We start from the raw sequence: 57671 nt of genomic DNA, 5'->3' as shown, positions 1-57671 counted from the left end.
ATACGATAAACCACAAACTCCATAGATGATGTTGACACCCCTGAGCCCCAGGCACTTATTATAAAAAATACTGCAGCAGTAATCAGTAAAGGTCGACGCCCAAACCTATCAGCTAGTCGTCCAGCACTAAATGCGCCAACGGCACAGCCCAGCAACATACTGGAAACATTAAAACCAGTACCCGCGTTATCGGAGTTAAAAGCACTTTGTAGTCCGTCTACCGTGCCATTTATCACTCCACTATCAAAACCAAATAAGAAGCCACCTATGGTCGCGACGCAACTGACAAGAATGATCATCAGCGTATTTTCTTTATTCTGAGACAAAACGTATTCCTCTTTGTTATCCCGATGGAAAGCGCCTCATTGAATTATTACTTATTGGTTCAATTTTGACGCTAATTCACAAAAAGCCTAACCATAAGGTTCAAGCTTAAATCTTATGTTTAGTAATAAGCTTGATAAGGAACTATCGTGCCGTCTTGGTTATATTTCAGCTCTGCCATTTTCACACTGCGCAGATGGGTCTGCCCTTTTGACAAAGTGCTATCGTGATAAAACAAGTACCACTTACCTTGGAACTGTGCGATTGAGTGATGATTGGTCCACCCAACAACAGGATCAAGTACCACACCTTTGTAAGTATAAGGACCCATCAGGTTTTCACTCATGGCATAAACGATTTTATGGGTATCACCAGTAGAATAAGATAAATAGTAATTACCTTGGTACTTATGCACCCACGCGGCTTCAAAGAAACGCCTATCTAAATCACCCTGCTTAATAGGCTGGCCACTTTCATCTACAATCATGATGTCTTGCGGCTCGCCGTCCATTGATACCATATCGGCAGCTAACTTCACCGCTTTGGGCATCAATGCAGGCGCATCGTCTGCAGGGTAGTCATCTTGTGAGCTATATTCGCCTTTTGTCCAGCGTTGTAACTGCCCACCCCAGATACCGCCAAAGAACAAATAATGTTGCTGGTCGTCATCCTCGAATACCGCAGGGTCCATACTAAAACTGCCCGCCATAGGCTCTGGCTGGGGTTTAAATGGCCCAACGGGTGAATCGCTAATCGCCACACCTATACGAAAAATATCTTGTTTGTCTTTAAGGGGAAAGTAGAGGTAATACTGACCATTTTTGCTTGCTGCATCAGGCGCCCACATTTGTCGCCCTGCCCAAGATACATCATCAACCGATAATGCCACGCCGTGCTCAGTTACTTCGCCACCCACTTCATTCATTGACAGAATATGGTAATCACGCATTGCAAAATGATCGCCATTGTCATCTTGCGGTATGCCGGCCTCATAATCATGAGAAGGGTAGATATATAACTTGCCGTCGAACACATGGGCTGACGGATCCGCTGTGTATATATTTGTTACTAAAGGCAAAGACTTAGACTTATATTCGTCTAGTCCTTGGTCTTTTTCTTGCTTCCCTGAAGCCTGAATAGCCAAAACGTCTGAAACCGACGAAGTATCAGCAGTCGTTTCGTTCTTTTGGGCTTGCTCTGTACAGCCAGATAGCATCACACCAGCAATAGCCAAAATAGATAAATAACGTGTATGCACTATGAAATCCTACTCATTAAATTAGTTATAGTCATGTTAACCATATGTAACGAGTCGTGTCTAGCACACCACCACTAAATTTCTATTTATGGCAAAAATAGTAAAGCCCGAATGAAAAAGCACAATTACCTAAAAGTTAAAATTCAAAGTTGAAGCCATGTTCACAAAGCTTTTGATACACCACCATATCAAATCGGTATAGGCTTGCTGCGCGATGCATCACGCCTTTTTGTTTTTCGTCACAATCGATTAACAGATTCATTTTTAAAATTTTTCGTCTGAAATTAGGCTTATCTAATTTGACGTCTAAGATCGCTTCGTACACTTCCTGAAGTTGTAATAATGTGAATTTTTCCGGTAGTAAATTAAAACCAATAGGTTCATGGCGGACTTTATTTTTTAAATGCAGTAAAACGGCCTTAACAATATCGCCATGGTCATAAATTAAATCCGGCAAATGAAGTACATCGCACCATTCAACATGCGACGCCGTACCTCCTGGCATCATTTTGTATAGGTCTGGGCGGACTAACGCATAATAAGCAATCGTCACTACGCGCTCAGCTGGGTAACGCCCAACCTCACCAAAAGCACGAAACTGCTCAAGATACATGTCATCAACGCCAGTGATCATCTTTAAGATCCGTTTGGCGGCGCTATCGATAGGTTCATCATATCCAACCCAGCCCCCTAACAATCCCCATTGTCCCTGCGCTAACCCTGTGTTGTATTTGGCGGCCAAAACCATTAAACGACCATTTTCTATACCTAACACCACATTATCTACCGACAAGGCTTGAATCACGTGTGGTTTGGATAATTCGTTGCTAGTTTTGTGCAATTGGTTTCCCCTTAACCCTAAATTATTTTCAAAAATTACATTGTTAGGCATCTTAAACAAAATCCTTTTATTCACAATCGGTAAACAAGTCGTGATTAGTATAAATAACGCGCAGAAAAGTAATTTTACTAAAATATAATAATTGATTTACAAATTGTCACAATGACCATTATGATTTCATCTCGTTACACTAGTCAATAGTGTGGGATCTTGCAGAATGAAAACTAGCAATTTGGGTATTCCACTCCTCTAGCACCGAATAGGAATTTGAGATGAGAATGTTTTCCGTTAAAAAAGTCTGCGCATTGGGATTTGTCACTCTAGCGTTCAGTAGCTTCGCAGCCAGCGATTACCATGATTCAAGTTTATCCACCGAGCAAAGAGTCAGCAACTTGCTTGGGCAAATGACACTTCAGGAGAAGGTCGCTCAGTTAGAAACAGTCTGGCACGAAGGGCGAGAATTAAAGGGTTCTAACGGGGTATTGAAGACCGACATGGCAAAGAAGATTTTGCCCTTAGGCATTGGCCACGTGGCCCGGCCCAGCGAAGACCTTTCCCCTGTCGATACCGTTAAATATACAAATGCAATCCAAAAATGGCTAGTCGAAAATACCCGCCTAGGCATTCCTGCTATCTTCCATGAAGAAGCACTTCATGGTCACGCAGCTAGTGAAGCCACCAGCTTTCCCCAAGCTATTGCGATGGCCAGTACATGGGATCCAACATTAATTCACGATATTTACCAAGCCAGTGCCGAAGAAGTCAGAGCACGCGGCGGAAATCAAGCCCTTACACCGATTCTGGATGTCGCGCGGGATCCTCGTTGGGGTCGTATCGAAGAAACCATGGGCGAAGATCCATATCTTATCGCTGAGTTAGGTGTATCAGCCGTAAAAGGCTTTCAAGGCGATGATCAACAAATCCCCGGCAACCGTGTTATGGCAACGCTCAAGCATTTAGCGGGTCATGGTCAACCCACGGGTGGACTTAATATCGCTCCCGCCCCCATTGGTGAACGCGCACTACGTGAAGTATTTTTATTCCCGTTTGAAGCGGCAGTAACGCTTGCTCATGTGGGCAGCGTAATGGCGTCGTATAATGAAATTGACGGTATACCGTCTCATGCTAACAAGATGTTGCTTACCGATATTTTGCGAGATGAATGGGGATTTGACGGTTTATTAGTAAGTGATTACTACGCCATAAAAGAGCTAATTACGAGGCATGGTTTAGCTGGAAGTGATGAAAACGCGGCGATCATGGCACTCAATGCTGGTGTTGATGTTGAAATGCCTGATCGCGACGTTTTCCCGCTTTTGGAAAAATTGGTCACGGAGAAAAAAATCCCACTTCATAAAATCGATACCGCAGTCGCTCGGATCCTACGTGAGAAATTTAAATTAGGTTTATTTGAAAATCCTTACACTGACGAAAATAAGGTCCATGCTATCGTTGGCAGTAAAGCCCATCGCGCATTAGCGCAAACCAGTGCGGAAAAAGCAATGGTGCTTTTAAAGAACGACGGGGTTTTACCTTTTAACAGTGCGGATATTAAGCAAGTAGCTGTGATTGGCCCCCACGCAGATGAAACGCTGCTTGGTGGCTACAGTGACATTCCTCGTCAAACGGTAACGATCCTCGATGGTATTCGGAATAAACTCGGTCAATCGACCAAAGTTGAGTTCTCCCGTGGTGCTGTTATTACTGAAGACATTAAAGATCCTTCACCTGCATCAGTCAAAGCGCAAAGCTATTCAAAAGAACGCTGGAATAAAGAGAATATGAAACTTGCGGATCAAAGCAATGCACAGCAACTAATTGATGATGCCGTTGCTCTGGCTAAAAGTAGTGATATTGCAGTGGTCGTAGTTGGGTCAAACGAAGGCACGTCACGAGAAGCTTGGGCAGAAAATCATTTAGGGGATAGAGACTCTTTAGACTTACTCGGCAGCCAGCATGCACTTGTAGAAGCGGTATTAGCTACTGGTACCCCTACAGTCGTTATCTTATCTAACGGTCGTCCTTTAACACTTGGTAATTTATATCAAGACGCTCCAGCAATCATTGAAGCTTGGTATCTAGGCCAAGAAACCGGTACCGCGATAGCAAACGTACTATTTGGTGATGTAAACCCAAGCGGGAAATTACCTTTGAGCTTACCCAAAACCGTGGGGCAATTACCGGTGTTTTATAACCATAAACCATCGGCAAAACGCGGTTATATTTTTGCTGATACAGCCCCTGCTTTCGCATTTGGCCACGGCTTAAGTTACACCACGTTTGCCTACAGTGACTTAACGATAGACGCCAGCAATGCGCAAGCAAATGGCAAGGTAATTGCCAGTTTTACTCTAACCAATGATGGTAAAGTCGATGGAGAAGAAGTCGCGCAATTATACATTCGCGATGTATTTTCCAGTGTGACGCGCCCAGTTAAAGAACTTAAAGGCTTTAAACGGGTGGCATTAAAAGCAGGTCAAAGTAAACGCGTTACCTTTACGCTACCGGTTAACTTACTTGCATTTTATAACGTAGATATGCAGTTCGTAGTCGAGCCTGGCGCAATAAATGTGATGATTGGCAGTGCTTCAGATGATATTCGATTAGAAGAGCCATTTGAGATAGTCGGCCAAGTAAGTGAAATTACTCAAAAAAACAAAGCCTATCTAACAGAGGTAAGCATCTTGTAATATAAAGATCCCTCCTCGTTAATAACGATTCAGACGGCCCAATTGTGGCCGTCTTATTTACGTTTTACTGCAAAACTTTTACCCATCCTACATTGGCTTAATGCCAGCAATAAAATTATCTCGCTAATACGAAAATTAATCGACGATTTCGCTGACTACAAACTATTGACCGAATCGCGCCATACTAATTCAGGCTCAAATACGTGGGTGATCTCAGGCTGAGGCGCTTGATATATATTCTTTAAAATCCAGCTGGCCGCCATTTTTCCCATATCTTTTACCGGGTAATTCACAGTAGAAAGCTTAGGGTACATATATTGCGCGAGTAAAATGTTATCAAATCCCATTACAGAGATATCATCCGGTACAGCTAAGCCTTTGTCGCGAGCAGCTTGCATCGCGCCAGCAGCCATTTCATCATTGGCGCATACTACGGCACTAAAGGGAATATGTGTGTCCAGCAAGGTTAAGATACCTTCATTGCCCCCCTCTTCTTGGAAGTTACTTTCGAACAATAATGTCTCGTTACAGATAATACCGTATTCAGACAAGGCGTCTTGATGACCTAGATAACGATCACTGGCGTCCATTTTCCACAACGGCCCTGATATATACGCGATATCACGATGGCCATGTTCCAATAACGCTTTGGTGGCTAAATACCCCCCTCGGCGATTATTCAAACTGATGCAATTGTCGCTGATTTGAGGAATGTAACGATTGATTAAAATAAAGGGGTGTTTGCTTTTCGCAAGCTCAATTAAATACGCATCGCTAATCGCTTCGACGTGTAAAATAAGCGCATCACAGTTTCTGTCTATCAAGAATTCAATGCCATCCTTTTCGCTAACGGCATCACTGTGCCCTGCGGCAATAATAACGTGCTTGCCTGCTGTGCGAAGTTGCTTTTCAATGCCGCTCATCATCTCGCCATAAATAGGGCCGTGTAATTCAGAAACAAGAATTCCTACACTGTTCGAGCAATTTGACGCCAATGAACGGGCAATGGAACTGGGCCGATAATTTAGAGCCTCCACTGCTTTATTGACTTTATCCCGGGTCTTTTCGCTGACCCGGGTTCCGCCATTCATCACTCTAGAGACAGTAGCTAGGGACACTCCCGCGAGCGCAGACACTTCATAAATTGTCGCCATAACGTTTGTTCTTTACCTTAATTAAATTCCGCTGTGAAAATCTCAATGTGTCTCCTTGACGATAACACTTTGAATTTCCATTACCTTATAGTCGTTGAGTTTATAACGACTCATGAGCCAAGATACAACGATAAACGCCATCGCTGGGAAAATAGTAAAGGAAACCAAAATACCATTGACGGCTTCTGCACTTTGAGCCGTGTCGGGTTGATAGCCATAAGAAGCCAAAAGCCAGCCAACAATAGCGCCTCCAAGAGCAAGGCCAAGTTTAATGAAAAAAACCACGGATGAATATGTCATGCCTGTAATGCGCACACCGGTTTTAAACTGACCATAATCAACGGTGTCGGCGATTTTAGCCCATAACAAAGGGGTGCCCATTTGTAGAAAGACATTACCGATGAAGTAAATAACAAAAGCTAAAACCAACTGGTCAGGCTTAATCCAATAGCTGCCTACACACATCACAGCAGCAATAATTAACACACCACTGTAGACTTTAATTTTACATATACGTTTCACTACGCTTGGCGCCACCGCGCAGCCTAATATATTACCGATCATGCCTAGGGTAATAAACGCCGTGATGAGGTCTTCTCGAAGCAGAAAATACTTCACGTAATAAATTGCCAACGTGTTGCGCATCACCATACCAATCAACACAAAAAATGCCACCGCACACAAAATGCGCCACTGATCGTTTTGCCACAATGAAGCCATATCCTGTTTAAAGGTAGAATTTTGCTTCGGCGCAATCACCCGCTCTTTCGTACCGGCAAAACACACAAAAAACATAATCACGCCCACAGCACTCATCGCAGCGATCGTAAGTTGATAGCCCTTTGCTTTGTCACCGGCACCAAACCAATCGACCAACGGTAAAGTACATGCCGTGACAATTAAGCCACCCAGCATACCAAATACAAATCGATAAGATTGCACGGAAACCCGCTCTTTAGGATCAGCTGTTATCACGCCACCTAATGCAGAATACGGAATATTAATTGCGGTGTAAGCAATCATCAGCAAAGCATAAGTGGCGAAGGCGTATATCACCTTTCCCTGTTCGGTAAAGTCAGGCGTGGTAAATGCCAACACACTTATCACTCCAAAAGGTACAGCTAACCACAATAGATAAGGCCGAAACTTACCGTATTTAGTTTGTGTACGGTCGGTCATAGCCCCCATTAACGGATCAGTGACCGCGTCAAAAATACGCACGACTAAAAATAGCGTGCCCACCACTGCGGGTGATATACCAAAAATATCAGTGTAGAAAAAGGATAAAAACAGCATCACCGACTGGAAAACAATGTTGCTGGCGGTATCGCCTAACCCATAAGCGATTTTTTCTTTTATGCTTATCATGATGCTCCCTCTGCAACTACGCGCTTTTGGCGAAGTGGCGACGACTAATGAAATCTCGATAAGCTAACCCACTCGCCTTAATAGTGCGCTGCTGGGTGGCATAATCTACGTAAACAATACCGAAACGCTTTTCGTATCCTTCAGCCCATTCAAAATTGTCCATCAAGCTCCACGCGAAATAGCCGCGAATATCCACACCTTTTTCAGCGGCGTCGCTCACTGCTTGTAAGTGCCCCTGAAAGTACGCAATACGATTAGTATCTTGTACCTGGCCATTAGCATAGGTATCCGGCATCGCGGCACCATTTTCGGTGATATAGATCGGCGGTAAAGTATATTGCTTGTTAAGTTGAAGCAAAATGTCAGTTAAGCCCTTAGGGTATACTTCCCAGCCCATGTCGGTAAAAGGCAGAGATTCGTCTACCCACTTTTCCCGTTCATCTTCTCCCATTGCCTGATAGACCTCACGGGTATAATAATTCAAGCCCAAATAATCCATCGGCTGGCATATAATATCCATATCGCCCTCTTCAATTGGCGGCATTTCAGCTTCCGGCAGGGTATCTATTGATTGGGGGTATTTCCCTTCTAGCACAGGCATAACATACCAATGGTTTAGATTCTGATCAGCAGCCCACGCTGCTTTAATATCTTCTTCGCTGTCTGTTTTGGGATAACAAGGGCTCACGTTTAGTACGATACCATTTAAGGTATTTGGACTGTTTTTGGCCAGTACTTGCATACCCAAACCGTGGGCCAATAACAGGTGATGTGCGGCTTGTTTACCAAATGCTTTGCCCACTAAACCCGGGGCATGAATGCCTAATTCATAGCCTAAATAGGCACTACAGAAGGGTTCGTTCAAGGTCGAGTAGGAATACACTCTGTCACCAAATGCTTGAGTGATAAGTTCGACATAATCACGAAAGTGATAAGCCGTTTCACGATTCAACCAGCCGCCATTGTCCTCTAAATGCTGAGGCAAATCCCAATGATATAAGGTGACATAGGGTTTGATATTTTTTTTGTTTAGAGCATCGAGCAACTTGATGTAAAAACTCACCCCTTGTGGGTCTAACTCACCACTTCGCGTGATAACGCGAGGCCAAGAAATAGAAAAACGATAGGCGTCGACTTCAAGTGACTCGATCAAATCTAAGTCTTGTTCCCATCGGTGATAATGGTCGCAGGCGACTAAGCCATCAGAGTTATCTTTAATCTTGTCGGGCGTAGCACAAAAGGTATCCCAAATGCATGCTCTGCGCGATTCAGCAGCCCCTTCAATCTGAAAGGCGGCGGTGGCTACGCCATAAGTAAAATTAGCTTGGCTAAGTGGAGATGATTTTGCGAGAGATATTTTCATAATCAATTAATAGTTGCCTGCGGTAAGTAAAAGCGTAGAAGAATTCAAAGAGCGCATCTTGCAAGTCAAAACGTTTGCTGATTTTTACTGAATTACAAAAAACCAAATGAAAGCGCTTACATTAATGTTATTACTTTGTTACGCTTAGGTCAACAAATCAAGCTTATATCGCGACATCGATCGTAAAACAGACAGGTAAAATACCATGATCAATCCATCAACTATCGTTTCACCTGAGCCAGTTCAAAGCGCAGCGCCGCAAAGCTATCGTTTCGCTTTGACCTCGCTGACCTCATTATTTTTCATGTGGGGTTTCATTACAGCCATGAACGATGTACTTATACCACACCTAAAAGGCGTATTCTCACTGAGTTACACACAAGCCATGTTGATCCAACTTTGTTTCTTCGGGGCGTACTTTTTAGTATCAGTTCCAGCAGGTTGGTTAGTTAAGCGTATTGGCTTTCAGCGAGGTATCAGTGTTGGTTTACTCGTCGCTTGCATTGGCTGTTTACTGTTTGTGCCCGCAGCGACAAGTCACGCTTATTGGATTTTTCTAAGTGCGTTATTTGTACTGGCATCGGGGATCACTATTTTACAAGTAGCTGCGAATCCGCTGGTTACGTTACTGGGTAAACCAGCAACAGCATCAAGCCGCCTAACGTTAACGCAGGCATTTAACTCGCTGGGTACAACGCTTGCGCCGATCATAGGTGGCGCACTTATTTTTTCGGTTCTCGCTGAGAAAGACCTTACCGCTGACAGCGTTATTTTACCTTACGTGGTGCTAGCTTCGGTGCTCTTTTTATTGGCAATTATCTTTTTAAAAATATCATTACCCGATACCTCCTCGCCAAAAACGCATAATTCACACCCGCAGGCAAAAGGCAGTCCATTACAGCATCGTCACCTCGCGTTAGGTGCAGTGTGTCTATTTATCTATGTAGGTGCTGAAGTATCAATTGGTAGCTTCATCGTTAACTTTCTTGGGGAAGAACATATAGCCGGCTTAGCCGAGGCAACTGCTGCCACGTACCTCAGTTACTATTGGGGCGGAGCCATGGTTGGCCGATTTATCGGTGCAGCCGTAATGCAAAAAATCTCTGCGGGTAAACTGCTGGCTTTTAACAGCGTATGTGCCATGGCCTTAATCGCATTTGCTATTTCAGCGCAAGGCGAAGTTGCCATGTGGGCTATTTTAATGGTGGGTTTATTTAACTCAATCATGTTCCCTACCATCTTCAGTCTTGCTCTTACTGGGCTTGGCGACTTAACGAGTCGCGGCTCCGGTATTTTATGTTTAGCCATAGTAGGCGGTGCCATTATTCCAGTATTACAAGGTGCACTTGCGGATAACATAGGCGTACAACTGTCGTTTATATTACCTCTCGTTTGTTACTTATTCATCGCATTTTATGGTCTGAAAGGTTCTAAACCTACGCAATATTCAGCTGCCTAACTTATCACTACGGACTTTCAATTATGAATACAAAACGCAATCAATCATTGCTCCTTGGCGCGACGTCTATCAGTCTTATGTTGCTGGCCGGCTGCTCTGAACCTAGACCAAAAGAAAACACCACAAGTGTAGAAAATGTGTCAGCGAGCGCGCAAGCTCTCGAGTCAGACACGCTGAGTATTTGGCCGGAACTAGACATAGCCGTCAAACGAGACCCTGCCATCGAGCAGCGAATCTCCGATATACTCGGTAGTATGACCTTAGCGCAAAAAGTAGCGCAAACCATACAGCCTGAAATTCGCGATATTACGTTTGAAGATATGCGCACCTATGGCTTTGGCTCATATTTGAATGGCGGAGGCGCATTCCCCAATGGTGATAAACATGCATTGCCAAGTGACTGGGTAGCCTTGGCCCAAAAGATGTATCAAGCATCCATTGATGACAGTATTGACGGTTCTACTATTCCCACCATGTGGGGAACAGATGCTGTCCATGGTCACAATAACGTAATTGGTGCAACCTTGTTCCCGCACAACATAGGCCTAGGCGCTACGCACAATCCTGCACTGATCAAAGAAATAGCAAAAGCCACAGCCAAGGAAGTATTGGCCACCGGCATAGATTGGATTTTTGCCCCCACTGTCGCCACGGTACGCGATGACCGCTGGGGTAGAACTTACGAAGGTTATTCAGAAGATCCTGAAATAGTAAAAGCCTACTCAGCCGCGATTGTTGAAGGGTTACAAGGTAAAGCCGATGAGAACTTTTTTGGCGACCATCAGGTTATTTCTACCGTTAAACACTTTATTGGTGATGGTGGTACTGAGGGCGGAGATGATCAGGGCAATAATATTGTCCAAGAACAGGAATTATTCGATATTCATGCCCAAGGTTATGTTGGTGGCTTAAGTGCTGGTGCGCAAACCGTTATGGCGTCATTTAATAGCTGGAAAGGAGACAAGGTTCACGGCAATCATTATTTACTCACCTCAGTGTTGAAAGAACGAATGGGCTTTGATGGTTTAGTGGTTGGTGATTGGAACGGGCATGGGCAAGTTGCTGGTTGTAGCAATGAAAGTTGCCCGCAAGCCATGAACGCAGGACTGGATATTTTTATGGTCCCCACCGCGGCATGGAAACCCCTGCTTGAAAACACCATTGCCCAAGTACAATCTGGTGAAATTAGTCCAGCACGCTTAGACGATGCAGTTTCCAGAATTTTGAGAGTGAAGCTCAGAGCAGGCCTTTTCGATAAGCCAGCCCCAGCCGAAAGAGTCTTATCAGGTGATCAAGATATTATTGGCTCACCAGAGCACAGAAATGTTGCACGCCAAGCTGTACGTGAATCATTAGTATTATTGAAAAATAATCAGCAGATATTACCTTTATCACCTAGTGCAACAATACTAGTCGCCGGTGGCGGTGCTGATAATATTGGTCAACAGTCAGGTGGCTGGAGTATCACTTGGCAAGGAACCGGTAATACCAACCAAGACTTTCCTGGTGGCACATCAATCTATCAAGGCATAAAGCAAGCTGTGGCAACAGCCAATGGCAAGGTTGCGCTAGCTGTAGATGGCAAATTTGAGCAAAAACCAGATGTGGCGATAGTCGTGTTTGGTGAGCAACCCTATGCTGAAGGTAATGGCGATTTAGATAATCTCGAGTATCAGCGTGGCAACAAAACTGATCTTGCATTGCTGCAATCGTTTAAAGCACAAGGCATACCTGTTGTATCGGTATTTCTAACTGGGCGTCCTTTATGGATTAACCCCGAGCTGAATGCTTCAGATGCTTTTGTTGTTGCGTGGTTACCCGGCACGGAAGGCGGGGGCGTAGCAGAAGTTTTATTTACTAATGCGCAAGGTGATGTGCAGCATGACTTTATAGGTCAGCTTTCTTTTTCTTGGCCAAAAAGTCCTGAACAAAGTCATATTAATCGCTTTGACGAAGATGACACACCATTATTACCCTACGGTTTTGGTTTGCATTATGGTCAAAAGAGCACGCTAGACAACGCATTATCTGAAGACTCAGGCTCAGGCGCAAACCAATCTCAAGCACTCGCCACGCTATCTATTTATGACAGAAGCATTCAGGCCCCGTGGAAAATGGCTCTAGTCAATTCTGAAAAAAGCAGCACCATTAGCAGCAGCATGTTAGAAAATGGCGCAATGAAATTTAGAACTATCGATAGACGCGTACAAGAAGACGCATTCAAAGTAGATTGGTTACAACCAAATGCCGGCCAACTGCGTATTTACCACGATTTTGTGCAAGATATGCGAAGCTATTCTGAAGCGCAAAGCGTATTAAGCTTCGACTACAAGCTAGATGCAACGTTAGATGGCCCTTTAAGACTTCAAGTTAATTGTACAGACACCTGCCAAAGCGATATCGATTTAAGTCCGCACATGTCATTTAGCCAACCCGACAAATGGCAAACAATAAGTATCGACTTAGCCTGTTTCGAACAAGGCGCCGAGGATTTCTCTAAGGTAGGCATTCCATTCGCATTAAGTTCTGCAGGTATATTAAGCTTATCAGTATCAGATATTAACATCATACCCAACGCTGCTGATAAAGCAGATGTGCAGTGTGCTGCGCAATAAAACGCGCTAACGACCAATATATAACCATCGTCCATCTAATGGCGATGGCTATATACACTCACCGATGAACACTCGTAAACGATAGTTGTCTGCGAGTGTTTCACGTTATCCTTATGTTATTAATAATTACCCAGCCGCCCCCTCCCACATAAAAACAATAACATTTAAAATCAATATCTTAACCATAAAAAACGAAATTAATACGACTAACAACAAGTAAGATCTTTACATCCAACTGAATGAATTTCAGTCAGATTGTTAATTTTATGTTGATCTAGATTAACAAATATCATAACCTTAATGAAAGCGCTTACATAAGTGCATTTTTTAAATCAAGAAATGAAAGCGCTTACAACTAACTCGTTCATCGACAACCGGGAACACACATGAAAGCTAAAACATTTTATAAAACACAACTTGCCACTAGTATCTCGTTGCTGCTAGGCGCCTCTATGCTGACACCTGCCTTAGCCCAAGAACTTAATGAGAGCGACGTAGAGGTCATTCAAGTTAAAGGCATTCGCGGCAGCATGATTAAATCGATGGACGTAAAACGCTCTTCAGCAGGTATCGTAGATGCGATTAATGCTGAAGACATCGGTAAGTTCCCAGATACTAACCTAGCGGAATCTTTGCAGCGTATTACCGGCGTATCCATTGACAGAAACAATGGTGAAGGCAGTAAAGTAACCGTCCGTGGTTTTGGTCCTGAGCGTAATCTGGTCACGCTTAATGGCCGTCAACTGCCCACCACTACGGGTGACCGTTCGTTTGATTTTGCTAATATAGCTGCAGAAGGGGTGAGTGGTGTTGAGGTTTATAAAACGTCTAATGCAACTGTCCCTACCGGGGGTATTGGCGCCACGATTAATATCCTGACCAATAAACCATTAAATAATCCTGGCATGCATTCTACTATAAGTGCGCAAGGACTTAACGATACTTCTAGTAATGACGGTGGTGTAACACCAGAGTTTTCCGGTATTTACTCTAATACATCTGATGACGGTAAATTTGGTATCTCTATTTCAGGCAGTTATTCAGAGCGTGAAAGTGGCAATCAACAAGCGAATGTAGGTACAGGTTGGCGTTCATTCGATGGCACAGCAGATCAAGATTGGAGTGGCGCAGCGGGTGCAAACCCACAATGGGGTGGCGTACCTAAAGATGAATTTCAAGCCAATCGCCCAGGCGATGGTGATATTTATTCGGTGCCGCAAACCACAGGTTATAAATTTGAAGAACAGCAGCGTAAAAGAACCAATGCTCAGTTAGTCTTACAATATAGTCCCGTTGAAAACCTCACCGCAACCTTAGACTACACCTATGTTAAGAAAGATATTGATACCCAATTTAATGATATCTCAGCATGGTATGGCTTTTCTCCGTCTAAAAACGTGTGGACAGACGGCCCGATCTCATCGCCTTTACTTTATTCAGAAGACTATGAAGAAAACGGCGTTGGCCTGCAAGATATCGCAATGGGTGGCGGTGATTACGGTACCCGTGATGAAACCAAGTCATTAGGCCTGAATCTAGAATGGCAAGTAAATGACAACCTGAACTTAGAGCTGGATTATCACAATTCTTCCGCAGAAAACGCTCCTAATAATGAGTTTGGTTCAAGCAATAACCTTGCTATGGCTGGTTTTATCCGTGCATCATCAGCGACAGATTTTACTGGCGACTTACCTATCCTAGCGATTCGCGGTGGTAACGCAATTCAGCCATCGGATATGCTCGTAACGGGAAGCGTATTTACCAATAATAAAAATCGTGCCGATACTGAGCAGACTCAGTTTCGTGGTAAGTATCTGCTTGAGGATGCTGGCAGCATCGATTTTGGCCTATCACTGACCACGTCAGAAAACCGCGGCCAAACCAAAAATGTACAGCGTAACAACTGGGGTGGAGAAGGTTCAGCGGGCGCATATGATGCAGATTTATTCCCTCGCAAATCGATTCAAAGTCAGTTTTCCGATGTAAGTGGTGGCAACTTCGCGGACTTTAACGGTCTTTATGGCGAAGATTATGAAATCATGGATACTTATTTCGCTTTTGATTTTCATGGCGTAAGAGACCAAGCTGCCGAGTTGTTAAGCGTGCAATCGGTTGGTGATTGCGGCAATTCTTTCTGTCCTTCAACCGATTACGCATCGGATACCGACAGATATAATAAAGAAGAAATGACCGCCGTTTATGCGCAATATAATTATGACGGCGAAATTGGTGACATGTTGTATGACGTGCATGTCGGTTTACGTTATGAAGAAACCGATGTCACCTCAACTTCTGCTGTCCCAGGTTATAATGGAGCGGTATGGAATGGCACAACTGAAGTCTTCTTGCTTTCCTCAGGCGAGCGCGAATTCCAAACCCAAGAAGGCAGCTACAACCATACCTTACCAAATTTCAATTTCAATATTGAAGTGGTTGAAGATGTCATGTTGCGAGCGGCTTACAGTCAAACGATAGGTCGTCCTAACTATAGCCAGATGATTGGAGGTACTTCACTCAATGAAGGCGCTCGATTTGATGGAGGAAGTGGAACCTCTGGTAGTGCTGCATTGCTACCGCTAGAGTCTGATAACATTGACCTTTCTGCAGAATGGTATTACTCCCCAGGAAGCTATGTATCGTTAGGGTATTTTAGAAAAACAACGACTAATAATGTTGTCATTGACAATATCTCAGTCACAACAGGTATCGCGAATCCTGCGAATGGTCCATACCAGCAAGAAGCGTTAGCCGCTGTGGGTGCTGATGGCGCCTTGCAACGCCAATATATATACGATACCTATGGGGCGACGGACCCTCTGGTGAATTTAGTTAATGGGAACATTGAAATTCAAGGTAATCCAGCCACTGATAGTTTGATGGTTTTCGATATTGAAACGCCTGTTAACGAATCTGGTGAGTCAACATTTGATGGTATTGAATTTGCTGTCCAGCATCTATTTGGTGAAAGTGGCTTTGGTGGTATTATCAATTACACCAAAGTGGACACTGGCGCTGAATTCGATAATTTTGATATTGGCGCTAACACGCAAGACGTAGAATTAGGCATCAGTGATACAGCAAACTTGGTAGCCTTTTATGAAGACTATGGCTGGTCTGTGCGTTTGGCTTACAACTGGCGTGACGAATTTCTTGAGTCTCAGTACCAAGGCGATGTGGGTGTATCTCCAGTATATGTCGAAGCTTATAGCCAATTAGATATGACCATTAGCTACGATGTTCCTCAGGTCGAAGGCTTAAATATTTTCTTTAATGCCATCAATTTGACTGACGAATACATTCGCAAGCATGGGCGTTCTGAATACCAAGTACTTAACGTGACGCAACAAGGTGCTCGCTATAATTTAGGTGCTCGCTACACGTTCTAGGTATAGCGTCAGCCATTCCTAAAATGTTGCATAAGGCCGCTGAATTAATCCATAATTCATGCGGCCTTTTTCTTATTAATGCTAACGTACATATTAATATGCGGATCTGTTAACCCAGAAGAAGCACTATGGCTTAACCAGAATGTCGCAATAAGCATATATTTATCTAATTAACGTAGTGGGATCCAAAATGGCCAACAACGTACTACTCAACAGTATCGATCATCAAAATATAAAAGTGATTACCGAACACTCATCAGATTATGGTGACAACTTATGGTACAGCCCCACCTTCCCAAGTGAATTCAGAAGTGTTCAAGCCTATTATCCAATCTTTTTCAATAAAGATCCCAATAGCGGAAAATTTTTTGCCATCGCCTTATTTGGATTTCAGGACCAGGAAAACTTGTTCTTGCAACATAATAAATGGCAAGCTGGCTATATTCCCTTGACCGTCGCCAGGCAGCCTTTCTTAATAGGCATACAAAAGGTTAAAGAAGACGGAATTGAAAAAGATCAAAGAGTATTACATATCGATCTTGATAACCCTCGAGTGAACCAAGAACACGGGGAGCCATTATTTTTAACGCATGGCGGTAACAGCCCCTACGTAGACCGAGCAGCCGATATGCTCGAAGCGATACATCACGGTTTTGTAGATAGTGCCGCATTTATTGACTGCCTAGTCGAATATGAATTGTTAGAGACATTTACCTTAGACATCACACTCAATGATGAAAGTAAGTATCAGATGATTGGATTTTATGCCATCAACGAAGACAAGCTTAATGCTCTTGGCGGCGCTACATTGGCTAAGTTTCATGAAAAAGGTTATTTACAGGCTATTTATATGACTATCGCCTCACAAGCGAATATCAGATCCTTGATGAATAAGAAAAACGAACTATTAGGGCTGTAACAGCCTTTTGCGTCAAACCTAGTTGAGTACAATCCAATGTTGGTAGTCGAGAAAAACGTTAAACACATTACCGACTGTCGCCCCGGCGATATTCCACAGTTTGTTTTATCGTCCACTGAGCCCCTTATTTTGAAAGGGTTTGCAGATGCATGGCCAATTGTTGAAGAGGGTCGTAAATCCGCGCAGGCGGCCGCTGACTATTTACGTGGTCTGTATAACGGCAAGCCCGTATTTAGCGCTTATGGCGAACCGCATACTCAAGGACGGGTTTTTTATAACGACGATATGACAGGCTTTAATTGCCAGGGTGTAAAGGCCGATCTCAACCTGGTATTGGATAAACTATTAGCTCATGATGCCGATCCTTCCCCGCCTACCATCTATGTTGCATCTGCTGAGGTAAATAATTGGCTACCCGGTTTTAACCAACAAAATAATGCGGGTCTTGATGACTTCAATCCACTAACCAGTATTTGGATTGGTAATCAAAGTAAGATTGCCGCCCATTACGATGTACCAAACAACTTAGCATGTTGCGTCGTGGGCAAAAGACGCTATACGGTTTTCCCCCCAGAGCAAATAGCTAACCTGTATGTCGGGCCGATGGAATTATCTCCAGGGGGACAAGATATTAGTTTGGTCGATTTTAGTCAGCCAGATTATGCCAAGTTTCCGAAATTTAAACAGGCTTTAGCAGCGGCTCAAGTCGCTGACTTAGACCCTGGAGATGCCTTATTTCTGCCCAGTATGTGGTGGCACCATGTTGAGGGTTTAACGCCTTTTAACGTATTGGTAACCCATTGGTGGCGGGATACTCCAGCTTTTATGGGAAGACCTGAAAACGCATTAAAGCTGGCAATATTGAGTCTGCGCAATTTGCCCCCGGCACAGCGCGATGCGTGGAAAGCCATTTTTGAGCATTATATCTTTGACCATCAGCCTGGGGATTTAGACCACATTCCTGATGCAGTAAAAGGGATGTTAGCACAGCCTCTGGATCTACTATCGGCTAAAAAAATTAGAGCTGAATTGCTCAATAAATTAAAAGTCTAAGCACTCGTTGCTCGCATTATTAATAGGACGAAAACACAGATGAAAAAACAACCGATTAAACGAGTCGTAATTGCCGGTGGTGGCACAGCAGGTTGGATGGCCGCAGCTGCGCTATCTAAACTGTTAGGCAAAAATTTATCTGTTTCATTGGTAGAGTCTGACGACATCCCCACGGTAGGCGTGGGTGAAGCGACAATACCCACCTTACATATTTTTCATCGTTTGCTAGGCATAAATGAACAAGAATTTATGGCAGCTACCAATGCAACATTCAAGTTGGGTATTAAGTTTGAAAACTGGGCTGAAGTGGGCCAAGACTATATCCACTCTTTTGGCTTTCTTGGTCAAGGTTGCTGGGCCGCGGGTTTTCAGCACTTTTGGCTCAAAGGTCAACAAAAAGACATAACCAGCCAAATCGGCGATTACATACCCGAGCACTTAGCGTGCCGGGAAGGTCGGTTTGCCGTGCTTGCCAATCAGGACCAAAACCACGCTTACCACTTGGATGCCGGCTTATACGCCAAGTTTTTACGTAAAATTGCCCAACAACATGGTTGCAACCGTATCGAAGGTAAAATTCAAACGGTGACCTTAAATGATGATTCTGGCCATATTGACTCCCTGACTTTAGCCTCGGGTGAAATTATTGAAGGTGATTTATTTATTGATTGCACGGGTTTTAGGGGCTTATTAATAGAGCAGGCATTGCACACCGGTTTTGAAGATTGGAGTCACTGGTTACCGTGTGACAGTGCCGTAGCAGTACAGACCACCGCAACTGAAAACCCAGTGCCATATACTCGCTCGATAGCCCGAGACGCTGGCTGGCAATGGCGTATACCACTGCAAAACCGTACTGGGAACGGCTTAGTCTTTTGCAGTAAATACATGACTGACGATCAAGCAAAAGAAGCGCTTCTGGCAAACATTGAAGGCGAGACTCTCAACGAACCACGTGTCATCAAATACAAGACTGGCACGCGTCGTAAACATTGGAATAAGAACTGTGTGGCAGTTGGCCTATCATCTGGCTTTATAGAGCCTTTGGAATCCACCGGTATACACCTTTTTCAACGTGCAATAGTACGTCTAATGCTGATGTTCCCAAGCGATGGAATAGAACAAGCCGAAGTGGATGAATTCAACACCCAGAGCCGCGCCGACGTAGATGATATAAAAGATTTTATTATTTTGCACTATCACCAAACTCAGCGTACCGACACCCCATTTTGGCGCTATTGTAAAAATATGGCTGTTCCCGACACGCTTACCCATCGTATGGCGTTGTTTGAAAGCACAGGGAAGGTTTATAAAAAAGCGGAAGAGCTATTCGGCGAAACGTCTTGGATCCAAGTTATGTTAGGTCAAGGCATAACGCCTAAACAATACCACCCCATCGTCGATATGATGGGCGATGAAGAATTACAGCGTTTTCTAGATAACATTAAAAACAACGTAAAGAAAAAAGTAACTAACTGGCCTGATGTAAACGACTTTATTCGCCATTATTGCCAAACGAATATCGCGCGCTAATGCAGTCGCCCTTTACTAAAAACCCTAACAGCACAGTAAAAGTCATGTTAGTAGGAAATGAACAAACACCGGTCATCGTTATTGACGATATGCTATTAACACCTGAAGCGGTCGAAGCTGACGCTTGTGAAAACTCGAATTTTAGCCCAGCAGAAAATGGCTTTTATCCCGGAACACGTTCCGCCCTTCCAAGGGAATACATCATAGACGTGGTCCGAGCGTGTTATCAAAAAATAGCTGAGGTTTATGCGATCCCCCTAGCGTTACAACTCAAACCCCAAGCGGCTTATTATTCGCTGGTTAGTACCCCGGGAGACAAATTGTCTGTTTTACAACGCATACCCCACTATGACGCCACTGAGCCTTATCATTTTGCTCTTTTACATTATATCAATACTGACCAGCATGGTGGCACAGGCTTTTTTAGGGACAACTCGTCAGGCTTTGAACGTATTGGGCAGGATAGAGAGGACACATACTTACAGTCCGCAGAGCACTTTATCAATCATGTGCAGTCACCTGCTGCTGAATATATTACTGACTCAACCAAACAATTCACCCTTCACTCAAGGGTCGATTATAAACCTAACCGTCTTGTAATTTACCCTGGTAATTTACTGCATTCAGGGTTGATTGATGAACGCCATGATGTGAGCGGTAATCCTATCAATGGGCGCCTAACAGCCAATATATTTATCAATTTTACCTAGCGAGCTTAATATATAAGGAACACTCTTTAGAGCAAAAATCTGCCCGCACTTCAAATATTAACTTCTAACAAGATAGGGTAATGATCAGAATAAAAGCGGGTTTCTGGGGTTTTAAGCACCCTTGCCTTCACATACTTAGAAGCAAACGTTGTCCATATTCTGTCTAAACGAAACAACGGAAATGCGGTAGGGAAAGTTGCGCTTACTGTCTGCTCTGTTAACACCTCATTGATCCCTTTAAATGCTTGGGTGAAGAATTGCCATTCGTTGAAATCTCCCCCCACAATTATTGGCGTAGTGGATACCTGCAACTTTTCACGTAAATACTCGTCAAGAAGGGCAAACTGCTTTCGCCGCTCGCTTCTCTTCAAACCTTTGTGGGTATTAATCATCCTCAATGGACCGATATCAGTGTCTAGCACCACTTCTTGTATATTGCGTGGTTGAACACCTTGCTGACTCACATCTAAGGTTTTTTTTGACAGTACAGGAAAGCGGCTCAAAATCCCATTGCCGTACCATCCATTAGATTCTTGGATGGCGGCTGACTCCACAAGATCAGTAAAATGACCTGCGCACAAATCGTTGATGTCCTGCTCAGTCTTGCGTTCCGCAGGCCGGGTATCCATTTCTTGAATCAGCGCAATATCAATGTTCTGCGAAGCTAAAAACAAACCAATACGGTGATAGTTTTGCACCTTATCAACCCCGACACCACTATGAATGTTATATGTCACTATCCTCATATTGCCTTACCCATTCTGCGCTTTCTTAAGTTGATACATTCGCGCCAGCTTTTGCGAAACAAAGATCATCAGAATCCAACACGCTATTCCGCCAACTAAATACCCAATAGCTTGTGGTGTAGGGTCACTAAAAATTTTACCTAAGGAGTCTCCGACTAGACCTTTTGCAATCATAGGTGGGAACATTCCCAGAAAAGTACCTGCTAAGAACTGCATCAATCCAATAGACGAAATCCCAGCAACCAAATTAACGAGACTAAAGGGAGCCACGGGCAATAGTCGAATAACAGCCACCCCAACCACGCCACTGTTTTTAAATTTTTCATCTACTGCTTGAACCTTTGCACCGCCCAATTTACGCAAACCTTTACTGCCCATGATGTGCCCTAAACCAAACATCATTGCCGAGCTGATTAGTGCCCCCATCATACCGTAAATGGGTCCCCATATTGGTCCGTATACAGCCGCCACTGCCAGAGATAATACGGTGACAGGGAAGAACAATAAGCCCGCCACCACATAAACGAGGCAGATAGTTGGGATCACCCACATGGTACCCCGCGTATCTTGTAAAAACTGCTCCAGATTATCTGCCGATAACCAAGGTATCGAATGCGCAGCCCAAAAAACTAAACCTCCCAGAACCAGCACTAACAATGCAGCCATCAAAAATACGATGGTTTTTTGCTTAGGATTCCCCACCCCCACCACTTTGCCATTCGCCATTTGAATCGGAGCTATAAGGGGCTTTTCAGGGTCGGACAGAGAACTAAAAACGGGTTGCCATGCCTTACTAGTAAATTGCGTATCCTCAACTTCTGCTAATTGATAGCGGTGGGGTTGCTGTCCACTTAGCAAATTCCCCAGAGGGTCTGGGGTGTTAAATATTTCTTCTATCTGCTCAATAGAGCGCCCAGTACGCTCAGCCAAAAGATCGTCTCGCACTTTAACAATGTCTTGTTTATTTTGTTCAGTGTCAGCAGCAAAAATTAAGTCAACTTCGGTATCTAAACTCATGGAACGGTTACTGATATTCGATGATCCAATTACTAGATAACGGTCATCAATACTCATCACTTTTGAATGCACGCGCTTTTGTGTGCTATCTCCCAGTTGATTGGTAAGTGTTGAATAGGTCATCTTCACGCGGTTTTTATCAATACCCGCTTCTAAAATACGTTTAAAATCTATTCTACTTGCCCAATACGCCTCACTTTCGAACTTCCCCTTAGGCTCATAGGAACTCACTATTACAACTTGCAGACCCGGATGTGCTTTTAATTGCTTATTCAACGCCTCAGCTATTTCTTGTCGGGTAGTAAATTGATTTTCGATAAAAATAAAACGCTCCGCCTCAGCAATAAGGTCAAGCAGCATACGACGTACCTCTTGCACAGGCTCAACACCATCCATAAAAGGTATGGTACGCGCCAGCGCACAGGGCAAATTTTCCATCGTAGGGGGAAAGTGTTTAGGCCAAGATGGCGGTACTTCCTGTAAGGGGGTAGAGGATGAATCAAACGGTATCGCTTTTTGCTCGCTGATCCTGTCCCAACGCCATCGCACCAATTGGCCAAACGATTCAACAATGGGTCCACTGGTCAGTACTTGTACATCGTGTAAGGGTCCGTGTGGGCCATCTGGACCAACACGATCTGGATGCTCAACAAGGTGCTCTCTGGTATCCCATCGGTTAGTCGAAACATCCATACCGCCAGAAAAGACGATTTCATCATCGATCACTACGACCTTCTGATGTTGACTACCACCCATGGGGATAGTGCTATCTAAGGTTGTTTGTACATTATCAGGTGTTTTGTTATCCCATACTTCTTTCGCCCACATTTCACGTTGGCTAAAAAATGCTAACGACGAATCCCATCTCAATAGATAAATCTTTATATTCTCATGCTGTTCTGCCTTCCATTTTAGTAGATCGCTTATAACTGATGGCGCAGATGCATTTTTTTCTTCATCGCCGCGCAGCAGTCGAATTCGACTATCTATATCCCAGCCGACAATAAAGATACTACGTTGGGCCTTACAAATCGCACTGTGTAGCGCACTATAATAATTTGCCCCATCGATTAAAGGTGTGGCATAGCTCGCTAGGCTTGTTTGCCAACAATTTTCATTTTGTTGAAATAAAGATGAGGCATTATCTTTCATGCTTTGTCCGCCTTTTTTGCTGTTTAACCAATTGTCCTTAACAGGGTTAATTTAAAATATTAGTCATTAATATTTATAAAATTTACATACCATGTGGGTATAAATTTTCGACTCAAAAAAAAACCGTTACCAACGATATATCCCAATAAATACAAGGGCTTTAATTAAATTAACGAGTTGAATTAAACTGTATTAATACATTATTGTCTGTCTCTAGAAGACTACTGAGCAAGATGTAAGCCAGCCGGTCGTAAAGCCAGCAGTACTAAAATAAGTAGAAAAAATATTCAAGTTAACGCGGAATTGAGCGGATTTACGTAAAAATAACCTATACAATAGTCGTCGCAGGTTTCTGCAAACAATTTTATTAAACAAAGTAGAGTAGATTATGAGTAAAGGTACAGTTAAGTGGTTTAATGCAGACAAAGGTTTCGGCTTCATTACTCCAGAAGACGGCGGAAAAGATTTATTTGTTCATCACTCAGAAATTAAAAGCGGTGGTGGATATGCAACTTTGAACGACGGCCAAGAGGTTGAGTTTGAAATTGGACAGAGCCCTAAAGGCCCATGCGCGAACAACGTAGTACCTGTTTAATTACAGACTTACGTTAGTAATCGCCTAAAACGAGCCGCTATGCGGCTCGTTGCTTTTAAGCGATTAAAAAAGTTTACGCTTAAATAGTATGAAAATTATAGTACCGCAATAGCAGCAGCATAATCAGGCTCATCAGCCGTCTCAGATACCTGCTCTGTATAAATAACCTTACCATTCTCATCCAATACAACAACGCAGCGTGACAACAAACCTGTTAACGGTCCATCGACAAACTCCACTCCGTAGTCTGTACCAAACGAACTTCTAAAGCTCGATCCAGTTTCAACATTCTCAATGCCTTCTGCACCACAAAAACGAGCGGCAGCAAAAGGTAGATCAGCCGATACACACAGCACCTTAGTATTTTCTAGCTTACTAGCTTGCTCGTTAAATTTGCGCACTGACATAGCACACGTGCCTGTATCCACAGACGGAAAAATATTTAGTACTAATCGTGACCCTTTATAATCGGCCAATGTGGTCTCAGACAGATCCGTTTTTACTAAGCGAAAATCTACAGCGCTTTCACCCACACTCGGTAACACGCCAACGGTATTAAAAGGATTGCCCTGCAAAGTAACTGTGCTCATATATTCTCCAACTTAGTTAAATTATGCTGATTCTTAAGATAACAAAATGGGGGACGAAAGATAGAAAACAATAGTCAGGTCTTATAATAACTTTATATAGGATGCGTACCATGTCATCGAGAGCTCGATTAATATTATCAGCGTTGATCGCTTTTGGATTTTACTTCACTTGGACTTACTGGGCTAATAGCCTAGTCACAGAGAATTTAGCGGTTATTTTCCGTGCGGCCTTAGTACAGGGTATGCTTAGTGGCAGCATTACAATACTGTTTACATTCGTTCTGGAAAGAGCGGTTAATCGTTTCGGTAAGCACAGTATATCATTGGTATTTTTGGCGCCGATATTGTATTCGGTTTATGCAAAAAAAAAGCAAAATATCGCCATATCTAATACCTTTAATCATGTACTGAATAAGTCTGCGGCAGTAGTGCACTCAACAAGAATCCCAGGAACTATCTTTGCACCACTTATACCCATTGCTATGCAAGGCAGTTTAGCGCTGGGTGTTAACCTGATAAACCAAACACCGAACTTATGGTTAACTATCGTGCCCAGTATCGTATTTAGCGCAATATATGGCTATGGATATACGTTTACGTTGTTAAATAAGCGAGAGATGACTAACTCAGCTAGATAAAATGTTATCTAGCTAAAGTAACAAAACGATAAGGATAAGGATTTTTTTCGTCTGGCCCGTTTGATTCACTGTCTATTTCCTGCCATGAACCATTAGAATAGTCAGGAAAATAAGTATCGCCGGGAGTATCAAGGTCAATAAGGGTCAAATACAGACGATTGGCATGGGTCAGAAAATGCTGATAAACGGTTCCTCCGCCAATCACCATAATCTCTTGCTCATCATCGCTTATTTCTTGCTGGTTCAAATGTAATTTGGCAATCGAGATAGCATCTTCACAACTGTTTACTACCCTAGCCTCTGCTAGTGCATAAGATTTGTCGTTAGTAATAACAATATTCAGCCGACCAGGTAGCACCCTACCAATAGACTCGTATGTTTTACGACCCATAATAATCGGCTTGCCTAAGGTAACACGCTTGAAATGTTTTAAGTCAGCTGGCATATGCCAAGGCATTTGGTTGTCTAAACCTATGACTCGGTTGTTAGCCATTGCAGCAATCAATGCAACTTTTGCCATGTACCTGCTCCTTTGCGCATACCTTAATGCTGCTATTGCTAACAACTATGCATAATTACTGCGGTTAGCTAGGCCATGCCTAACTAACCGATTAATGCATTTATTTTTGGTGGACTATTTTCAGTAGACTATTTTTGGTATACAACTTCGAAGTCATCATCGCCATCGAAATCGTCATCATCGTCGTCGAAGTCATCATCGTCGTCTGCGTAGTTTTCAACTGTCTCTTTATGATAAGTATCCCACTTGAAGCCGACTTCTTCTTCGTCCGATTCATCAACAACGTTAACAGGTAACGTATCGATATAATCCATGACTTTAATACATAATTCTTTAGTATTTTTACCCTGAACAGCAGAAATACTATAGTACTCATCTTCCCAACCCATGGCTTGAGCAATTTCTTTACACAAGTCTTGCGCTTCATCTTCGAACATTAGGTCAGTCTTATTAAACACTAACCAACGCGGTTTAGCGGCTAATTTAGGACTGTACTTTTCAAGTTCACCGACGATTGCCCGAGCATTATCTACTGGATCAGAACCGTCCGCAGGCATCAAATCAATCAAATGCAACAATACACGACAACGCTCAAGGTGTTTAAGGAATTGAATTCCCAGGCCAGCTCCATCTGACGCACCTTCGATCAAACCTGGAATATCCGCAATAACAAAGCTACGCATAGCATCTAGACGAACCACACCCAAATTCGGAACAAGCGTAGTGAAAGGGTAATCCGCCACTTTTGGTTTGGCTGCTGAAACACTGCGTATAAAGGTAGATTTACCCGCATTTGGCATACCAAGTAAACCCACATCTGCAAGTAGCATCAACTCTAGTTTAAGCATACGTACATCGCCAGGGGTACCTAGGGTCTTCTGCCTTGGTGCTCGGTTAGTACTGGTTTTAAAGCGCGCATTACCTAAACCGTGAAAACCACCTTGGGCTGCTTTAAGACGCTGACCATGCTTAGTTAAATCACCTAATAATTCGCCAGTCTCAGTATCCGTAGCGCGTGTGCCCACAGGCACCATCACGTCAAGATCAACACCTCTACGGCCAGTACAATCAGCACTTCTACCATTTTTACCGCGCTCAGCACGATGAAATCTTTCAAAGCGATAATCGATAAGCGTGTTTAAGTTTTCATCCGCAACTAGGTATACGCTGCCACCATCACCGCCATCACCGCCGTCCGGGCCGCCATCTGGAACATATTTTTCTCGGCGAAAACTAACCGTACCGGCTCCGCCATCACCCGCTTCTACGCGGATCTCAGCTTCATCTACAAATTTCATCGTTAACTCAACTTTAAGGTAAAGAGTATAAAGAGTTTATACTACTTCGCTGTTGTTGCGGCATCACACCACAAATCAGCGTGCTTGCCTGACCATTCATACATATGAAGGTAGGCTTTTCAAACAAAAAACCCCGCACAAGCGGGGTCTTTTAAACTATGTAAAGTAGCTAATTACTCAGCAACGATACTTACAAACTTACGGTTTTTAGGACCTTTAACTTCGAATTGAACTTTACCATCAGATAAAGCAAACAAAGTATGATCTTTACCGATACCCATATTGTTACCAGCATGGAAACGAGTTCCACGTTGACGAACAATGATGTTACCAGCTAAAACTGACTCACCGCCGTAACGCTTAACACCTAAACGTTTACTTTCTGAGTCACGACCGTTATTAGTACTACCACCAGCCTTTTTATGTGCCATTAGTTGAAACTCCTATTAAGCGCTTATACCAGTGATTTTCACTTCCGTGAACCACTGACGGTGACCCATTTGGGTACGTGAATGCTTGCGTCGACGAAACTTAACGATCTTAACTTTATCGCCACGACCATGCGTTACGACTTCAGCTGTAATTTTTCCGCCACTAACAAAAGGCGTACCGATCTTAACGTCTTCACCATTGCTCACCATTAAGATTTCACCGAATTCAATTGACTCACCTAGAGCCACTTCGATTTTCTCAAGACGAACGGTTTGGCCTTCAGCCACACGGTGTTGTTTGCCACCACTTTGGAAAACCGCGTACATAATTAACTCCGCTCTGCGCTTATATCATTGCGCTATATATTCAAAAACAGGGCGCGAATTGTACGTGAAGCATCCAGTGGTCGCAAGTACCAAATTCAATTTATTTGCTCAAATATGCAGCAACACCTAATCTACGCGTCTTTGCGAGCAATTGTTAGGTAATGTCTACTGGATACCCTGCGCAATTTCTGTAAAATCGCACGCTAATTAACACCTTACGTTAGAGCTGAAATTTAAGTATGGATTTAGACAACATCCTTTCACTCGCTGAGCCAGATATGCTCGCGGTCAATCAACTGATCCAAAAGCAGGTGAATTCAGATGTCTCTTTGATCAATCAATTAGGCTTTTATATCGTTAACAGTGGCGGGAAACGTTTGCGTCCTCTGTTAACCGTTTTGGCCGCCAGGGCCCTTGCGATTGAAAACGAGCAACATCATACCCTGGCCGCTATTATTGAATTTATTCATACCGCAACCTTGTTACATGACGATGTGGTTGACGAATCCACTATGCGCCGTGGCCGCGAAACAGCCAATGAAGTATTTGGCAACCAAGCTAGCGTATTGGTAGGTGACTTTCTTTACACTCGCTCATTTCAAATGATGGTTACCTTAGATAGCATGCGCGTAATGCAGATATTGTCTGATGCAACAAATGTTATTGCTGAAGGCGAAGTATTACAGTTAATGAATTGCAATGACCCCAATACGACTGAAGAAAGCTACATGGAGGTTATCTATAGTAAGACAGCGCGCTTGTTTGAAGCAGCGACGTTATTGTCTGCGGTGCTCACTAAGCAAAGTGTGAGCATCGAAAACGCCATGCAAGACTACGGTAAATACTTAGGTACAGCGTTTCAGTTGGTCGACGACATTATGGATTATGCGTCTGACAGCGAAGAAATGGGTAAAAACATGGGTGATGATTTAGCTGAAGGTAAACCTACATTGCCACTTTTATATGCTATGTGGAACGGCAATGCCCAGCAAGCAGCGTTGATAAAAGAAGCCATCGAGCTAAGTAATGGTATGGACAACCTCGCCGCCATTTTACATGCCATCGAAGAAACAGGCGCGTTGACTTATACCAAACAACAAGCCTTAAATGCATCTCAGCAAGCTATCGATGCATTAGCGCCTATACAAGATTCTGAGTATAAACGCGCGTTAATTGGTCTAGCGCATATATCAGTAGAACGTGTGGCTTAATAAATAAGCTCTGTGTCGCTATTAATAACTTCGCTAGGTAAAATTCTAAAAGCTGACCTAGCCATTCTGACATGCTCCTCATAAAACGACCTCACCAAGATCAAAAACGTTATTGGTGCTTTCCCGAAGATGTTTTAAAAACCGAATTAGCGAGTTCTATTAGACGCGCTTTTGGTGTGTTATCAACCGCTCCATTTTTAGCTGCACTGAAGCTAAAGAAGATGCAAACGAAGAATCTGGTGCTGAAAAAAATATCAAGAACAGGTTCCCGTTTACACGAGCGGGCCGCTCATCCCCCGTACCTATTATTTCAATAATAGTCAGAATAGATTATGAGCGAACAAGAAAAACGTAAGATAACGACAGAACAATCCCATGTTATTTCGTTTTTTTGAACCACATAACCACTTTTTTCATTGCTAAAGACAGACTATTATGGTCTGTAAACTTAAATGTACGTACAAAATAAACAGTTTATTGTAACCAGATATGGTTTGATTTATATTCCCCGCAGTTCAGCTCACTACTGGACTCAAAATAAAAATCGCAATAAGCGATTTGTATATAATATTTACCAGGGAATAATACATGTTTACTAAAACTGAATTGGCGAAGTCTATACGACTCGCTATATCACTCGGTGCGCTTTCAGCTGCATCGATATCAAGCCTTACATTCGCTCAAGATGCCCAAAAAGCTGAATCTGAAGCGTTGGAAAAAATATCAGTAACTGGCTCTCGTATTGCAAGAAGCGAGCTTTCATCACCAGCCCCAGTGATTTCACTAAGCTCAGAAGAGATTGCGCGTTTTGGCACTCCTGATTTAGGTAGTATTTTAGCTGAAATCCCAGCTATTGCGGCAGGTTCAAGCTTAATCGGTAATAACAACAGTAACGAAGATGCAGGTTTAAGCGCCCCAGATTTACGTTCATTAGGTCGCGATCGTACACTGACGTTGGTAAACGGTATTCGTCACGTAGCGGGTGCACCTGGTTCTTCTGCGATTGATACTGGCGCAATCCCATCGGCCTTGATCGACAAAGTTGAAATTATCACTGGTGGTGCTTCAGCTATTTATGGTTCTGATGCAGTATCAGGTGTTATCAACATCATTTTAAAAGATGACTTCGACGGTTTTGAATTCAATGCTGGTGTTGCTGATAGCACAGAGGGTGTTGGTACTAAAAGCCATAACTTTAATGTTCTAGTTGGTTCAACCTCTGACGATGGCAAAGGAAATGTCACATTTTTTGCTGGTAAGTCAGACATTCGTGAAGTCTTGTTAACTGACCTTCAGCAACATGATTACGCCGGAACCATTATCAATCCAGATGATACCGGTGAAGATGACGGCATTGCTGATAAGTTTCGAGTACCGTTCGTTGGTTCAGAAATGATTAATGACTTTGGCGTAATAAATCCATTCGGTGGCGGCCCTCGAATTACCTTTTCACCTGACGGCGTAGGCATGGATCAGGTCGAGCGTATTGAAACCAATAGCTTTGCATTTGGAAATTTTGACCAAGCGTACGATACGGTTTTCTTTCCAGATAATTACGAAAACTATACACCTTCTCAAGAAACGCTCACGTTAGCGTCTACCTTCCGTTACGATTTCAATGATAATGTGCGCATGTATGGTGATGTTAAATATGTCGATAAAGATATTCGTCAACAATTTCAGCCAGCCTTCGATTTTGGTGGCTTGAATATCAACGTCACTGAAAACCCTTTCTTAGATGCGACAACTAAACAGCGTCTCATCGACGGTGGTCAGGATGGTAACGTGTCATTTTCTCGCTTCTTTGGCGATTTAGGTAACCGTTCTGCGGCAAATGATCGTGAGTTATTCCGCGTAGTTGTCGGTTTTGAAGGTGGCTTTGAACTGGGCGAAACTATTTTCGATTATGACGTTTATTACACACACGGCGAAACTAAAAACACCCGCCGTACATTAAATGATGTCATTGAAGGTAATCTTGCAGCAGCATTAGATGCCGTCATCGACCCTGAAACTGGCTTAGCTGCGTGTCGCAGCCAAGTCGCCAGTGCTCAAGGCGAAGACTATACCGACCCAGCAACCGTCAATAGTGATAACTGCGTTGCCTTTAACCCATTTGGTTCAGGGAATTTCAGTGCTGAAGCAGCTAACTATGTATCTGGCGATGTAACACGTGAAGATGAAATTAAGCAAGATGTTTACGGTGCATCAGTATCCTTCGATACAGGTGAATTCCTTGAACTGCCAGGCGGTGCAATCGGCATAGCGGTTGGTTACGAATATCGTGAAGAATCATCAAGCACGATCACCGATGAGTTTACTAAAGCAGGCTTCTATTCTTCCGCTGCTACGCCAGACGCGTTTGGTGGCTTTGACGTAGAAGAGTACTTCATTGAAATTAGTGCACCATTAATCAGTGATAAGTTCTTAATTAAAGAACTAACATTAGACGCAGCATATCGTACAGCTGATTATTCACATGCGGGTAACGCTGACGCTTGGCAAGTAGGCTTAGGTTGGGCACCGATTGAAGATTTACGCTTTCGTGCAACCGTCAGTGAAGCGGTACGTGCACCAAACGTAACTGAAGCTTTCAGTCCGGTATCTCCCGGCTTTTCTCGTGTTACCGATCCATGTGATGCGGACAACATAAACGAAGATCCAGATAGAGTTGCTAACTGTGCTGCATTAGGCATTCCTGCAGACTTTCAAGCCAACGACAACGTTAGTGTTGATACCCTTTCTGGTGGTAACACTGAATTGTTCTCAGAGACTGCTGAGTCTCAAACTATTGGTTTTGTATGGACTCCAGCATTTATTGAGAACTTCTCAATGACGGTTGATTATTACAACATCGAAATTTCTGACGCTATTAATTTGGTTGATGCACAGGATGTTGCCGATAACTGTGTTGATGCAACTGGCGGCCCAGATGCAAATTTCTGTTCTCAAGTTGACCGTGACTCAACGACTAATGATATAGCGCTAGTGCGTTCAGGCTATATCAATGCTGCAGGTTTCAACACTGATGGCATTGAAGCAAACATTCGCTACAGAACGGACTTAAGCCAATTTGATTTACCAGGTGAAGTAAGAATCAATATTTCCGCTACTAAGCTACTTAGCCTAGAAGAGCTGGAATTCCAAACTCGTCCAGATGAAGTTAACGTAGAAGACGGCGAGACTGGAGATCCAAGCTTACAATGGAGCACATCAATCGACTATCGTATAGACGATCTGAACGTTAACTGGAGCTCTCGTTTCATTGATAAGAGCGCTTTGTTTGATGTATCACCAGGTGGCGGTTCACCAGAAGATGCATCACCTAACTTCATTGATTCAGTATGGACTCATGATCTGTCAGCGGTATATTACCTAAATGACAACGTCAGTTTCTCTGCTGGTATCCGTAATGTATTCAACGAAGTTCCTTCAGGAAATACATTCGATGCACTATATGACCTAATCGGTCGTCGTGCCAATGCAGGTGTTAAAGTTAGCTTCTAAGTTTTAGCTAACTCTGTGCATCACCTTCGTCCCTGCGGGGGTGATGCATTTTTAATAAATTAATTTAGTCTTTCGAAATACTCACGCGACCATTAACGGTTGATATTGAAACCTTACCTTGCCCTTCTCCCATACTCGTCGCCAACCAACTACTGGGGCCGTATTTATCTTTCTTAACCTGATCTGAGGTTAGTCGATTGATTATTTTGCCCCCCGCATGGGCGCGTATATCAAATAGAGCAGAGACCTGTTGGGTGAAATTTAAGTTTATTTCACCGCCCACTGTCGTGGCTTTTACCTCTCCGCCTTTTGCTAAGTTTAAATCAACACTTAATTCGCCATTTACGGTTTCCAAATTAGCGTACTTCACGGTCTTCATTGCTAACGTAACGTCTCCATTAACGGTAGTGACACGTACTTCTTGACTACTAGACTGTACATTGACATCACCGTTAACCGTTTCGTATTTATCTTCGCGCCCTTTTGTGCTGCGTGAGTGAATATCTCCATTAACGGTTTCAATGGCTACATCACCTTGTAAGTCATCTGCGTTTATATCGCCATTTACAGATTCTAGCCGTAATCGACCGGCAAGGTCCTGGGCATCAATATCGCCATTAACCGTTTCAACACTGACTCCTCCGGTAATATTATTTAACCACACATCAGCGTTAACGGCGGTGTAGTTTAAGCGGCTTTGCCGTGGCACAAAGATAGTAAGCACATCTTCATCATCTTGCCCCCACCCTCCTCGTATTCCATTTTTAACTTTTATCTTGATGGTGACCTCATTACCCTGACGTTCAAAAATAAAGCGTTCTGTTCGATCTCCAAGAGTACCTTTTACGTGTACTTGTGACTTGTCCCAGCCTTTTATCTCAGCCTTACCATTTACATGTTCAATTTCAACATATCCTTCAGGGTTAGCATCTAAGGTGCGATCCACTCTCTCACCCGCTAAGACGTTTACGCTAGTGAACATGCTCACACCGACTAAAAGTGCGCTCAGCATTAATACTTTCATCTTCATACTCCCATACACTCCTGCTAGGCCTGCGACCATTTAGGTGAATGCACTCGTTCAATTAAATTAATTTGTTGCTGATGTACGCTTTGTAGCATTTTCAACAAAGCCATATTATTTGGTTCGTTTTCCAGTGCCTTTTTGATTGCAACAGCCGCACTGTCGAGTTCAGCTAACTGCTGTTGCCAATTTTGAGTCAATGCAGTTTGGCCCTGATACTGAACTAACAAGGCACTTTTTTGTTCTTCGTGTTGCGCACTTAGGGCAGCAACCAACTCATCACCGGTAATCATCTGCTCACTGGGCACTAAACTTTTCCAGCTCACTAAGGCGATAACCGCAATTGCTGCTGCGAGTATTACCAACTTACTCACCTCACGAGTATGATTATTTTTACTGGGCTGGGCAGTGCCATTTAAATAATGCACGTTACGGGCTTCATCGTGTTGCTTAACCAGCGCTAACTCAATACCCGGCCATAAATCTCGCTCGGGTTGCTTGTGCTCATCTAACGTGGCGAGCTGCTCTTGCAACAACTGCTCAAAATCTTGTTTATGCATACCCCATCCACTCCTCTAACAACTTCTTTGCCCGATGGAATTGAGCCTTACTTGACCCCACTGCCATATTTGTCATTTGGGCAATATCTTCATGGCGATAGCCTTCAATCGCGTGCAACACAAAGACAATCCGTGCTCTTTCAGGTAACCGTGTAACGTATTTTTCGATATCGACTTCACCGGCAGAGGGTTCTGCAATATGGTTTGCAGCACTTGAGTCCTCAATATTAAACATGCGTTGCACCCAGCCCCGTTGTTTACGAATATAAGAAATCGTAATATTCGAAGTTACTGTATGCAGCCAAGTCGAAAATTTACTCTGCTCCGAGTAATCACCAATTTTCCGCCATAGCTGTATAAACACCTCTTGAGCAGCATCCTCAGCCAAAGAACGGTCAGCGGTGAGCCTATAGCACAGCGCATAAACCTGCCCAATATATTGGTGATACAGTTGATGATAGGCCTGTCGATTTCCATTTTTTACCGCTAGCAGTAGCTGCCGTTCTTCATCAGTGGCAAACTTATGCTTGGCGGCAACGACATTTGAATACTCAGTCAATCTTCTTTCTTCATTGGCTAGGTTATTAAGTGAGTCGCAGACTAACCCACAAAGGTTTAAAGCAGCAAAAAAAGGTTATCGATTTGAATTACTATCTACTGGAATCACTATGAAAGTTTTAGCTTTATTCACCGGTACTACCCGGCCGATTGGCCCGCAAAATGCCCCGTCTGGCATAGACAAACGTCCTGTTACATCGGTAAGGGTCAATCACTTAGGGATAATCGGTGATGTACAAGTAGATAAACGCTACCACGGTGGTCCAGAGCGAGCTTTGCACCAATATGCCTTGCGAGGGTACGAAACCATAATTAAACGGCATCCACTAATGCACAAGCGAGCAATACCAGGCAGTATCGGCGAGAATCTAACGAGTACCCTGATGCACGATGAAAACGTCAACATTGGCGATATTTATGCCATTGGGCAAGTTGAAGTGCAAGTTAGCTCACCGCGCATTCCTTGCTGGAAAATTGAAGAAAAGTTAAACCAGAAAGGATTGGTTAAGTTTATCGCTAAGCAGCACATTACGGGCTGGTATTACCGTATTTTAAAAGAAGGCGTCATTTCAACTGGCGATAGCATCACATTACTCAGCCGAGAGAATCCTGATATTTCCGTGGCGTCGTTTGTGCAGCAACACTTCGATAAAAACACCTCGCTTGAAGCACTGCTAATGTTAAGTCGGGCGAAAGGTTTAGACCCAGAATGGAAAGCGCGTTTTACCCGCCGTATTAAACAGGAATAATAAAGGTCAGCGAATTTTAGACATAAAAAAACACCGCACAAAGGCGGTGTTTTTTAGTATTCAACAAGGCTTAGATTAAGCTTCTTGAATAACAATCAATTTGATTGTAGCTGTTACTTCAGAATGCAACTGTAGATCGATTTCGAACTCACCAGTTTCACGTAAAGTACCAGTAGGCAATTTAACTTCAGATTTAACGATCTCAACACCAGCAGCAGTAATTGCTAACGCGATGTCACGAGTACCGATAGAACCGAATAATTTGCCTTCGTCGCCAGCAGGAGCTGCGATAGTGACTTCTGCAAGTTCAGCAACTTTTGCTGCACGAGCTTCAGACGCTGCAAGCTGGTCAGCAATTTTTGCTTCTAGCTCAGCACGACGTGCTTCAAATTTTTCTACGTTTGCTTTAGTAGCAGGTACCGCTTGTCCTTTAGGGAACAAAAAGTTACGTGCATAGCCTGATTTTACAGTGACATTGTCACCCAAGCCGCCCAGGTTGGCGACTTTGTTTAGTAGTATGATTTCCATCTTGCTACCTCTTATTCCGCCAGGGATTACTTGTGAGAATCAGTATATGGAAGCAATGCTAGGAAGCGCGCGCGCTTGATAGCAGTTGACAACTGGCGCTGATATTTAGCGCTAGTTCCAGTGATACGGCTAGGTACGATTTTACCACTTTCAGTGACATAGTTTTTCAACATAGCGATGTCTTTATAATCTATCTGGACAACACCTTCAGCTGAAAAACGGCAGAATTTACGACGTCTAAAAAAACGAGCCATTTTTTGTCTCCTTATTCTTGTTCGTCAGAAACAGCAACTGCTGCTTCAGGTTCTACAGACTTGTCTTCAGAAGACGGTCTTTCATCACGCTTTTCACGACGTTCTTCTTTAGCCATAGGAGATTGCTCAGATTCAACACCTTTGGTTCGCATAACTAGGTTACGCAAAACAACGTCGTTGAAACGGAAAGCAGTCTCTAGCTCTTCAACCGCTTCAGCAGATGCTTCAGCATTGATAAGAACGTAGTGTGCTTTGTGTAGTTTTTCGATTGGGTAAGCCAATTGACGACGGCCCCAATCTTCCATACGGTGGATTGTGCCACCATTCTGGGTAAGAATTCCGGTATAACGCTCGATCATACCTGGAACTTGTTCACTCTGGTCAGGGTGAACCATGAATACGATTTCGTAATGACGCATCATATTGCTCCTCACGGTTGTAGCCTCGACAGCACAGTCAAACTGTATGGAGACAAGGAACTAATAAAGGTGACTGTTTTAAGCGGCGCGAATTGTATATAAACTGGCCGGTAGGCACAAGCTATATTTATGCTTATGCTCACCTTGTTATATTGAGCTTGGTCGATAAGGTAGATTACGGGCGTAATCTACCTTAAAAGAAGCCCTTTGAGGATTAATCATCAATGTCTTGTTTCATTAACCAACTGCTTAATTTTTGCATGTCTTGGTCAGCGGCAAAGGTTAGCTCTTCAACCCAGTCATGCACATTTTGCCACCATGCAGGATGATCGCCCTGCTGTATTTGATTAGCAATTTTCTGTACGCGCGCTAGACCAACAGAACCCGCTGCTCCTTTAATTTTATGAGCTTGTGAACAGACTTCGTCTTTTTCATTGGCACTTAAACTAAGCTGCAATATTTCTAAATAGACCGGCATGTTTTCTTCGAACACCTTGACACTGGTGCTGACCATTTCGTGCCCTATGGTATCCACTAGCGTTTGTAGCAAGTCTAAATCAAGAATGGCGTCTAACTCGCTATCTTGCTCTTCATCTTTAGGTTTATGTGACTCATAAGAATGCTCACTGAAGAGCGAATTAAATACTTCGATAATTCTGCTTTTCTTAACAGGTTTTGCGATAACGTCGTCCATGCCACTATCAAGATACTCTTGACGGCGTTTAATGACGTTAGCGGTCAAAGCCACTATACTCGTTTGCTCGACCAAACCTTCCTCGTGCAGGGTACTCGCTACATCGAATCCGGTCATATCAGGCAACTGAATATCCAGCAGTATCAAGTCGTATTGCTTGTCGCGCACCATTTGAATCGCTTCTGAACCAGTCATGGCAACATCCACATGCTGATCTAGCTTTTCAAGTAATGCTTTGGCGACCATTACATTTAGTTCGATATCTTCAACCAACAGTATATTCAGGCCACGAACCTGTAATTCTTCCACCTGCATCGGACGTTTGCTAATAGGCAACGGCAACTCAACGGTGAAACACGTACCTTTGCCGATTTCGCTGCTGACTTTAATGTCACCATGCATCAACGACACCATCTGCTGACAAATTGCCAATCCGATACCGGTACCGGTGGCGCTTTGATGTTCAGGTAGATTAACCTGATAATACATGGCGAATATTTTGTCTAATTCAGTTTGCGGAATACCCACGCCAGTATCCCCAACCCGGAATTTCACGTGGCTAATGCCATCCCCTGTGGTATGAGCTTCAACGCTGAGACTCACCCTGCCTTTTTGGGTGAATTTGACTGCATTAAATAGCAAATTCCATAAAATCTGCCGTAAGCGTGTGCCATCGACTTCGACAAAATCAGGTAAGGGCTCGCGAATTTCTGTATCGAAAGCGAGGTTTTTATCTGCCGCCAGCAATTTAATAATACTGCTTAATTCTTCCGTGAAATCTTTAATCGATACCGTTTTTAACGAAAGTTCAAGTTTGTCACGGCCCATTCGATCTATATCGATGATATCGTTAAATATATTGCCTAAGGTAATGCCGCTGGCGTAAATCGTACTGACCCAAGCAAATTGCTCTTTATCCAGCTTGGTATCGCGCAGCATGCGACTCAGCCCAACAATACCGTTTAGCGGTGTACGTAATTCGTGGCTTATTGTAGCAATAAACTTGGTTTTATCTTTACTCGCCTTGGCAACGATATTCTCCGCTTGCTTGCGCTCAGTGATATCTCGGCCAAATGCCAGTAGACCTAACCGCGTACCATCTTCTGCATAAAATGGTACTTTGCGCATTTCGAAATAGCCTCTGCGACCATCTGCAAAACGCAACCAAATTTCCTCGGTAATACTGATATTTTTCTCTAAGACTTCTTGATCACTTGCCGCTACCTGACGAGCCTGTTCTTCTTCCCACACTTCGTGAGGTGTAAGCCCAATTAGCTCTGCTTCAGTGTGTCCAGTCATCTGTTCCGCGACGCGATTACAACCTGCAAATTGGCCTTCTTCGTTGCGGTAATAAATTAAATCCGGAGAGGCATCAATGATGGAGCGTAACAAAGTAGATAAACGCAGTGCTTGCGCCTCTTTTTCGGCCCGCTCCGTTATTTCATTTTCCAACTCAACAAATACATTTTCCCGTTCTGCCTGCGCATTTTTTCGTTGCTCTATCTCGTAATTAAGCTGTTTAATGTTGTTTTGCAGCTCTCGGCTAAGAATAATATCTTCTTCTCGTAGGCGCTCTAATTGCGTAACAGCTTCGGCTAAATGCCCTCTGGAGCGTTCAAGTTGCTTCACCAGTTCACTGAAGAAAAACAGTACCCAAGGCGCACTGACAATGGTCAATATAATTGCACTCATAAAATCTTCGAGTTTGACGTCGCCGATAATATAAATACGCAAAAAGTAAGTGCCTGTCATGGTGAAAATAAGGGTAAGAAATACGAATAGCACGCTGACCCGCAGTGTGCCAAAACGATTGATAAACTGGGCAAATCTAAGGGCCCAAGGTTCTACTGACTCTTGACGCTGCATGCGATGATTCCATGTATTGAACGGATGTCTATGAGCGCGACATGCTAGCAAGTTCGCTCGCTGGGTCAACCGATAATCGTCGGTAGATAAGGTAAAGTGTCTCGTTAATTTCCCAATCGGTGCAGAAATTTATCATAAAAAAGCCTTATTTAACCCATTCAATGCCTTTAATAACTTACTTTTTATGCAGTTTTTTTAAATAACTATTCTACCAAAAGCCATTGGACAGCTGTTTGCGGCAGCCTATTTTAACTATTTATTAACAATTGAGCGGCTAAACTACCATTATTTCATAGAATATAACTAACTAAATGAACCATGCTTAAACCTTTGATTAATATTAAAATAATGTGAATACCCCAATCGATATTAAGGTTTTTTCTAGCAAGTTCGCACTTCTGAATTGATTTATATATTTTATCTCGGTATTTTGTAAGGCCTGCTTAGTATAAATATTCGATACTCGACTGGTATCCCCAATAATAAAAACGACAAGAATACATAGCGTGACATGGCGCAGTTCGGCCGCTTTTTTGTGTGCCAAAGATTGCCCGTGAGCGTTACATAAAATACAGCAGTAATCTAAAACACAACCTTACCAGTCGTCGGTTGAAGGAGTTACGCCAATGAGTTTATATAATCCTAATGATTCCAAAGATAACTGTGGATTTGGTTTAATCGCCCATACCCAGGGTGAAGCCAGCCACAAGCTTGTCATTACTGCAATTGAAGGATTGGATCGCATGCAGCACCGTGGCGGTATTGCCGCCGACGGTAAAACCGGAGATGGTTGTGGCTTGCTACTTCAAAAACCGGATGCGTTCTTTAAAGAAATAGCCGAAGAAAATGGCTGGAAGTTAAGCAAGAAATACGGTGTTGGGGTGATATTCCTAAATCAGGACGAAACCTTAGCGGCACAAGGCCGTAAAATATTAAATGAAGAATTAGAACGTGAAACACTCGGTGTTGCTGGCTGGCGCGTAGTCCCTACTGACCATTCAGTACTGGGTGATTTAGCCGCTTCAGGTGTGCCTCAAATTGAGCAAGTCTTCGTTAATGCACCTTCTGGATGGCGCAAACGAGATCTAGAACGCCGTTTATTTATGGCGCGTCGCCGCGCTGAAAAGCGTATGAGCGAAGACAGCGAATTTTACATCGCCTGTTTATCTACCTTGGTGACTATCTATAAAGGGCTAGTCATGCCTAAAGATTTGCCTAAGTTTTATTTAGACTTAGCCGATGAGCGCATGCAATCCGCTATTTGCGTGTTCCACCAACGTTTTTCTACCAACACATTGCCTAAGTGGCCATTGGCACAGCCATTCCGCTTTTTGGCTCATAACGGTGAAATTAACACTATTCGTGGTAACCGTGATTGGGCGCAAGCCCGTAGTAGCAAGTTTGTTACCCCGTTATTACCTGATTTAGCCGATGCGGCGCCGTTTGTTAATACTGAAGGGTCAGATTCCTCTTCATTAGATAATATGCTTGAGCTCTTCCTCGCTGGCGGTATGGATTTATTTCGCGCTATGCGTTTATTAGTGCCACCTGCATATCAAAATAACAGCACCATGGACGATGAGTTACGCGCGTTTTACGAGTTTAACTCTATGCACATGGAGCCTTGGGATGGCCCGGCCGGTATTGTATTAACCAATGGTCGTCACGTTGCGTGTAACTTAGACCGTAATGGTCTGCGCCCAGCACGTTATGTTATTACTAAAGACGGTTTGATTACCCTTGCCTCTGAAATTGGTATTTGGGATTACAAACCTGAAGACGTGGTTGAAAAAGGCCGTGTAGGACCAGGCGAAATGCTTGCCGTAGACACTTACACGGGTAAAATCTGGCGTTCTAACGAAATTGATGAAGAGCTTAAAGGCCGTCATCCTTATCGGGAATGGATCAAAGAAAACATACGTCGTCTAGCTCCAGTTGAAGAGTGCGATGCATCCTTAATTGGTCAGCGTATGTTTGATGACACCATGATGGCCACGTACCACAAGCTTTTTGCTTATAGTTACGAAGAGCTACAGCAAATTGTTAAGGTATTGGCAAAAGACGGTCAGGAAGCTGTCGGCTCTATGGGTGATGACACCCCAATGGCTGTGCTGTCGTCTAAACAACGCACCATATATGACTACTTCCGTCAGCAATTCGCCCAAGTGACTAACCCACCGATCGATCCATTGCGTGAAACTCACGTTATGTCGTTGGCGACTTGTATTGGCCGTGAACAAAATGTATTTAGCGAAACCTCAGGTTATGCACATCGCGTACTGTTTGACTCACCGGTATTAATTTACACAGATTTAAAGCAACTACGTGAATTCGATTCTGAATATTACTACTCTGAAGTAGTTGACCTAAATTACAAACCAGAAGAAGGCCTGAAAAAAGCCATCTTGCGTATTTGTAACGAAGTTGAATATTTAGTCAAAACAAAACATGCCGCGTTCGTTATTTTATCTGACCGTAATGTGAAATCTAACCGATTAACCATTCCAGCAGCCATGGCTGTTGGTGCTGTTCAGCGTCGTCTAATTGATAAATCATTGCGCTGCGATGCCAACATAGTCGTTGAAACCGCATCCGCCCGTGACCCGCATCACTTTGCGGTACTGATTGGTTTAGGGGCAACGGCTGTTTATCCGTTCTTAGCCTACGAAACCATCGAGCAAATGGTCGATAAAGGTGAACTTGGCATTACGGCTATGCAAGCGGTATTGAACTATCGCAAGGGCATTAACAAAGGTCTGTATAAGATCATGTCCAAGATGGGTATCAGCACCATTGCTAGCTACCGTAGCTCAAAATTATTTGAAGCGATCGGTATCAACAATGATGTCACCAAGCTTTGCTTCCAAGGCGTACCCAGTCGTCTACAAGGTGCTGACTTCAAAGATTTTGAACAAGACCAAATTAATCTAAGTCGGGTAGCGTGGTTGAAGCGTAAGCCTGTTGATCATGGCGGCTTATTAAAGTACGTGCATGGCGGCGAGTATCATGCCTACAACCCTGACGTCGTCACCAGCTTACAAAAAGCGGTTGTCAGTGGTAAGTATGACGATTACCGCGTGTTTAGCACATTGGTAAATGAACGCTCACCGAGTCATTTCCGTGATTTATTTGCCTTAAAAGCAGAAAGTCCAGCTATCGATATCAGCGAAGTTGAACCAGCCGAAGATTTATTCAAACGCTTTGATACCGCCGCGATGTCAATTGGCGCCCTTAGCCCCGAGGCGCATGAAGCCTTAGCGATTGCGATGAACCGCCTTGGTGGTAAATCAAACTCGGGTGAAGGCGGCGAAGATCCAGCGCGTTTCAACACCGAGAAAAACTCTAAGATTAAGCAGGTTGCTTCTGGTCGCTTTGGGGTAACACCCCACTACTTAGTGAATGCTGAAGTTATCCAGATTAAGGTAGCCCAAGGCGCTAAGCCCGGTGAAGGGGGACAATTACCTGGCGACAAAGTCAATAAGTACATCGCTGAACTGCGGTTTGCTGTACCCGGCGTAACCCTTATTTCGCCTCCGCCGCATCACGATATTTATTCAATTGAAGATTTAGCACAGCTTATTTTTGACTTAAAACAAGTTAATCCTAAAGCGCAAATTTCAGTCAAATTAGTGTCTGAACCCGGCGTAGGTACCATCGCGACTGGCGTAGCAAAAGCTTATGCAGATTTAATTACTATCTCTGGCTACGACGGCGGCACAGGTGCAAGCCCGCTAACCTCGGTTAAATATGCAGGTAGTCCGTTTGAACTTGGCCTAGCAGAAACCCAGCAAGCTCTCGTTGAAAACGGTTTACGCCACAGAGTACGCGTACAAACTGATGGCGGCCTTAAAACCGGTCTTGATGTTATCAAAGGCGCTATTTTAGGCGCTGAGAGCTTTGGTTTTGGTACCGGTCCTATGGTGGCACTTGGGTGTAAATACCTGCGAATTTGTCACTTAAACAACTGTGCGACAGGCGTAGCAACACAAGACGAAAAATTACGGGAAAACTACTTCATTGGTTTACCCGACATGGTGATGAACTACTTTAAGTTTATCGCCCAAGAAGTGCGCGAGATCATGGCATCTATCGGCGTGACTAAGCTTGACGATTTAATTGGCCGTACCGAGTTGCTTGAAATTTTGCCCGGCGTAACCGCTAAGCAAAACCAGCTCGATCTTAGTCCGATATTGGCTAAACCTAAAGCCGGTTTGCACACTAAATTGTTCTGTTCACAAAGTGCCAATAATCCATTGGATAAAGGCGACTTAAACTTACAGATATTAAATGATGCGCAGTCTGCCATTGCTTCATTACGTGGGGCATCGTTGAAATACCCCGTACGCAACACCGACCGTTCAGTGGGCGCGATGTTATCTGGTGCAATCGCACAGATACATGGCAACCAAGGTATGAGTGACGCGCCTATTAACATTCACCTTACTGGCACAGTCGGTCAAAGTTTTGGTGTGTGGAACGCAGGTGGCCTTGAAATGCATCTTGTCGGCGACGCCAACGATTACGTGGGTAAAGGCATGACAGGCGGCAAGCTAGTTATCAGTAACCCCACTAATATCACCTTTGACCCACACGTTAGTGCAATTATGGGTAATACCTGTTTGTACGGTGCAACCGGCGGTAAATTGTTCGCCGCAGGGCGTGCTGGTGAGCGTTTCGGTGTACGTAACTCAGGTGCCGTAGCCGTTGTTGAAGGCACGGGCGATAATGCCTGTGAATATATGACTGGCGGTATCGTTGCTGTGTTAGGCGCCGTCGGTGTTAACTTTGGTGCGGGTATGACAGGTGGCTTTGCTTATATTCTGGATGAATTAGACGATATTGAACATCGTATCAACCCTGAACTAGTGGAAATTATGGGCATTGAAGACAAGGTTATCTTGTCAGAGCACTTACGTGGCCTAATCAATCAACACTACGAAGAAACAGGTAGCGAGTTCGCTATGAACTTACTTAATAACTTCAATGAAGTGTTACCTAAATTCCGCTTAATTAAGCCTAAGACCAGTAATGTGAAGAATTTGTTGGGGCACATCAGTCGCTCATCAGCAGAACTTAGCATTCAGGCCCAATAAGCAGCAGGACGAGAATCATATGTCTAAAAATGTATATCAATTTGTTGACGTAGAACGTATCGACCCGCCTAAAAAGCCGATCGTTGTGCGTAAAGCAGAATTTGCTGAGATTTATCAGCCCCTAACTCAATCGCAAACAGAAGGTCAGGCTGACCGCTGTTTAGATTGTGGTAACCCGTATTGTGAATGGAAGTGCCCGGTACATAACTATATTCCTCAATGGTTAGAATTAGCCAACCAAGGAAAAATATTAGAAGCCGCAGAACTTTGCCACAAAACCAACAGCTTGCCAGAAGTTTGCGGGCGCGTTTGTCCGCAAGACCGTCTGTGTGAAGGTGCATGTACCTTAAATGATGATTTTGGCGCTGTAACCATAGGCAGTATCGAAAAATACATCACAGATACCGCTTTTAAACTCGGTTGGCGTCCGGATATGTCTGGTGTTGTACCGACCACCAAGAAAGTCGCGATTATCGGTGCTGGCCCTGCTGGTTTGGGTTGTGCAGATATTTTAGTACGTAACGGTGTTAAAGCCGTTGTGTATGACAAATATCCTGAAATCGGTGGTTTGCTAACTTTTGGTATTCCAGCCTTTAAGCTTGAAAAAGAAGTCATGACTCGTCGCCGAGACATCTTTACCGACATGGGTGTTGAGTTTGTAATGAACACCGAAATCGGTAAAGACATTGACTTTCAAACTTTACTGGATGAATACGATGCCGTATTCCTTGGTATGGGGACTTACAAGCCTATGTTAGGTGGTTTTGCAAACGAAGGCGCTCCGGGCGTATACGAAGCATTGCCGTTCTTGATTGCTAATATTAATCGTCATCTGAAGTTTGAAAAATCAGCCGATGAATTTGTTGATATGCAAGGCAAAAAAGTAGTCGTACTGGGAGGTGGTGATACCACAATGGATTGCGTACGAACGTCAATTCGCCAAGGTGCGACCAGTGTCACCTGTGCTTATCGCCGTGATGAAGACAGCATGCCAGGCTCACGCCGAGAAGTCGTTAACGCTAAAGAAGAAGGTGTTAATTTTACCTTTAACGTTCAACCCCTCGATATTGAGCTTGATGCCGACGGCAACGCCTGTGGCGTCCGTTGTGTGAAGACTGAAATGGGTGAGCCTGATGCAGCCGGACGTCGTCGTCCTGTCGTAATCAAAGACTCTGAACATGTCATCGAAGCTGACGCGGTAATCATCGCTTTTGGCTTCCAGCCTAGTCCTGCTAGCTGGTTTGGTGACTACGGTATTATCTTAGATGAAAAAGGCCGTGTACGCGCGCCTGCAAAAGGCAAGTTTGCGTTTCAAACGTCTAACCCTAAGATTTTCTCAGGGGGCGACATGGTGCGCGGTTCTGACTTAGTGGTAACCGCAATCTTCGAAGGCCGTGAAGCCGCAGAAGGTATGCTGGACTATATGGGCGTTTAAGACTATATGGACGTTTAGCCATATTTAATCCGACCTAGGTAATAATAAAAAAGGAGCTTCGGCTCCTTTTTTAATGGCAGACTTTCGAAAAATGTTCACACTGAAACCCATGCATCATTAAAAATCGCACTTCCACCATTAGGCTAAAAAATACTCAGGTAATTGTTTGTATATGGCGTTACCGTTAACGATGGGTTAGCGTAAGCACATGATTTCTTGAGGTACTCAACCCTATGACAGCCACGATTAATTTACCTAAGATTATGCAGATTGGTGCAGGCGCAATAAACGCATTGCCCGATACCCTTGTTAGCTTAGGCTGCCAGTATCCTTGCATTATTACCGACAGCACCATGGTCGCCCTTGGCTATACCGATAAGATCACCGAACGGCTAAGCGCACACGGCATACGTTTCGGCATATTCAGCGATACCATGGCCGAGCCAAGCGAAGACTCAATATTACCGGCAGTCGATTTAGTCCGTCAGGGCAAATACGACTGTTTGCTGGCCCTAGGTGGCGGCAGTGCCATTGATACCGCCAAAGCGATTGCCTTATTGGCTACCCATGGCGGTACCATGCGCGACTACAAAATGCCTAACCTCGTGAATCTGCGTTGTATGCCGGTCATTGCAATTCCTACCACCGCAGGTACAGGTTCAGAAGCGACCCAAGCCACCATTATTACCGATGCCAAAACAGATGAAAAAATGCTCTGTATGGGCCCTGGGTTAATGCCTATGGCGGCAATTGTCGATTACGAGTTAACCCTAAGCTTACCGCTGCGTATCGCTGCTGATACCGGCATAGATGCCCTAACACATGCCATAGAGGCTTATGTCAGTCGCAAGGCCAATCTCTTTAGCGATCAACAAGCCATAGCGGCCATGAAGCTAATCGGGCACAACTTACTTACAACCTGCCAAGATGCCCAGAATTTAGCCGCGCGAGAAGCGGTTATGCTTGGGGCAACCCTTGCCGGTATCGCCTTTTCCAATGCATCCGTTGCCTTAGTGCATGGTATGAGTCGCCCGCTAGGGGTACATTTTCATGTACCACATGGCTTAAGTAACGCCATGTTGCTACCCACGGTCACCGAATATTCTATCGCCAGTGCCCCGCAACGATATGCCGAGTGCGCCTTGCATATGGGATTGATAGATAATATAGAAGATCAAAAACTGGCCCACAGTGCACTGCTCAAACAATTACGTTTAATCAACTTAACCTTAAAGGTGCCTAGCTTGGCGGAATTTGGTGTGCAAAAAGAGGTATTCTTTAATGCCCTGCCCTTAATGGCTGAGCAAGCGCTGGCATCTGGCTCACCAAACAATAATCCACGCTTAGTCAGCAAAGAAGAGATTATCATGTTGTATGAATTGGCTTGGGCGAACGAATAACAACTCCCCCCTTATCTGACAGAGTGAGCGGCGGATCACACGATGTAAAATTGGCTGTTAGCTAACAGCAATCATAAAAAAGAGCCTAAGCTCTTTTTTATGATTGCGTTTAGCGTTACGCCTCGGCGCTATTTTCAGCTTCTGCTTCTTGGGCTATTTGCGCTAAAGCTTGTTCAAATACAGCGACAGGCTGACCGCCGCTGATCAAATGCTTATTATTCACAATCACCGCAGGCACAGAGCTAATACCGTTCGCTTGATACAATTGCTGTGCGTTACGCACTTCTTGGGTAAATTTGTCAGAATCGAGTATCGCTTGCGCGGCGTTTTTATCAAGACCGACACTTTCTACTACCGCTAAAAGTTGTGCATGGTCACTCGGGTCACCACTTTCTTTAAAGTACAAGTCGAACAAGGCTAACTTAAGCTCAGTTTGCTTGCCTTCGTCTTCAGCCCAGTGCAATAACCTGTGGGCGTCAAATGTATTGTAAATACGACCGCCACCACGATTACCAAATGCATAACCCACTTCCAGCCCTCGTTGCTTAATCATTTCACGGTTTTGTTCACTTTGCTCAACGCTAATCCCGTACTTCTCGGTGATGTGTTCAACAATTTCTTGCCCTTGTGGGGGCATATTTGGGTTTAGCTCGAAGGGCTGCCAAGTAATATCTGCAACGACTTTATCTTTTAAGTTACCTAACGCCTCATCAAGGGCTTTGTAACCAATGATGCACCAGGGGCAAGAAACATCAGAAACAATATCGATCTTCAGTGGGGTAGCCATAATTCACTCCTAATTGTTAGGTTCAACACAGCATTGTGCCGCCTAATTGATATTCCATAGATTGGTATAAGGTTAGCAATATTCAAGGTGAGCGCATTAATCCCTACTAAAATCGGCGTAAATAGCCGTGCTGCCGAGCAGGTCAAAATTCAGGTAAATACGCCACTTAATAGCTAAAGACCGTTGCAAATGAAAAATAAATGCACTTTAGGTAAAAAAATACGAATTTTTTTACAAAATAGCTTGAGTTAATTCCCCCTAACCCCATTTATGTCCGCAGAACCAATTTCTGAGCAACGTAAAAATCGTTGTTCATTTTAACCGTCCGAGTAATCGGCAACTTAAACCTTTATCCACATTGGAATTTTCAGGAGATTTGAAAATGGCAATTCGTCCTTTAAACGATCGCGTTATCGTTAAGCGTCACGAACAAGAAAGCAAATCTGCAGGCGGCATCGTATTAACGGGCTCAGCAGCAGAAAAATCAACTCGCGGTGAAGTTATCGCTGTCGGCAATGGCCGCACACTAGATAACGGCGATGTGAAAGCAGTAGACGTTAAAATCGGTGATATCGTAATTTTCAACGACGGTTACGGCGTGAAAACAGAGAAGCTAGACGGCGAAGAAGTATTAATTCTGAGCGAAAACGACATCCTAGCAGTAGTCGAATAACCCACCGTTAACCAAATTTAGAGGAATTAATATCATGGCAGCAAAAGAAGTACGTTTTTCTGATGACGCTCGCGTAAAAATGCTAGCTGGCGTTAACATTCTAGCCAACGCAGTAAAAGTTACCCTAGGTCCTAAAGGCCGTCACGTTGTACTAGAAAAATCATTCGGCGCTCCTACTATCACCAAAGATGGTGTTTCAGTAGCCAAAGAAATCGAATTAGAAGATAAATTCGAAAACATGGGCGCACAGATGGTTAAAGAAGTTGCGTCTAAAGCTAATGATGAAGCTGGTGACGGAACAACGACAGCAACCGTATTGGCACAAGCTATCGTAACTGAAGGTTTAAAATCAGTTGCTGCAGGCATGAACCCAATGGATCTTAAGCGTGGTATCGACAAAGCAGTTATCGCTGCCGTTGAACAGCTTAAACTTCTATCTGTTCCTTGTGCTGATAGCAAAGCTATCGCCCAAGTAGGTACTATCTCTGCTAACTCTGACGTTGAAGTAGGCGACCTTATCGCTGAAGCAATGGACAAAGTAGGCAAAGAAGGCGTTATCACGGTTGAAGAAGGCCAATCTCTACAAAACGAATTAGAAGTTGTAGAAGGTATGCAGTTCGACCGTGGTTACTTGTCTCCTTACTTTATGAACAACCAAGAAAATGGCACTGTTGAGCTAGAAAGCCCTTACATCCTTTTGGTTGACAAAAAAGTATCTAACATCCGTGAATTACTACCGACTCTTGAAGCCGTAGCAAAAGCATCTAAGCCTTTGTTAATCATTGCAGAAGACGTTGAAGGTGAAGCACTGGCCACGCTTGTTGTAAATAACATGCGCGGTATCGTTAAAGTAGCAGCGGTTAAAGCACCTGGTTTCGGTGACCGTCGTAAAGCGATGCTTCAAGATCTTGCCACCTTAACGGGCGGTACTGTGATTTCTGAAGAAATTGGTCTTGAGCTTGAAAAAGTAACCCTAGAAGACCTAGGTACTGCTAAGCGCGTTGTTATCAACAAAGACAACACCACAGTCGTTGACGGTGCTGGCGAAGAAGATGCGATTAAAGGCCGTGTTGCTCAAATACGTGCACAAATCGAAGAATCTAGCTCAGACTACGACAAAGAGAAACTTCAAGAACGCCTAGCTAAACTAGCTGGCGGTGTTGCAGTCATCAAAGTTGGCGCAGCCACTGAAGTTGAAATGAAAGAGAAAAAAGACCGCGTTGAAGATGCACTACACGCAACTCGCGCCGCGGTTGAAGAAGGCGTTGTTGCCGGTGGTGGTGTTGCACTAGTACGTGCAGCGTCTAAAATTGTTGACCTTAAAGGCGACAACGAAGACCAAACACACGGTATCAAATTGCTACTTCGCGCAATGGAAGCACCTATGCGTCAAATCGCTGCTAACGCCGGTGCAGAAGCATCAGTTGTGACTAACGCAGTGAAAAACGGTTCTGATAACTTCGGTTATAATGCCGGCAACGATACTTACGGCGACATGATAGAAATGGGTATTCTTGACCCAACTAAAGTGACGCGTTCAGCACTACAGTTCGCAGCATCAATCGCAAGCTTGATGATCACAACTGAAGCAATGATCGCTGAAGCACCTAAGTCTGATTCTGCCGGTGGCATGCCTGATATGGGCGGCATGGGTGGTATGGGCGGAATGGGCGGTATGATGTAATTGCAAGTGATTGCATAGCCCCGCATAGCGTTGCATAAGGTTGCAATGTGAAAGCTTTAAAGCCCGCAGATTTTAATATCTTCGGGCTTTTTCTGTGGTTTGCAACAAAGTTCGTTGCTCACCTATAGCGTTTGCTCAATTGTAACTGCCTATAAGCCTCTAATGATTGATTATCTTGGTTTTATAAAGCGTTCTGGCTAGATATATTGGCCATTGCTCCACAACACGCTGCTCGTTTACTTCTACTAACTTAGCACTCAGTTTATAAGCTTTTGGCAAATCAAAGCGGTTCACAAGCGCTGTTAAACTTTTAGCTTTAGTGTTATTTCCGCTTTTTACTTCCAGCGGTATCGGGTAGCCGCTTGCTCCTTGGAATAAAAACTCAACCTCACTCTCGCCTTTTTTGTATGCGTAAAAGGCAGCGTTACTTGGCCTAATATGCGCACTTACTATTTCATTAAGTACAAATACCTCGGCAATAAAACCTTTGAAAGCAAAGTCTTTGTTTATAATTTGTTTGTATTGAATATTTGCCATAGCATTAAGCAAGCCAATATCGGTGAGTGTTAACTTAAATAAGCTTTCTTGCTTGTAAGATGCCAGTGGAAATTTACTATCTGCGGTATCAATAAGCCCAATACGCTGCACTAAGTTAAGTTTTTCCAAAAACGAAATAGGTGAGCTCACATCAGCATATGACATGTTTCGATTAGGATTGACTTGCTTAAACTGAAATTTAGGCATGGGTTTTTCATTTTGTGTTTGTGCCAACTGCACCGGAATATTCTTATAGATGCGCTCAACCATTAACGCCGACATCTTCTCCCCTTCAGAGAATTTACCAAAATCGTTTATATAATCTGTGACGAGCTGATTTTGGGTATCTCGCACATTTTGAAGTGTTGTCAAAATACTTTGATTACTATTAATTCCCGCCGTCCACTCTTTAATAGCATCGGGCATTCCGCCCACAAATAGATAATCGTTTAATGCCTTCATCAATTTATCATGCGCTATTTTGGGAATGCCAGAGGGAAGTTCGTCAAGTAATTTAGCTAATATATGCTCATCACACGCTAACAAAAATTCTTGAAAAGTGAGAGGGTATATAGTGATTCGAAGGGTCTTGCCAACAGGGAATCGGCCAAAAAGACCAATATTGGAGCCAGTTGCAATTAAAAAGATATTGGGGGTGTCTTGGCTAAAATATTTTAGCGACTCAAGTGCTTGTTTACACATGCCTACTTCTTCAAAATATAGAAGGTCTGTATCTGGATTAAATGCTTGTCCAGTGGCAATTTCTGCATTTCTAATGACTGATGATGGTGACAGACCATCATCGAAAATAGCGCTCAGCTCAGGCGTTTGCATAAAATCTAGCTTTAGTGTTTTTCTGAAATGCTTAGGAGCGAACAACTTTTCAATTAGAAAGCTTTTACCGACCTGCCTCGCGCCCTCCACAAGCAGTGGCTGACGATTTTGCTTGTTTTTCCAAGCAAGCATGATGTCTTCGTAAATCCGCACAAACACAATAAATCAACCTGATAAAATTCTGTATTGATTAAAATTACCACTATAACGAGATTTTAACAAGGCAATGCATAGTATAAAATGAGAGATATCATGACATATAATTTATAAAAATGAGATTTATCGAGTGTTATAAGTAAATACTAATAAATTCGTTATTTGGCATGGCTATTAAGGTCTTATTCTATTGCATCGCTTACCATTAAGTTGCAACATTTAAGGGGTACTAAGTGGGGTATGTTGTGGTCAACTAATTCCGGACTGTAATTTAGATCGGTTCTCTCTAGCCAAGTTCGAGTATTAAATTGCGAATCTGATTAGCTAGCTCAGGCGTTTTAATTAAAGCCCCATGACAAGGCAACAAAAGTGTAGGTGGGGAAGTTTCAATAAGCCGCATTACTTCGTTTGCAAAAATTTTTCGATCTTTAATACCAAAATTAGGAAATACTTTAACCATTTTTACTATGTCACATATTGGGCCTTCAGTATGTTTTTGGCCAGCAAAGGCATCCACAACATGCCAAATATAGCCAATCTGCGCTGACTCTATAAGCCAAACCTCACCATTTTTCAAACCACTGGGTTCTTCCAAGGTAAGCCCGTCTGGTAGTGCACTGACTAGCGATGATAATTCTTTGAACGTTAGCCCTGTCTTGCTAGTCAAACGTGCGTTAGCACTCTCAGATGCTACCAAATGAGCTTTGGGGTAGGCTTTTGAGTACTCTACCAAACCAGCATTATGGTAGGTATTGGGGGCGAGTAGATATTGGACTTCGCCTAATTCGATTAGGCTATCTTTAGCCTCTTCACTGAGGCCTGACACTGGACTATATAAACAAACGCCACCCGTTTTCAGTCTAATAGCAGTACATCTAAGGCTATTTTTGGTTGCTGTATATAATGTGGCAGAGCCATCAACTGCTTCAAACTTGGATAATTTAGCTGCCATCGGTACTTCCTTTGTCGTGGTCAAATTATAGCGGTCAAATAAATCTGCTCATGGTTCCGTATTCTACCCAATATAACGCTTAAGCATTTTTTCTATTTGACCACTTGCGCCTATAATTAGTGTTTATTTAATAACTTTTTTATACCAATCGACAATACCTTCACCAATTTCGTGTGGATGCGACTCTTGTAGATAATGTTTTCCTTCACCTAAATCAACTGCAGTAATATTTTTCCACGTTTCAGCGATATGCTCACCTAATTCTCGATTAATGATTAGTCCTGGCTCTGCATAAAATAACAACTTAGGCACATCTGAATTTTTGTGGTATTCATTATATGAATTAACAATGTCAGTGGTAAATTTTGGAACGCCATCAAACGAAATTTGACCAGGCCACATAAGCAGTGGTTTACGGCTCTTTTCTTCCAAATAAGGCGCTCGGTAATGGTCCATTTCTTCTTGAGTTAATTCTCTGCCCGCCATCATGGGTAGCATAGCTTCAATAAAGAAGTTGTTTTTAACAATCATTTCATGTCCTTCCGCAGGGTCACGAAATTTTTTAAATAATGTTTCGGTCTCTTTGGTAGTATTTTTCCAATAAGAAACTTGAGACATAGCTTCAAAAAAAACAATCCCTTTTATATTTTCTCTATGCTGATTGGCATAGTTAAAACCTAAAGCAGAACCCCAATCTTGAATGACTATAATGATATTTTTTAAGGCTAACTTTTCAATAAACGCATCTAAATAGGTAATATGGTCTTCAAATGTATAATCTATATCGGGCTTGTCAGACTTACCCATTCCAATAAGATCGGGAACAACCACACGACCTAACGGACTTATATGCGGAATGATGTTTCGCCATAAATAACTTGATGTAGGGTTTCCGTGTATGAGTAAAAAAGTATCTTTAGAATTTTTGTCTCCTTCATCTACATAATGCATTTTAGAATCTAATACTGCTTGAAATTTAGATTCAAAAGGAAATGCTGCTGATATTGGTTTGTTGTTTGACATATTTATTCCTTTTTAAATGTTTAAATTGAATTTTTGCGATTTAAAACTCTTGCTGCTTTTCTAATTTGCTTCAGTTTTTCCCGTTTTGTTTTATCCCACTTTTCTGTACCCGCGCTATATCCGTAAGCACAAATTTTAGTTGCGTTTTCAAATAGAAATCCTTCCTGCTCTTTAGGGTATATATTTCCTATTTCTCTAAGTGTCCAACCCACTCCTTTTTCAACATAATAAGCGTGGTCAGAAATTAAAGGTGCTACCAAATCTATAAGTACTTGAAAAGGTAAATAGTGTTTTCTATGAGCGCTGTAATAAAGTAAACCCACTATGCTTTGTCTTCTATGCCATGGGTTTGTAGACGTATTCCATTTTTTATACGTTGGCAAAATTAATGCTGCATCATATTCTACTAATTGAGCATATATTTTTGAAATGCCATCGCTTGTTTCCCATCGATTAATTTTGTCTTGCCATAATTTAATCGTTGGCCAAGCGGCCAGCATTTCATCTTTGTTTTTAATATGCTCCTCCAAGAAATACAAACAAAACATTTCTGCTCTATACACTTTGGTGTTCGTCCAGATATAACTCCATATCGCTAGTTGTTTATCAAAAGGCAATTGCTTAAAAGAAAAACCTCCCTCAAAAGCTTTTCTTTGCAAAGGAACGGTTTCAACTGCTTTAGAAGTGATTGTTTCTATTTCTTGAAGGTAGTTTTGCATATTATTTAAAACTCTACTATTTATGGCTTCTTTCGCTAATGCCGATTTAAAGAAATCACCAACCGTTCCTTATAAATTAATTGCTTGCGGTTAATGCCGAGCTAATCACTTCATTACCATGATAAAGTTCAAATATCTGGTTACTGACTTCGTCACGATTAATGCAATACTCTATTGATTTAGCGACATCTTCTCTACTAATGAATAAATCTTTTGTAGAAGTCGAACGCGTGGTTGTTATGAGCCCGTTGCCTTTATCATTAGTCAGGCTTCCCGGTCTAAGAATGGTGTAATTTAGATCACTGGATAATAGATACTGATCCGCAAAATACTTTGCCACCAAATAGGGTTTTATTTCTGATTCAAATTCGTCAGGGTCTTGTGCGCCTAAACCACTTACCATTACAAAATGTTGTATACCTTCCTTTAAAGAATAATCAACTGCTTTTTTTGCTGCCCATAAATCTATTAAAAGTGTTTTATCGTCGCCTGTATTACCGCCAGAACCTGCACTAAATACTACTTTATCGCAGCCCTTAAAAGCGGGTTCAAAATCAGTTTCAAGATCGCCAACAACAGCCTCTACACCCATATTTTCTAACTTCTCAGCTTGTTGTTTGCTACGAACCATTGCGAGCACTGGGCGATCCTGATTGTGAAGCAACTCAACCACTATTTTACCAATCTGGCCATTAGCGCCAATAACGAGTGTTTTTTTCATTTTTTATACCTTTTAAAGCAACTGTTTCACGTTGACCTGCCAAACAAAATACAAAAAAGGCAGGATCAACTCACATTAGATTAGAAGTCTTGAATTGTTGGTCTGATAATAATTTCGTTAATATCGACATCATCTGGTTGTTCAATCGCATAGGCGACAGCTTTGGCAATAGATAACGCTGGAATGGCGTCTTTATAAATATCTTGAACAAATTGAGAGGTGGCTTCATCCGAACTACCGAATTTTAATTCAGAATCAATTAAGCCGGGTGATAATAGCGTTGTACGTATATTGCCACCCACTTCCGCTCTCAATCCTTCTGTTATCGCTTTAACCGCAAATTTTGTACCGCTATAGACAGCCGATCCTGGTGAAACTTTATGTGCAGCAACTGAAGCGAGATTAATAAAGTGACCACTATTTTGTTTTGTAAACACGGGAAGTGCAGCGGCGATACCGTAAAGTACCCCTTTGATATTAATGTCGACCATGCGATCCCATTCATCAACCTTAACCTCAGCCATTGGGGCAATCGACATCAAGCCGGCATTATTGACCATGACATCTAAGCGTCCAAAAGTCTCAATCGCCTTGTCGACAAGCATTTTAACCTGATCGGATTTGGTGACATCCATCGTGACATATTCAGCTTCGCCACCCTCAGCAAGAATATCATTTACGATAGCTGCTAGTTTTTCACTACGACGCGCACCCAATACGACTTTAGCGCCTTTTTGAGCCAGAAAACGCGCAGTTGCTTCACCTAAACCACTGCTTGCACCCGTTATAACAATCACTTTATTTTCAATATTTGTATTCATTGGAGATATCCTATTTATTATTCATTTCTAAGTGAACAAGCGCTTTTTCAGCAATTTCAACACCGTATTCTTGAACAAAGTGTCCTGCTTCTGCAATTTTTAAGGGCTCAGGGCAGCCTTTAATAAAGCTTCTTAAGTACTCCATCGGGCCTTCGCCTAAAGCTGTATCTTTCATGCCAATCGCCATAAAACTTTGACCGTTCCAGTCTTTTGACCAAAACTCTCTTGCGCGTTTTCCAAGTTCAACACCATCCATTGTTGGCTCTACAGGCACCATGGCAGGAAAGCGTCTTACGCCTGCTTTATAGCTGTTATCTGGAAATGGCGCGTCATAAGCAACAACATCCATCACAGACACTGCTGGCCCTGCGTCACAGGCAAATAAACCACCGACAGGTATTTCGGGTAGATTGGCGCACATATCTCGCCACTGATAAAATCCATCAGAAGCGGTTTCACCCACCGATATTGCCGTGTTCATGACAATCAAGTTTTTAAATCGGTCTTGCATATCCATTGGGATCGTTAACCCTAATAAGCCGCCCCAATCTTGACAGACCAGCGTAATATTTCTCAGATCAAGGCGTTCAATAAATTGCATTAAACTGTCACGGTGAAAATCAAAGGTATAAACTGATTCATCAACGGGTTTATCTGAGCGACCAAAGCCAAACAGATCTGGCGCAACAACACGATGGCCTGCTCCTGTAAATATAGGGATCATTTTTCGGTATAAGTAGCTCCAAGAAGGCTCACCGTGTAAACATAAAAAAGTGTTTTCAGATGAGGAATCACCCTCGTCGATGTAGGCCATGCGTAAAGACTCAAAACCATCTAAATCATCAATGTAGTTAGGTTGGTAAGGAAAAGCCGGTAATACAGAGAATCTTTCTTCTGGTGTTCTTAGTGCTTTAATCGTCATCGTATTTATCCTGAAGTTGTTTGTTTAAGTTAATGTTATTAATTTTAAAGTTACTGGGTTTTACCTAAGAATACGGATTTAAAAGGCAGCTCGGATACTCGCATACTGCCAATGATATAAACCAAGGCAGTAATAAGATCCATTACTGAAATAATGACAAATATCATCGGCGCCAACCCTAATGAAACTGCATAAGCGACCGTGATAAAGCCGACCATTCTTACCAATCCGTTCCAAACAATAATAGGTGCTCGAGCTTTAAGATCTGAAATGGCCCAAAGTAACGCGGCTCCCATGAACATAAATGATATGCCCAATACCACAGTAATAATTAATGTGTCTGCTTGAGGTGCTATCAGCGCTTAAATAATCATGCCTAGTGCGATTGGAAAGTTGAATAGAGCAGTAATTTGTACGAATTTTTTAAACATTTCTAGTTCACTTATTCCATTTAATTTGAAGCGATTGTTTCACAATCGAGTTAATTATGAAACGATCACTTTAAAATGTCAATGGGTTCAATTGACATTCTGAAGCGATTACTACAAAATAGAATC

At 43.2% G+C, this 57671-nt stretch carries 47 protein-coding genes (1 of these 47 running past the window's edge); 18 read left to right on the top strand and 29 right to left on the bottom strand.

Going from position 1 to position 57671, the window contains the following annotated elements:
- The 3 genes from GQS54_RS01405 to GQS54_RS01395 all read right to left on the bottom strand — a co-directional run.
- Nucleotides 1–326, bottom strand: partial view of a sugar porter family MFS transporter gene (locus tag GQS54_RS01405; RefSeq protein ID WP_166422212.1) — the 5' end (the start) only. The gene continues 1075 nt to the left of window position 1, outside the view; only the first 326 of its 1401 coding nucleotides appear in the window; the start codon lies at nucleotides 324–326; its stop codon lies off the left edge, out of view.
- A gap of 119 nt (nucleotides 327–445) precedes the next feature.
- Nucleotides 446–1582: a glycoside hydrolase family 43 protein gene (locus tag GQS54_RS01400; RefSeq protein ID WP_166422211.1), complete on the bottom strand. Its 1137-nt coding sequence runs from the start codon at nucleotides 1580–1582 to the stop codon at nucleotides 446–448.
- 136 nt (nucleotides 1583–1718) lie between these two features.
- The gene (locus tag GQS54_RS01395; protein WP_240919793.1) at nucleotides 1719–2474 is read right to left on the bottom strand and encodes an NUDIX hydrolase; all 756 of its coding nucleotides are present in this window, start codon (nucleotides 2472–2474) and stop codon (nucleotides 1719–1721) included.
- Nucleotides 2475–2695: 221 nt separating this feature from the next.
- Here GQS54_RS01395 and GQS54_RS01390 point away from each other — a divergent pair, with 221 nt between their 5' ends.
- A complete protein-coding gene (locus GQS54_RS01390) occupies nucleotides 2696–5113 on the top strand; it encodes a glycoside hydrolase family 3 N-terminal domain-containing protein (protein WP_240919792.1) in 2418 nt (805 codons plus the stop codon).
- Nucleotides 5114–5268: 155 nt separating this feature from the next.
- On the opposite strand, the gene GQS54_RS01385 is transcribed toward GQS54_RS01390, so the two are convergent.
- Genes GQS54_RS01385 through GQS54_RS01375 form a run of 3 tightly spaced genes read right to left on the bottom strand, consistent with a single transcriptional unit; the run spans nucleotide 5269 to nucleotide 8998 of the window.
- Nucleotides 5269–6267 carry a LacI family DNA-binding transcriptional regulator gene (locus GQS54_RS01385; protein WP_166422210.1) on the bottom strand — a complete coding sequence of 333 codons (999 nt, stop codon included), beginning with the start codon at nucleotides 6265–6267 and terminating at the stop codon, nucleotides 5269–5271.
- Between the two features lie 42 nt (nucleotides 6268–6309).
- Nucleotides 6310–7635 carry a glycoside-pentoside-hexuronide (GPH):cation symporter gene (locus GQS54_RS01380; protein WP_166422209.1) on the bottom strand — a complete coding sequence of 442 codons (1326 nt, stop codon included), beginning with the start codon at nucleotides 7633–7635 and terminating at the stop codon, nucleotides 6310–6312.
- Nucleotides 7636–7651: 16 nt separating this feature from the next.
- The gene (locus GQS54_RS01375) at nucleotides 7652–8998 is read right to left on the bottom strand and encodes a GH1 family beta-glucosidase (protein ID WP_166422208.1); all 1347 of its coding nucleotides are present in this window, start codon (nucleotides 8996–8998) and stop codon (nucleotides 7652–7654) included.
- A 205-nt stretch (nucleotides 8999–9203) separates the two neighbouring features.
- On the opposite strand from GQS54_RS01375, the gene GQS54_RS01370 reads away from it, so the two are divergent.
- The 7 genes from GQS54_RS01370 (at nucleotide 9204) to GQS54_RS01340 (ending at nucleotide 20673) form a co-directional block, all read left to right on the top strand.
- Nucleotides 9204–10457 carry a sugar MFS transporter gene (locus tag GQS54_RS01370; protein ID WP_166422207.1) on the top strand — a complete coding sequence of 418 codons (1254 nt, stop codon included), beginning with the start codon at nucleotides 9204–9206 and terminating at the stop codon, nucleotides 10455–10457.
- Between the two features lie 23 nt (nucleotides 10458–10480).
- The gene (locus tag GQS54_RS01365; RefSeq protein WP_166422206.1) at nucleotides 10481–13072 is read left to right on the top strand and encodes an exo 1,3/1,4-beta-D-glucan glucohydrolase; all 2592 of its coding nucleotides are present in this window, start codon (nucleotides 10481–10483) and stop codon (nucleotides 13070–13072) included.
- Nucleotides 13073–13458: 386 nt separating this feature from the next.
- Nucleotides 13459–16458 carry a TonB-dependent receptor gene (locus GQS54_RS01360; protein WP_166422205.1) on the top strand — a complete coding sequence of 1000 codons (3000 nt, stop codon included), beginning with the start codon at nucleotides 13459–13461 and terminating at the stop codon, nucleotides 16456–16458.
- 190 nt (nucleotides 16459–16648) lie between these two features.
- Nucleotides 16649–17377: a SapC family protein gene (locus GQS54_RS01355; RefSeq protein WP_166422204.1), complete on the top strand. Its 729-nt coding sequence runs from the start codon at nucleotides 16649–16651 to the stop codon at nucleotides 17375–17377.
- A 36-nt stretch (nucleotides 17378–17413) separates the two neighbouring features.
- Entirely contained in the window at nucleotides 17414–18430 is a 1017-nt protein-coding gene (locus GQS54_RS01350) for a cupin-like domain-containing protein (protein WP_166422203.1), read from the top strand.
- 39 nt (nucleotides 18431–18469) lie between these two features.
- Complete coding sequence (locus GQS54_RS01345; RefSeq protein WP_166422202.1) at nucleotides 18470–19963, top strand: tryptophan halogenase family protein; 1494 nt, start codon at nucleotides 18470–18472, stop codon at nucleotides 19961–19963.
- Nucleotides 19963–20673, top strand: coding sequence for a DUF6445 family protein (locus GQS54_RS01340; protein WP_166422201.1), 711 nt, complete (start codon nucleotides 19963–19965; stop codon nucleotides 20671–20673). The genes GQS54_RS01345 and GQS54_RS01340 overlap by 1 nt, the downstream gene beginning before the upstream one ends.
- A 50-nt stretch (nucleotides 20674–20723) precedes the next feature.
- On the opposite strand, the gene GQS54_RS01335 is transcribed toward GQS54_RS01340, so the two are convergent.
- Both GQS54_RS01335 and GQS54_RS01330 read right to left on the bottom strand, forming a co-directional pair.
- Complete coding sequence (locus GQS54_RS01335; RefSeq protein ID WP_166422200.1) at nucleotides 20724–21419, bottom strand: endonuclease/exonuclease/phosphatase family protein; 696 nt, start codon at nucleotides 21417–21419, stop codon at nucleotides 20724–20726.
- Between the two features lie 6 nt (nucleotides 21420–21425).
- Nucleotides 21426–23588, bottom strand: a complete 2163-nt coding sequence (locus GQS54_RS01330) for a VTT domain-containing protein (RefSeq protein WP_166422199.1) — start codon at nucleotides 23586–23588, stop codon at nucleotides 21426–21428.
- Between the two features lie 388 nt (nucleotides 23589–23976).
- Here GQS54_RS01330 and GQS54_RS01325 point away from each other — a divergent pair, with 388 nt between their 5' ends.
- Nucleotides 23977–24183, top strand: coding sequence for a cold-shock protein (locus GQS54_RS01325; protein WP_158768632.1), 207 nt, complete (start codon nucleotides 23977–23979; stop codon nucleotides 24181–24183).
- Nucleotides 24184–24278: 95 nt separating this feature from the next.
- Here the strand turns inward: GQS54_RS01325 and tpx are convergent, their stop codons facing one another.
- Nucleotides 24279–24773 carry a thiol peroxidase gene (tpx, locus tag GQS54_RS01320; RefSeq protein ID WP_166422198.1) on the bottom strand — a complete coding sequence of 165 codons (495 nt, stop codon included), beginning with the start codon at nucleotides 24771–24773 and terminating at the stop codon, nucleotides 24279–24281.
- A gap of 110 nt (nucleotides 24774–24883) precedes the next feature.
- Between tpx and GQS54_RS01315 the strand changes: the two genes are divergently transcribed.
- Nucleotides 24884–25411, top strand: a complete 528-nt coding sequence (locus tag GQS54_RS01315) for a hypothetical protein (protein ID WP_166422197.1) — start codon at nucleotides 24884–24886, stop codon at nucleotides 25409–25411.
- Between the two features lie 4 nt (nucleotides 25412–25415).
- Here GQS54_RS01315 and folA read toward each other — a convergent pair whose 3' ends face one another.
- The 4 genes from folA to rplU form a co-directional block, all read right to left on the bottom strand.
- Nucleotides 25416–25931 (bottom strand): type 3 dihydrofolate reductase, encoded by a 516-nt coding sequence (gene folA / locus GQS54_RS01310; protein ID WP_166422196.1) that lies wholly within the window; start codon nucleotides 25929–25931, stop codon nucleotides 25416–25418.
- A 128-nt stretch (nucleotides 25932–26059) separates the two neighbouring features.
- Entirely contained in the window at nucleotides 26060–27229 is a 1170-nt protein-coding gene (gene cgtA, locus GQS54_RS01305) for an Obg family GTPase CgtA (RefSeq protein ID WP_166422195.1), read from the bottom strand.
- Nucleotides 27230–27402: 173 nt separating this feature from the next.
- On the bottom strand, nucleotides 27403–27660 hold the full coding sequence (gene rpmA / locus GQS54_RS01300) for a 50S ribosomal protein L27 (RefSeq protein WP_006990966.1): 258 nt from the start codon (nucleotides 27658–27660) through the stop codon (nucleotides 27403–27405).
- 15 nt (nucleotides 27661–27675) lie between these two features.
- Nucleotides 27676–27987 (bottom strand): 50S ribosomal protein L21, encoded by a 312-nt coding sequence (rplU, locus tag GQS54_RS01295; protein WP_158768628.1) that lies wholly within the window; start codon nucleotides 27985–27987, stop codon nucleotides 27676–27678.
- Nucleotides 27988–28226: 239 nt separating this feature from the next.
- Between rplU and ispB the strand changes: the two genes are divergently transcribed.
- Complete coding sequence (gene ispB / locus GQS54_RS01290; RefSeq protein ID WP_166422194.1) at nucleotides 28227–29198, top strand: octaprenyl diphosphate synthase; 972 nt, start codon at nucleotides 28227–28229, stop codon at nucleotides 29196–29198.
- A 588-nt stretch (nucleotides 29199–29786) separates the two neighbouring features.
- On the top strand, nucleotides 29787–32705 hold the full coding sequence (locus GQS54_RS01285) for a TonB-dependent receptor (protein ID WP_166422193.1): 2919 nt from the start codon (nucleotides 29787–29789) through the stop codon (nucleotides 32703–32705).
- A gap of 64 nt (nucleotides 32706–32769) precedes the next feature.
- On the opposite strand, the gene GQS54_RS01280 is transcribed toward GQS54_RS01285, so the two are convergent.
- Genes GQS54_RS01280 through GQS54_RS01270 form a run of 3 tightly spaced genes read right to left on the bottom strand, consistent with a single transcriptional unit; the run spans nucleotide 32770 to nucleotide 34848 of the window.
- Nucleotides 32770–33729: a DUF4097 family beta strand repeat-containing protein gene (locus GQS54_RS01280; RefSeq protein ID WP_166422192.1), complete on the bottom strand. Its 960-nt coding sequence runs from the start codon at nucleotides 33727–33729 to the stop codon at nucleotides 32770–32772.
- Nucleotides 33730–33752: 23 nt separating this feature from the next.
- Nucleotides 33753–34289 carry a hypothetical protein gene (locus GQS54_RS01275; protein ID WP_166422191.1) on the bottom strand — a complete coding sequence of 179 codons (537 nt, stop codon included), beginning with the start codon at nucleotides 34287–34289 and terminating at the stop codon, nucleotides 33753–33755.
- Nucleotides 34282–34848, bottom strand: coding sequence for an RNA polymerase sigma factor (locus GQS54_RS01270; protein ID WP_166422190.1), 567 nt, complete (start codon nucleotides 34846–34848; stop codon nucleotides 34282–34284). Before GQS54_RS01270 ends, GQS54_RS01275 begins: the two co-directional genes overlap by 8 nt.
- Nucleotides 34849–34957: 109 nt before the next feature.
- Between GQS54_RS01270 and GQS54_RS01265 the strand changes: the two genes are divergently transcribed.
- Nucleotides 34958–35596 (top strand): MOSC domain-containing protein, encoded by a 639-nt coding sequence (locus tag GQS54_RS01265; RefSeq protein ID WP_166422189.1) that lies wholly within the window; start codon nucleotides 34958–34960, stop codon nucleotides 35594–35596.
- 75 nt (nucleotides 35597–35671) lie between these two features.
- Here the strand turns inward: GQS54_RS01265 and rplI are convergent, their stop codons facing one another.
- From rplI to arcB, 4 genes are all read right to left on the bottom strand, one after another.
- Nucleotides 35672–36124, bottom strand: coding sequence for a 50S ribosomal protein L9 (gene rplI, locus GQS54_RS01260; RefSeq protein WP_166422188.1), 453 nt, complete (start codon nucleotides 36122–36124; stop codon nucleotides 35672–35674).
- 26 nt (nucleotides 36125–36150) lie between these two features.
- Nucleotides 36151–36378, bottom strand: a complete 228-nt coding sequence (gene rpsR / locus GQS54_RS01255) for a 30S ribosomal protein S18 (protein ID WP_007107201.1) — start codon at nucleotides 36376–36378, stop codon at nucleotides 36151–36153.
- 11 nt (nucleotides 36379–36389) lie between these two features.
- The gene (rpsF, locus tag GQS54_RS01250; RefSeq protein ID WP_205967586.1) at nucleotides 36390–36797 is read right to left on the bottom strand and encodes a 30S ribosomal protein S6; all 408 of its coding nucleotides are present in this window, start codon (nucleotides 36795–36797) and stop codon (nucleotides 36390–36392) included.
- A gap of 214 nt (nucleotides 36798–37011) precedes the next feature.
- Nucleotides 37012–39357 (bottom strand): aerobic respiration two-component sensor histidine kinase ArcB, encoded by a 2346-nt coding sequence (gene arcB, locus GQS54_RS01245; protein ID WP_166422186.1) that lies wholly within the window; start codon nucleotides 39355–39357, stop codon nucleotides 37012–37014.
- Nucleotides 39358–39983: 626 nt separating this feature from the next.
- Between arcB and gltB the strand changes: the two genes are divergently transcribed.
- From gltB to GQS54_RS01230, 3 genes are all read left to right on the top strand, one after another.
- The gene (gene gltB, locus GQS54_RS01240; RefSeq protein ID WP_166422185.1) at nucleotides 39984–44450 is read left to right on the top strand and encodes a glutamate synthase large subunit; all 4467 of its coding nucleotides are present in this window, start codon (nucleotides 39984–39986) and stop codon (nucleotides 44448–44450) included.
- Nucleotides 44451–44469: 19 nt separating this feature from the next.
- The gene (locus tag GQS54_RS01235) at nucleotides 44470–45885 is read left to right on the top strand and encodes an FAD-dependent oxidoreductase (RefSeq protein WP_166422184.1); all 1416 of its coding nucleotides are present in this window, start codon (nucleotides 44470–44472) and stop codon (nucleotides 45883–45885) included.
- Nucleotides 45886–46118: 233 nt separating this feature from the next.
- On the top strand, nucleotides 46119–47285 hold the full coding sequence (locus tag GQS54_RS01230; protein ID WP_166422183.1) for an iron-containing alcohol dehydrogenase: 1167 nt from the start codon (nucleotides 46119–46121) through the stop codon (nucleotides 47283–47285).
- Nucleotides 47286–47400: 115 nt separating this feature from the next.
- Here GQS54_RS01230 and GQS54_RS01225 read toward each other — a convergent pair whose 3' ends face one another.
- Nucleotides 47401–48072 carry a DsbA family oxidoreductase gene (locus tag GQS54_RS01225; RefSeq protein ID WP_166422182.1) on the bottom strand — a complete coding sequence of 224 codons (672 nt, stop codon included), beginning with the start codon at nucleotides 48070–48072 and terminating at the stop codon, nucleotides 47401–47403.
- Between the two features lie 382 nt (nucleotides 48073–48454).
- On the opposite strand from GQS54_RS01225, the gene GQS54_RS01220 reads away from it, so the two are divergent.
- Together GQS54_RS01220 and groL are read left to right on the top strand one after the other, a co-directional pair.
- On the top strand, nucleotides 48455–48745 hold the full coding sequence (locus tag GQS54_RS01220; RefSeq protein ID WP_158768614.1) for a co-chaperone GroES: 291 nt from the start codon (nucleotides 48455–48457) through the stop codon (nucleotides 48743–48745).
- A gap of 34 nt (nucleotides 48746–48779) precedes the next feature.
- The gene (groL, locus tag GQS54_RS01215) at nucleotides 48780–50429 is read left to right on the top strand and encodes a chaperonin GroEL (protein ID WP_166422181.1); all 1650 of its coding nucleotides are present in this window, start codon (nucleotides 48780–48782) and stop codon (nucleotides 50427–50429) included.
- A gap of 159 nt (nucleotides 50430–50588) precedes the next feature.
- On the opposite strand, the gene GQS54_RS01210 is transcribed toward groL, so the two are convergent.
- The 8 genes from GQS54_RS01210 to GQS54_RS01175 all read right to left on the bottom strand — a co-directional run bounded on the left by GQS54_RS01210 (nucleotide 50589) and on the right by GQS54_RS01175 (nucleotide 57416).
- On the bottom strand, nucleotides 50589–51959 hold the full coding sequence (locus GQS54_RS01210) for an ATP-binding protein (protein ID WP_346766541.1): 1371 nt from the start codon (nucleotides 51957–51959) through the stop codon (nucleotides 50589–50591).
- Nucleotides 51960–52242: 283 nt separating this feature from the next.
- The gene (locus GQS54_RS01205; protein ID WP_166422180.1) at nucleotides 52243–52908 is read right to left on the bottom strand and encodes a hypothetical protein; all 666 of its coding nucleotides are present in this window, start codon (nucleotides 52906–52908) and stop codon (nucleotides 52243–52245) included.
- A 123-nt stretch (nucleotides 52909–53031) separates the two neighbouring features.
- Nucleotides 53032–53931, bottom strand: coding sequence for a haloalkane dehalogenase (locus tag GQS54_RS01200; RefSeq protein ID WP_166422179.1), 900 nt, complete (start codon nucleotides 53929–53931; stop codon nucleotides 53032–53034).
- 20 nt (nucleotides 53932–53951) lie between these two features.
- A complete protein-coding gene (locus tag GQS54_RS01195; RefSeq protein ID WP_166422178.1) occupies nucleotides 53952–54650 on the bottom strand; it encodes a DNA alkylation repair protein in 699 nt (232 codons plus the stop codon).
- Nucleotides 54651–54726: 76 nt separating this feature from the next.
- On the bottom strand, nucleotides 54727–55371 hold the full coding sequence (locus GQS54_RS01190; protein ID WP_166422177.1) for an SDR family oxidoreductase: 645 nt from the start codon (nucleotides 55369–55371) through the stop codon (nucleotides 54727–54729).
- Nucleotides 55372–55451: 80 nt separating this feature from the next.
- Nucleotides 55452–56192 (bottom strand): SDR family oxidoreductase, encoded by a 741-nt coding sequence (locus GQS54_RS01185; protein WP_166422176.1) that lies wholly within the window; start codon nucleotides 56190–56192, stop codon nucleotides 55452–55454.
- A gap of 10 nt (nucleotides 56193–56202) precedes the next feature.
- On the bottom strand, nucleotides 56203–57114 hold the full coding sequence (locus GQS54_RS01180; protein ID WP_166422175.1) for a haloalkane dehalogenase: 912 nt from the start codon (nucleotides 57112–57114) through the stop codon (nucleotides 56203–56205).
- A gap of 50 nt (nucleotides 57115–57164) precedes the next feature.
- Complete coding sequence (locus GQS54_RS01175) at nucleotides 57165–57416, bottom strand: hypothetical protein (protein WP_166422174.1); 252 nt, start codon at nucleotides 57414–57416, stop codon at nucleotides 57165–57167.
- Nucleotides 57417–57671: the final 255 nt, after the last annotated feature.

The organism is Paraglaciecola sp. 20A4 (genome assembly GCF_011378905.1).
In the GTDB taxonomy this organism is placed as follows: domain Bacteria; phylum Pseudomonadota; class Gammaproteobacteria; order Enterobacterales; family Alteromonadaceae; genus Paraglaciecola.
Note: the sequence above shows the minus strand (reverse complement) of the source record. Positions and strands in the feature narration are given on the sequence as shown.

What these genes read in the sequence shown, in the direction of transcription:
- GQS54_RS01235 (WP_166422184.1), top strand. Translation starts at nt 44,470, where the DNA reads ATGTCTAAAAATGTATATCAATTTGTTGACGTAGAACGTATCGACCCG.
- GQS54_RS01335 (WP_166422200.1), bottom strand. Translation starts at nt 21,419, where the DNA reads ATGAGGATAGTGACATATAACATTCATAGTGGTGTCGGGGTTGATAAG.
- GQS54_RS01190 (WP_166422177.1), bottom strand. Translation starts at nt 55,371, where the DNA reads ATGAAAAAAACACTCGTTATTGGCGCTAATGGCCAGATTGGTAAAATA.
- GQS54_RS01355 (WP_166422204.1), top strand. Translation starts at nt 16,649, where the DNA reads ATGGCCAACAACGTACTACTCAACAGTATCGATCATCAAAATATAAAA.
- GQS54_RS01220 (WP_158768614.1), top strand. Translation starts at nt 48,455, where the DNA reads ATGGCAATTCGTCCTTTAAACGATCGCGTTATCGTTAAGCGTCACGAA.
- groL (WP_166422181.1), top strand. Translation starts at nt 48,780, where the DNA reads ATGGCAGCAAAAGAAGTACGTTTTTCTGATGACGCTCGCGTAAAAATG.
- GQS54_RS01315 (WP_166422197.1), top strand. Translation starts at nt 24,884, where the DNA reads ATGTCATCGAGAGCTCGATTAATATTATCAGCGTTGATCGCTTTTGGA.
- arcB (WP_166422186.1), bottom strand. Translation starts at nt 39,357, where the DNA reads ATGCAGCGTCAAGAGTCAGTAGAACCTTGGGCCCTTAGATTTGCCCAG.
- folA (WP_166422196.1), bottom strand. Translation starts at nt 25,931, where the DNA reads ATGGCAAAAGTTGCATTGATTGCTGCAATGGCTAACAACCGAGTCATA.
- tpx (WP_166422198.1), bottom strand. Translation starts at nt 24,773, where the DNA reads ATGAGCACAGTTACTTTGCAGGGCAATCCTTTTAATACCGTTGGCGTG.
- GQS54_RS01380 (WP_166422209.1), bottom strand. Translation starts at nt 7,635, where the DNA reads ATGATAAGCATAAAAGAAAAAATCGCTTATGGGTTAGGCGATACCGCC.
- GQS54_RS01365 (WP_166422206.1), top strand. Translation starts at nt 10,481, where the DNA reads ATGAATACAAAACGCAATCAATCATTGCTCCTTGGCGCGACGTCTATC.
- rpsR (WP_007107201.1), bottom strand. Translation starts at nt 36,378, where the DNA reads ATGGCTCGTTTTTTTAGACGTCGTAAATTCTGCCGTTTTTCAGCTGAA.
- rpmA (WP_006990966.1), bottom strand. Translation starts at nt 27,660, where the DNA reads ATGGCACATAAAAAGGCTGGTGGTAGTACTAATAACGGTCGTGACTCA.
- GQS54_RS01345 (WP_166422202.1), top strand. Translation starts at nt 18,470, where the DNA reads ATGAAAAAACAACCGATTAAACGAGTCGTAATTGCCGGTGGTGGCACA.
- ispB (WP_166422194.1), top strand. Translation starts at nt 28,227, where the DNA reads ATGGATTTAGACAACATCCTTTCACTCGCTGAGCCAGATATGCTCGCG.
- cgtA (WP_166422195.1), bottom strand. Translation starts at nt 27,229, where the DNA reads ATGAAATTTGTAGATGAAGCTGAGATCCGCGTAGAAGCGGGTGATGGC.
- rplI (WP_166422188.1), bottom strand. Translation starts at nt 36,124, where the DNA reads ATGGAAATCATACTACTAAACAAAGTCGCCAACCTGGGCGGCTTGGGT.
- GQS54_RS01180 (WP_166422175.1), bottom strand. Translation starts at nt 57,114, where the DNA reads ATGACGATTAAAGCACTAAGAACACCAGAAGAAAGATTCTCTGTATTA.
- GQS54_RS01395 (WP_240919793.1), bottom strand. Translation starts at nt 2,474, where the DNA reads ATGCCTAACAATGTAATTTTTGAAAATAATTTAGGGTTAAGGGGAAAC.
- GQS54_RS01330 (WP_166422199.1), bottom strand. Translation starts at nt 23,588, where the DNA reads ATGAAAGATAATGCCTCATCTTTATTTCAACAAAATGAAAATTGTTGG.
- GQS54_RS01265 (WP_166422189.1), top strand. Translation starts at nt 34,958, where the DNA reads ATGAAAGTTTTAGCTTTATTCACCGGTACTACCCGGCCGATTGGCCCG.
- GQS54_RS01360 (WP_166422205.1), top strand. Translation starts at nt 13,459, where the DNA reads ATGAAAGCTAAAACATTTTATAAAACACAACTTGCCACTAGTATCTCG.
- GQS54_RS01370 (WP_166422207.1), top strand. Translation starts at nt 9,204, where the DNA reads ATGATCAATCCATCAACTATCGTTTCACCTGAGCCAGTTCAAAGCGCA.
- GQS54_RS01340 (WP_166422201.1), top strand. Translation starts at nt 19,963, where the DNA reads ATGCAGTCGCCCTTTACTAAAAACCCTAACAGCACAGTAAAAGTCATG.
- GQS54_RS01350 (WP_166422203.1), top strand. Translation starts at nt 17,414, where the DNA reads ATGTTGGTAGTCGAGAAAAACGTTAAACACATTACCGACTGTCGCCCC.
- GQS54_RS01325 (WP_158768632.1), top strand. Translation starts at nt 23,977, where the DNA reads ATGAGTAAAGGTACAGTTAAGTGGTTTAATGCAGACAAAGGTTTCGGC.
- rpsF (WP_205967586.1), bottom strand. Translation starts at nt 36,797, where the DNA reads ATGCGTCATTACGAAATCGTATTCATGGTTCACCCTGACCAGAGTGAA.
- GQS54_RS01185 (WP_166422176.1), bottom strand. Translation starts at nt 56,192, where the DNA reads ATGAATACAAATATTGAAAATAAAGTGATTGTTATAACGGGTGCAAGC.
- GQS54_RS01285 (WP_166422193.1), top strand. Translation starts at nt 29,787, where the DNA reads ATGTTTACTAAAACTGAATTGGCGAAGTCTATACGACTCGCTATATCA.
- GQS54_RS01200 (WP_166422179.1), bottom strand. Translation starts at nt 53,931, where the DNA reads ATGTCAAACAACAAACCAATATCAGCAGCATTTCCTTTTGAATCTAAA.
- gltB (WP_166422185.1), top strand. Translation starts at nt 39,984, where the DNA reads ATGAGTTTATATAATCCTAATGATTCCAAAGATAACTGTGGATTTGGT.
- rplU (WP_158768628.1), bottom strand. Translation starts at nt 27,987, where the DNA reads ATGTACGCGGTTTTCCAAAGTGGTGGCAAACAACACCGTGTGGCTGAA.
- GQS54_RS01275 (WP_166422191.1), bottom strand. Translation starts at nt 34,289, where the DNA reads ATGCATAAACAAGATTTTGAGCAGTTGTTGCAAGAGCAGCTCGCCACG.
- GQS54_RS01385 (WP_166422210.1), bottom strand. Translation starts at nt 6,267, where the DNA reads ATGGCGACAATTTATGAAGTGTCTGCGCTCGCGGGAGTGTCCCTAGCT.
- GQS54_RS01205 (WP_166422180.1), bottom strand. Translation starts at nt 52,908, where the DNA reads ATGGCAGCTAAATTATCCAAGTTTGAAGCAGTTGATGGCTCTGCCACA.
- GQS54_RS01230 (WP_166422183.1), top strand. Translation starts at nt 46,119, where the DNA reads ATGACAGCCACGATTAATTTACCTAAGATTATGCAGATTGGTGCAGGC.
- GQS54_RS01390 (WP_240919792.1), top strand. Translation starts at nt 2,696, where the DNA reads ATGAGAATGTTTTCCGTTAAAAAAGTCTGCGCATTGGGATTTGTCACT.
- GQS54_RS01175 (WP_166422174.1), bottom strand. Translation starts at nt 57,416, where the DNA reads ATGTTCATGGGAGCCGCGTTACTTTGGGCCATTTCAGATCTTAAAGCT.
- GQS54_RS01195 (WP_166422178.1), bottom strand. Translation starts at nt 54,650, where the DNA reads ATGCAAAACTACCTTCAAGAAATAGAAACAATCACTTCTAAAGCAGTT.
- GQS54_RS01280 (WP_166422192.1), bottom strand. Translation starts at nt 33,729, where the DNA reads ATGAAAGTATTAATGCTGAGCGCACTTTTAGTCGGTGTGAGCATGTTC.
- GQS54_RS01375 (WP_166422208.1), bottom strand. Translation starts at nt 8,998, where the DNA reads ATGAAAATATCTCTCGCAAAATCATCTCCACTTAGCCAAGCTAATTTT.
- GQS54_RS01225 (WP_166422182.1), bottom strand. Translation starts at nt 48,072, where the DNA reads ATGGCTACCCCACTGAAGATCGATATTGTTTCTGATGTTTCTTGCCCC.